The 57671-nt window shown below is 36.9% G+C and carries 55 protein-coding genes, 4 tRNA genes, 1 pseudogene and 1 riboswitch (1 of these 61 running past the window's edge); of the genes and pseudogenes, 20 read left to right on the forward strand and 40 right to left on the reverse strand.

Annotated features, from left to right (window positions below):
* The 19 genes from B9T31_RS15390 to B9T31_RS15480 form a co-directional block, all read right to left on the reverse strand.
* Window positions 1–220 (reverse strand): GTP-binding protein (locus B9T31_RS15390; RefSeq protein WP_228146067.1); only part of this gene is annotated, 220 nt, incomplete at its 3' end.
* Between the two features lie 148 nt (window positions 221–368).
* Window positions 369–443 (reverse strand) — tRNA-Thr (locus B9T31_RS15395).
* 12 nt (window positions 444–455) lie between these two features.
* Window positions 456–531: transfer RNA gene (locus B9T31_RS15400), tRNA-Gly, on the reverse strand.
* A gap of 36 nt (window positions 532–567) precedes the next feature.
* Window positions 568–651, reverse strand: a tRNA-Tyr gene (locus B9T31_RS15405).
* Between the two features lie 55 nt (window positions 652–706).
* Window positions 707–782, reverse strand: a tRNA-Thr gene (locus B9T31_RS15410).
* A gap of 98 nt (window positions 783–880) precedes the next feature.
* On the reverse strand, window positions 881–2374 hold the full coding sequence (gene trpE, locus B9T31_RS15415) for an anthranilate synthase component I (RefSeq protein ID WP_086182822.1): 1494 nt from the start codon (window positions 2372–2374) through the stop codon (window positions 881–883).
* Between the two features lie 114 nt (window positions 2375–2488).
* Entirely contained in the window at window positions 2489–3160 is a 672-nt protein-coding gene (locus B9T31_RS15420; RefSeq protein ID WP_086182823.1) for a phosphoglycolate phosphatase, read from the reverse strand.
* A 64-nt stretch (window positions 3161–3224) separates the two neighbouring features.
* On the reverse strand, window positions 3225–3950 hold the full coding sequence (locus B9T31_RS15425) for an FHA domain-containing protein (RefSeq protein ID WP_086182824.1): 726 nt from the start codon (window positions 3948–3950) through the stop codon (window positions 3225–3227).
* Between the two features lie 100 nt (window positions 3951–4050).
* Window positions 4051–6222: a type II secretion system secretin GspD gene (gspD, locus tag B9T31_RS15430; RefSeq protein WP_086182825.1), complete on the reverse strand. Its 2172-nt coding sequence runs from the start codon at window positions 6220–6222 to the stop codon at window positions 4051–4053.
* Window positions 6223–6258: 36 nt separating this feature from the next.
* Window positions 6259–7083 carry a type II secretion system protein N gene (locus B9T31_RS15435; protein WP_086182826.1) on the reverse strand — a complete coding sequence of 275 codons (825 nt, stop codon included), beginning with the start codon at window positions 7081–7083 and terminating at the stop codon, window positions 6259–6261.
* On the reverse strand, window positions 7083–7823 hold the full coding sequence (gene gspN / locus B9T31_RS15440; protein ID WP_086182827.1) for a type II secretion system protein N: 741 nt from the start codon (window positions 7821–7823) through the stop codon (window positions 7083–7085). The genes B9T31_RS15435 and gspN overlap by 1 nt, the downstream gene beginning before the upstream one ends.
* 165 nt (window positions 7824–7988) lie before the next feature.
* Window positions 7989–8312, reverse strand: a complete 324-nt coding sequence (locus B9T31_RS15445) for an H-NS family nucleoid-associated regulatory protein (RefSeq protein ID WP_086182828.1) — start codon at window positions 8310–8312, stop codon at window positions 7989–7991.
* A 125-nt stretch (window positions 8313–8437) separates the two neighbouring features.
* Window positions 8438–8866, reverse strand: a complete 429-nt coding sequence (locus tag B9T31_RS15450) for an acyl-CoA thioesterase (RefSeq protein WP_086182829.1) — start codon at window positions 8864–8866, stop codon at window positions 8438–8440.
* An 8-nt stretch (window positions 8867–8874) separates the two neighbouring features.
* Complete coding sequence (locus tag B9T31_RS15455; RefSeq protein ID WP_086182830.1) at window positions 8875–10068, reverse strand: hypothetical protein; 1194 nt, start codon at window positions 10066–10068, stop codon at window positions 8875–8877.
* Between the two features lie 3 nt (window positions 10069–10071).
* The gene (locus B9T31_RS15460; RefSeq protein ID WP_086182831.1) at window positions 10072–10893 is read right to left on the reverse strand and encodes a hypothetical protein; all 822 of its coding nucleotides are present in this window, start codon (window positions 10891–10893) and stop codon (window positions 10072–10074) included.
* Window positions 10890–11672 carry a uroporphyrinogen-III synthase gene (locus B9T31_RS15465; protein WP_086182832.1) on the reverse strand — a complete coding sequence of 261 codons (783 nt, stop codon included), beginning with the start codon at window positions 11670–11672 and terminating at the stop codon, window positions 10890–10892. The genes B9T31_RS15460 and B9T31_RS15465 overlap by 4 nt, the downstream gene beginning before the upstream one ends.
* A 1-nt stretch (window position 11673) precedes the next feature.
* A complete protein-coding gene (gene hemC / locus B9T31_RS15470) occupies window positions 11674–12591 on the reverse strand; it encodes a hydroxymethylbilane synthase (RefSeq protein WP_086182885.1) in 918 nt (305 codons plus the stop codon).
* Window positions 12592–12691: 100 nt separating this feature from the next.
* Complete coding sequence (locus B9T31_RS15475; protein WP_086182833.1) at window positions 12692–13432, reverse strand: LytR/AlgR family response regulator transcription factor; 741 nt, start codon at window positions 13430–13432, stop codon at window positions 12692–12694.
* A 53-nt stretch (window positions 13433–13485) separates the two neighbouring features.
* Window positions 13486–14640, reverse strand: a complete 1155-nt coding sequence (locus B9T31_RS15480) for a sensor histidine kinase (RefSeq protein ID WP_086182834.1) — start codon at window positions 14638–14640, stop codon at window positions 13486–13488.
* Between B9T31_RS15480 and argH the strand changes: the two genes are divergently transcribed.
* Together argH and B9T31_RS15490 are read left to right on the forward strand one after the other, a co-directional pair.
* The gene (gene argH / locus B9T31_RS15485) at window positions 14631–16061 is read left to right on the forward strand and encodes an argininosuccinate lyase (protein ID WP_171264780.1); all 1431 of its coding nucleotides are present in this window, start codon (window positions 14631–14633) and stop codon (window positions 16059–16061) included. The genes B9T31_RS15480 and argH overlap by 10 nt on opposite strands.
* Window positions 16062–16090: 29 nt before the next feature.
* Entirely contained in the window at window positions 16091–16360 is a 270-nt protein-coding gene (locus B9T31_RS15490) for an oxidative damage protection protein (RefSeq protein ID WP_086182835.1), read from the forward strand.
* Window positions 16361–16813: 453 nt separating this feature from the next.
* Here B9T31_RS15490 and phoU read toward each other — a convergent pair whose 3' ends face one another.
* A complete protein-coding gene (gene phoU / locus B9T31_RS15495; RefSeq protein ID WP_086182836.1) occupies window positions 16814–17533 on the reverse strand; it encodes a phosphate signaling complex protein PhoU in 720 nt (239 codons plus the stop codon).
* A gap of 166 nt (window positions 17534–17699) precedes the next feature.
* A riboswitch (TPP riboswitch) is annotated at window positions 17700–17828 on the forward strand.
* Between the two features lie 92 nt (window positions 17829–17920).
* Here phoU and thiC point away from each other — a divergent pair.
* The 5 genes and pseudogenes from thiC to gluQRS all read left to right on the forward strand — a co-directional run.
* Window positions 17921–19708: pseudogene (gene thiC, locus B9T31_RS15500) on the forward strand (phosphomethylpyrimidine synthase ThiC); the annotation flags it as partial.
* Window positions 19709–19905: 197 nt separating this feature from the next.
* Window positions 19906–20523, forward strand: coding sequence for an NUDIX domain-containing protein (locus B9T31_RS15505; protein ID WP_086182837.1), 618 nt, complete (start codon window positions 19906–19908; stop codon window positions 20521–20523).
* Between the two features lie 9 nt (window positions 20524–20532).
* Window positions 20533–21333, forward strand: a complete 801-nt coding sequence (gene cpdA, locus B9T31_RS15510; RefSeq protein WP_086182838.1) for a 3',5'-cyclic-AMP phosphodiesterase — start codon at window positions 20533–20535, stop codon at window positions 21331–21333.
* A 214-nt stretch (window positions 21334–21547) separates the two neighbouring features.
* Window positions 21548–22072, forward strand: coding sequence for an RNA polymerase-binding protein DksA (dksA, locus tag B9T31_RS15515; RefSeq protein WP_086182839.1), 525 nt, complete (start codon window positions 21548–21550; stop codon window positions 22070–22072).
* A gap of 2 nt (window positions 22073–22074) precedes the next feature.
* Complete coding sequence (gene gluQRS / locus B9T31_RS15520; protein WP_086182840.1) at window positions 22075–22989, forward strand: tRNA glutamyl-Q(34) synthetase GluQRS; 915 nt, start codon at window positions 22075–22077, stop codon at window positions 22987–22989.
* A 61-nt stretch (window positions 22990–23050) separates the two neighbouring features.
* Here the strand turns inward: gluQRS and ftsW are convergent, their stop codons facing one another.
* The 5 genes from ftsW to B9T31_RS15545 all read right to left on the reverse strand — a co-directional run bounded on the left by ftsW (window position 23051) and on the right by B9T31_RS15545 (window position 28176).
* On the reverse strand, window positions 23051–24247 hold the full coding sequence (gene ftsW / locus B9T31_RS15525; RefSeq protein WP_086182841.1) for a putative lipid II flippase FtsW: 1197 nt from the start codon (window positions 24245–24247) through the stop codon (window positions 23051–23053).
* 22 nt (window positions 24248–24269) lie between these two features.
* Window positions 24270–25616 carry a UDP-N-acetylmuramoyl-L-alanine--D-glutamate ligase gene (gene murD / locus B9T31_RS15530; RefSeq protein WP_086182842.1) on the reverse strand — a complete coding sequence of 449 codons (1347 nt, stop codon included), beginning with the start codon at window positions 25614–25616 and terminating at the stop codon, window positions 24270–24272.
* Window positions 25617–25781: 165 nt separating this feature from the next.
* A complete protein-coding gene (locus tag B9T31_RS15535; RefSeq protein WP_086182843.1) occupies window positions 25782–26033 on the reverse strand; it encodes a DUF6587 family protein in 252 nt (83 codons plus the stop codon).
* Window positions 26034–26059: 26 nt separating this feature from the next.
* Window positions 26060–27916 (reverse strand): ferrous iron transporter B, encoded by a 1857-nt coding sequence (feoB, locus tag B9T31_RS15540; RefSeq protein ID WP_086182844.1) that lies wholly within the window; start codon window positions 27914–27916, stop codon window positions 26060–26062.
* On the reverse strand, window positions 27913–28176 hold the full coding sequence (locus tag B9T31_RS15545; RefSeq protein ID WP_086182845.1) for a FeoA family protein: 264 nt from the start codon (window positions 28174–28176) through the stop codon (window positions 27913–27915). Before B9T31_RS15545 ends, feoB begins: the two co-directional genes overlap by 4 nt.
* Before the next feature lie 175 nt (window positions 28177–28351).
* Between B9T31_RS15545 and xerD the strand changes: the two genes are divergently transcribed.
* The 4 genes from xerD (at window position 28352) to thrC (ending at window position 32814) form a co-directional block, all read left to right on the forward strand.
* The gene (xerD, locus tag B9T31_RS15550; protein ID WP_086182846.1) at window positions 28352–29269 is read left to right on the forward strand and encodes a site-specific tyrosine recombinase XerD; all 918 of its coding nucleotides are present in this window, start codon (window positions 28352–28354) and stop codon (window positions 29267–29269) included.
* 104 nt (window positions 29270–29373) lie between these two features.
* Complete coding sequence (locus B9T31_RS15555; protein ID WP_086182847.1) at window positions 29374–30186, forward strand: DsbC family protein; 813 nt, start codon at window positions 29374–29376, stop codon at window positions 30184–30186.
* A 121-nt stretch (window positions 30187–30307) separates the two neighbouring features.
* The gene (locus B9T31_RS15560) at window positions 30308–31612 is read left to right on the forward strand and encodes a homoserine dehydrogenase (protein ID WP_086182848.1); all 1305 of its coding nucleotides are present in this window, start codon (window positions 30308–30310) and stop codon (window positions 31610–31612) included.
* A gap of 62 nt (window positions 31613–31674) precedes the next feature.
* Complete coding sequence (gene thrC / locus B9T31_RS15565; RefSeq protein WP_086182849.1) at window positions 31675–32814, forward strand: threonine synthase; 1140 nt, start codon at window positions 31675–31677, stop codon at window positions 32812–32814.
* 93 nt (window positions 32815–32907) lie between these two features.
* On the opposite strand, the gene B9T31_RS15570 is transcribed toward thrC, so the two are convergent.
* Complete coding sequence (locus B9T31_RS15570) at window positions 32908–33963, reverse strand: serine hydrolase (protein ID WP_139840930.1); 1056 nt, start codon at window positions 33961–33963, stop codon at window positions 32908–32910.
* Window positions 33964–34183: 220 nt separating this feature from the next.
* Between B9T31_RS15570 and B9T31_RS15575 the strand changes: the two genes are divergently transcribed.
* The 3 genes from B9T31_RS15575 (at window position 34184) to B9T31_RS15585 (ending at window position 37842) form a co-directional block, all read left to right on the forward strand.
* On the forward strand, window positions 34184–34819 hold the full coding sequence (locus tag B9T31_RS15575) for a response regulator (RefSeq protein ID WP_086182850.1): 636 nt from the start codon (window positions 34184–34186) through the stop codon (window positions 34817–34819).
* 13 nt (window positions 34820–34832) lie between these two features.
* Complete coding sequence (locus B9T31_RS15580) at window positions 34833–36395, forward strand: two-component system sensor histidine kinase NtrB (protein ID WP_086182851.1); 1563 nt, start codon at window positions 34833–34835, stop codon at window positions 36393–36395.
* Window positions 36396–36468: 73 nt separating this feature from the next.
* Window positions 36469–37842, forward strand: coding sequence for a sigma-54-dependent transcriptional regulator (locus B9T31_RS15585; protein ID WP_416202546.1), 1374 nt, complete (start codon window positions 36469–36471; stop codon window positions 37840–37842).
* Window positions 37843–37875: 33 nt separating this feature from the next.
* On the opposite strand, the gene B9T31_RS15590 is transcribed toward B9T31_RS15585, so the two are convergent.
* The 4 genes from B9T31_RS15590 to lptF form a co-directional block, all read right to left on the reverse strand.
* On the reverse strand, window positions 37876–39045 hold the full coding sequence (locus B9T31_RS15590; protein ID WP_086182853.1) for a S41 family peptidase: 1170 nt from the start codon (window positions 39043–39045) through the stop codon (window positions 37876–37878).
* A gap of 21 nt (window positions 39046–39066) precedes the next feature.
* Entirely contained in the window at window positions 39067–40614 is a 1548-nt protein-coding gene (gene gpmI, locus B9T31_RS15595) for a 2,3-bisphosphoglycerate-independent phosphoglycerate mutase (RefSeq protein WP_086182854.1), read from the reverse strand.
* A gap of 122 nt (window positions 40615–40736) precedes the next feature.
* A complete protein-coding gene (lptG, locus tag B9T31_RS15600) occupies window positions 40737–41807 on the reverse strand; it encodes an LPS export ABC transporter permease LptG (protein WP_086182855.1) in 1071 nt (356 codons plus the stop codon).
* Window positions 41808–41809: 2 nt separating this feature from the next.
* Entirely contained in the window at window positions 41810–42910 is a 1101-nt protein-coding gene (lptF, locus tag B9T31_RS15605; protein ID WP_086182856.1) for an LPS export ABC transporter permease LptF, read from the reverse strand.
* 148 nt (window positions 42911–43058) lie between these two features.
* Between lptF and B9T31_RS15610 the strand changes: the two genes are divergently transcribed.
* Genes B9T31_RS15610 through B9T31_RS15620 form a run of 3 tightly spaced genes read left to right on the forward strand, consistent with a single transcriptional unit; the run spans window position 43059 to window position 45547 of the window.
* Complete coding sequence (locus B9T31_RS15610; protein ID WP_086182857.1) at window positions 43059–44507, forward strand: leucyl aminopeptidase; 1449 nt, start codon at window positions 43059–43061, stop codon at window positions 44505–44507.
* A complete protein-coding gene (locus B9T31_RS15615; protein WP_086182858.1) occupies window positions 44500–44910 on the forward strand; it encodes a DNA polymerase III subunit chi in 411 nt (136 codons plus the stop codon). Before B9T31_RS15610 ends, B9T31_RS15615 begins: the two co-directional genes overlap by 8 nt.
* A 25-nt stretch (window positions 44911–44935) precedes the next feature.
* Window positions 44936–45547 carry a hypothetical protein gene (locus B9T31_RS15620; protein ID WP_086182859.1) on the forward strand — a complete coding sequence of 204 codons (612 nt, stop codon included), beginning with the start codon at window positions 44936–44938 and terminating at the stop codon, window positions 45545–45547.
* Window positions 45548–45628: 81 nt separating this feature from the next.
* On the opposite strand, the gene B9T31_RS15625 is transcribed toward B9T31_RS15620, so the two are convergent.
* From B9T31_RS15625 to glnK, 7 genes are all read right to left on the reverse strand, one after another.
* Window positions 45629–46174 carry a VTT domain-containing protein gene (locus B9T31_RS15625; protein WP_086182860.1) on the reverse strand — a complete coding sequence of 182 codons (546 nt, stop codon included), beginning with the start codon at window positions 46172–46174 and terminating at the stop codon, window positions 45629–45631.
* 104 nt (window positions 46175–46278) lie between these two features.
* Window positions 46279–46941: a riboflavin synthase gene (locus B9T31_RS15630; RefSeq protein ID WP_086182861.1), complete on the reverse strand. Its 663-nt coding sequence runs from the start codon at window positions 46939–46941 to the stop codon at window positions 46279–46281.
* Between the two features lie 424 nt (window positions 46942–47365).
* Window positions 47366–48658 carry a DNA adenine methylase gene (locus B9T31_RS15635; RefSeq protein WP_086182862.1) on the reverse strand — a complete coding sequence of 431 codons (1293 nt, stop codon included), beginning with the start codon at window positions 48656–48658 and terminating at the stop codon, window positions 47366–47368.
* Window positions 48655–49758 (reverse strand): bifunctional diaminohydroxyphosphoribosylaminopyrimidine deaminase/5-amino-6-(5-phosphoribosylamino)uracil reductase RibD, encoded by a 1104-nt coding sequence (gene ribD / locus B9T31_RS15640; RefSeq protein WP_086182863.1) that lies wholly within the window; start codon window positions 49756–49758, stop codon window positions 48655–48657. The genes B9T31_RS15635 and ribD overlap by 4 nt, the downstream gene beginning before the upstream one ends.
* Before the next feature lie 26 nt (window positions 49759–49784).
* A complete protein-coding gene (gene nrdR, locus B9T31_RS15645; protein WP_086182888.1) occupies window positions 49785–50243 on the reverse strand; it encodes a transcriptional regulator NrdR in 459 nt (152 codons plus the stop codon).
* Between the two features lie 140 nt (window positions 50244–50383).
* On the reverse strand, window positions 50384–51775 hold the full coding sequence (locus tag B9T31_RS15650) for an ammonium transporter (RefSeq protein ID WP_086182864.1): 1392 nt from the start codon (window positions 51773–51775) through the stop codon (window positions 50384–50386).
* 61 nt (window positions 51776–51836) lie between these two features.
* Window positions 51837–52175: a P-II family nitrogen regulator gene (gene glnK, locus B9T31_RS15655; RefSeq protein WP_004650081.1), complete on the reverse strand. Its 339-nt coding sequence runs from the start codon at window positions 52173–52175 to the stop codon at window positions 51837–51839.
* Between the two features lie 264 nt (window positions 52176–52439).
* Here glnK and B9T31_RS15660 point away from each other — a divergent pair, with 264 nt between their 5' ends.
* Together B9T31_RS15660 and B9T31_RS15665 are read left to right on the forward strand one after the other, a co-directional pair.
* A complete protein-coding gene (locus tag B9T31_RS15660) occupies window positions 52440–52667 on the forward strand; it encodes an accessory factor UbiK family protein (protein WP_086182865.1) in 228 nt (75 codons plus the stop codon).
* Window positions 52668–52734: 67 nt separating this feature from the next.
* On the forward strand, window positions 52735–54216 hold the full coding sequence (locus B9T31_RS15665) for a YifB family Mg chelatase-like AAA ATPase (protein WP_086182866.1): 1482 nt from the start codon (window positions 52735–52737) through the stop codon (window positions 54214–54216).
* 34 nt (window positions 54217–54250) lie between these two features.
* Here B9T31_RS15665 and B9T31_RS15670 read toward each other — a convergent pair whose 3' ends face one another.
* Window positions 54251–55021, reverse strand: coding sequence for a TorF family putative porin (locus B9T31_RS15670; protein WP_086182889.1), 771 nt, complete (start codon window positions 55019–55021; stop codon window positions 54251–54253).
* A 440-nt stretch (window positions 55022–55461) separates the two neighbouring features.
* On the opposite strand from B9T31_RS15670, the gene B9T31_RS15675 reads away from it, so the two are divergent.
* Window positions 55462–56793, forward strand: coding sequence for an OprD family outer membrane porin (locus tag B9T31_RS15675; RefSeq protein WP_086182867.1), 1332 nt, complete (start codon window positions 55462–55464; stop codon window positions 56791–56793).
* Between the two features lie 97 nt (window positions 56794–56890).
* On the opposite strand, the gene ppa is transcribed toward B9T31_RS15675, so the two are convergent.
* Window positions 56891–57415: an inorganic diphosphatase gene (gene ppa, locus B9T31_RS15680; protein ID WP_086182868.1), complete on the reverse strand. Its 525-nt coding sequence runs from the start codon at window positions 57413–57415 to the stop codon at window positions 56891–56893.
* A gap of 120 nt (window positions 57416–57535) precedes the next feature.
* Window positions 57536–57671 carry the 3' portion of an MAPEG family protein gene (locus tag B9T31_RS15685; RefSeq protein ID WP_086182869.1) on the reverse strand. Its footprint extends 266 nt past the window's final position, so the window shows 136 of its 402 coding nt (coding positions 267–402); its start codon lies beyond the right edge, outside the window — the gene reads right to left on this strand; the stop codon is at window positions 57536–57538.

Here is a 57671-nt window from a genome sequence, read left to right on the forward strand (position 1 = left end):
TTGGAGAATCGTATTCTACGTGTGAAGTATTAATTGTAATACCACGTGCTTTTTCTTCTGGTGCAGAGTCAATTGCAGCGTAGTCTTTTGCTTCGCCACCGAATTTCTTCGCACAAACAGTTGCAATTGCAGCTGTTAAAGTTGTTTTACCATGGTCAACGTGACCAATTGTGCCCACGTTAACGTGTGGCTTATTACGTTCAAACTTAGCCTTAGCCATGCTCATTATCCTCTTTTACGTCGACACCATTCTGAATAAAACTCAGCCCGACATATCGCCTAAAAAAATTAGACACTTAATACTTAAAAAGCAGACTAATTAGCCTGCTTTTGAAAAATCTTGTGCAACAACGTTGCTATACTGTATCTGGAGCTCTTATCGAGATTTGAACTCGAGACCTCTCCCTTACCAAGGGAGTGCTCTACCACTGAGCTATAAGAGCAACATGCTTCGATGGAGCGGGAGACGAGAATCGAACTCGCGACATGCAGCTTGGAAGGCTGCCGCTCTACCAACTGAGCTACTCCCGCACGTGTTGGTAATTAAACCAGCTTACTCGAAGTTAATGGTGGTGAGAGAAGGATTCGAACCTTCGAAACTTACGTGGCAGAGTTACAGTCTGCTCCCTTTGACCGCTCGGGAATCTCACCATTTACACTTACTTTTCAGTGCTGTCCTTTACTACACTTCTTAAACACTTTATTATGGTGCCGGCACACGGATTCGAACTGTGGACCTACTGATTACAAGTCAGTTGCTCTACCAACTGAGCTATGCCGGCGCTATCTAGTGTTTCGTACGTTTCGTATCGGAACGGTGTGCAGTTTAGCAAAACTCAGAAACGTTGCAAGTGTTTTTTAAAAAAAAATCGTAAAAAACTCACAAAACCAATCCGTTTGATGATAATTCAACCGCTTTGATCACTGCGCGAGCTTTTATTTGTGTTTCATTCCATTCTGACTCAGGATTTGAGTCTGCAACAAGTCCTGCTCCTGCTTGAACAAACACCTTATTTCGACGAATAACACAGGTGCGAATGGCAATCGACATATCCATTTCACCATGCCAGCCTAAATAACCAACAGCACCGCCAAAAATTCCACGTTTTACTGGCTCAACCTCGTCAATAATTTCCATTGCACGTATTTTAGGAGCACCCGATAATGTTCCAGCAGGAAATGTTGCTTTAAAAACATCCAAAGCATCAACATCGTCTCTAACTTCACCCTGTACATTGGAAACAATATGCATGACGTGTGAATAACGTTCGATCACCATTTGATCAGTTACTTGAACTTTACCAATTTTTGATACTCGACCGACATCATTTCGACCCAAATCAATCAACATTAAATGTTCTGCAATTTCTTTTTCATCAGACAACAAGTCTTTTTCTAGTGCCAAATCTTCCTCTTTGGTTTTTCCACGAGGTCGCGTTCCTGCCAAAGGACGAACTGTTGCAATGCCATTTTCTAAACGCGAAAGAATTTCTGGTGATGATCCTACAATATGGAATGGTTCATTATTCTCTAATGTTTGTCCTTGTACTAAAAATAGATAAGGTGATGGATTTAGATGGCGTAGTGCACGATAAACTTGCAGCGGCTCTCCATCAAAATCTGAAACCATCCGATGCCCAGGAACTACCTGCATGACATCCCCTGCACGAATATATTCTTTCACGGTCTCAATGGATGCTAAGAACTTTTCTTTCCCAGTTAAGGAGACAAATTGCGGCGGAGTATGTTTTTTCTCTTTTAAGCTTACAGGTGTCGCTAGAAGCTGTTCCAACTCATTGAGTTGTGCCTGAGCATTTTCATAAGCATCTGGCTGATTCACATCTGCATGCACAATGATAAATAAGGTATCTTTTAAATTATCAAACACAATTACGGTTTTAGACAACATCAACCAAATATCAGGCAATCCAACAGGATCAGCCTCAGGAACGTTTTTCAACTTAGGTTCAATATAACGTACTGCATCATAGCCCAAATACCCAACCAATCCGCCTGTAAAACTTGGCAATGCAGGTAAGTCTTCTTTTGTAGGTACTTTAAACTGCGACTGAAAAGCACGAATATATTCAAATGGATCTGAACATATCTGTTTTTCAATTGTGCCGTCTGCCTGCTGAATCGTTAAAATTCCTGCATTACATGAGAATACCGTAGACTCGCCTAAACCAATGATCGAAAAGCGTGCCCAATTCTCCCCGCCTTCTACCGATTCAAATAAATATGCTTGTTTATGCTCTTTTAAACGTGCAAATACGGAAAGCGGTGTTTCTGTATCTGCTAAACGTTGGCGATATACTGGAATTAAGTTATAGCCTGCTTCTTTCAACGCCATAAATTGAGTTTGTGTTGTCATGGTTGTATTCTCTAAATATTTTCAATTTGGATGTTCTGAATTTCATTGTTTAAATTGAGCATCGCCATCGAAAAACCACACACATTCTCATTACTTTATCCTTTTAATTACACATTAGATTAACAATTCAGTTAAATCATCAACGACCAACTGCGGCTGACAGTCTAAAATATTTTCACCATGATTATAGCCATAGCTAACAACAATACAATCAACACCCGCTCGACGTGCAGCCTCAACATCATTACTAGAATCGCCAATCATTAGTACTTGTTCTTTTTGAACTTGATAATGTTCTACACAATACAACAGTTGCCGTGGATGTGGCTTACGCTCAGCAAACCGATCTCCACCAATCACATCATCAAAATATGAACTCAATCCCAATACGTCTAGAATTTCTCTGGCAGGCTCTTCTGGTTTATTGGTGACACAAACCAATATTTTCCCTTGTTGCTTCGCCCACTGTAAAAAATCAACAATACCAGGGAAAGGCTGGGTCTCAACACAAGGTTCTGCATTATATATTCTTAAAAATGTCTCTAATAATTGCTGATGCTCTGCTGGATCAACATTTCCTGCGGTCAAATAATCTAAAACGCTCTGACAAAAAATGGCTGTTCCTTTTCCAACCCAGTTACGTACCTGAGCTTCTGTGACCAATGGAAAATTGAGTACATTTAAACTCATATTCATCGAACGAAATAAATCCGTTGCCGAGTCTACAAGAGTGCCATCCAAATCGAATAAAATAACTTGACGCTGATCTAATTGAGCAATTGACATGTATATTCCACCACATAAACAAAAGGCATGCTTTTGCATGCCTCTGTTGCAAGTTAATGTTGACTTATTTAAATAAAAGCCACGCAATAATAGCCACAATAATCAGAACAACAATCGTAATCAAGCCAATAGACGCATTTTTTTGAGTCTCTTTTTCATGCTCGACCCGTGTAATTGGTTGCTCTACTGGGATAGACTTTGGTTCAACGACTGTCGCGGTCACATCAACACCCTCTGGAATAGGTGCTGGTTTAGGAATTGCAATTCCTTGAGGCATTCCCTCTTTCGTTAGCTGAACACTAGAATCGCGCTCAGTTAATTCAGGCATCCCTTGTTCATTCATTTTTTCAGCAACAGTTTGTGGCTTCACTTCTTCAACCACAATATCTTCAATGACTGGCTCGGCAGATTCAGCATTTGGCTTTACATCGTCAACATGAAGATTAACGATTGATTGCACTTCTACATTGGATGCCAATGATGCCGTTTCTACATCTTTTTCTAAAGATAATACTAAAAATTTTAAACTCGCAAATTGGACAATATCGCCATCTTGCAACAACGTTTCATTATTTATTCGAAGATCATTTACAAAAGTACCATTCGATGACGCTAAATCTTGAACCCATAATGCATCTTCTTTAATTAAAAATGCCGCATGTTTTCGTGAGATTTCAGCAGATTGTAGAATTAGATCTGCAGCTTGATGACGACCAATCAATGTATCGCGCTCAACAAGGATCTCTTGACCTATTAACTCACCCGTAATGCCCTGTATTTTCCAAGTCATCAAGAAACTCTCTCATATGAATTTTAAAATATCATAACATGACAGATAAAATTTTAGACTCACATATCATGAGATTTAAGCCCTAGAGTCATATCCAACTTTATTTAGGTAAAGTTCCTCCATTATGCTGTATGGGTGCCGCGGGCATCACACCGCCAGAAGGTACTTTTTGAAATGTCGTTGGTGGCTTAGGTGCAGATTGTGTAACTGGAATTCTTTGTTGATAAATATCATTCACATTTTCAGGAAGTTTGGCAAATGAGCCATCTTTATCCATTGCAAGTTGTAAACTATACAGTTGATTATATCTTTGCTGTGAAAGCTCCTGAACACTCTGATCATTACCCACAATGGTTGGATGAATGAAAACCAATAAGTTCCGCTTTTCATTTTGTTTAGCATCCGAGCGAAATAATCGTCCTAACCCAGGAATTGCGCCTAACCCAGGTACAGATTGCTTAGAATATGCTGAATTATCTGAGATCAACCCGCCCAAAACAATGGTTTGTCCATGTTCTGCCAAGATAGAGGTTTTAATTGCTCTCTTACTTGTCACTAAATCTTGAGCTTGCCCTTTATTCTGCTCAACTGCCGAGACTTCTTGCTCTACCTCTAAGCGAACGGTTCCGCCTTCACCAATATGCGGAACCACTTTTAATGTCACCCCTACATCTTTACGCTGTATGGATGTATATGGGTTTGCCGTACCGCCTTGTGTCGAGACAGAACCCGTTACAAAAGGTACATTTTGTCCGACAACAATATATGCTTCTTCATTATCCATCGTCACAATAGACGGTGTGGATAATAAATTAGAATTGGTATTTCTCTTTAAGGCCTGAATTAAAGCACCATATGCTTTTCTTGATCCATCACTACCTGTCTCAACTTTACCGAGCGCAAACCCTCCTCCAGTTATACTAGCTGCAGCATTTGCTAGTCCTTTTTTATCATCTGAAAGAAAACTACCAACTAAATTCGCTAAACTTGTACCAACATTATCAAAACTAAGTACCCCAATACCATGGCTTAAGTCACCAAGTGCCCATTGCACGCCCAGTTGATCCGCATCATTTCCTGCAACCTCAATAATTGCAGCTTCGATCAGTACTTGTTGTCGTCTTACATCCAATTGCTGAATTGCAGTTTCAATTTCGCGCATTAACTGAGGTTCAGCCTTAACTACAAGAGCATTCTGAGAGTTATCGGCAATAATACTCACGCCATTCGCGCTAAAACTACTAATATTTTGCTGGTCTTTATTATTATTGCTAGAGTTTAAATTAATGCCTGGTGTTGAAATTCCGTTTGAACTTTGATCATTACTCCCCGATAAGATAGAACTAATCGGATTTTGATTTGATGTATTATTTGATGCATCACTCGTATTAGAATTTACTGCTTTTCCAGAAACTAAGCCTTGCAAAATATCCGATAAATTTTTTGCACTCGCATATTTCAAACGAAATACTTTTAAACCATTTAAACGATCTGCAGGGGGTACATCTAACATTTCAACCATTCGACGAATACGTTTACGCGTGGCAAGATCACCTTTTAAAATAATTCGATTGGTTCGGTTATCTGCAATAATTCGTACTCTAGAACCTGCTAAATCCTTTGAAGACCCTGTCGCACTCATTGTCTCAAGGAGTTTAATAATCTCTTCAGCTTGACTCGACTGAAGACCGACCGCTTCGATATCATTTTGACCCGTACCATCTAAGTTACGAATAATACTTTCTAATTGATAAATATTGCTGGCACGATCAGAAATAATAATCGCATTTGTTCCAGAAACCGCTGATAAATGCGCATATTGAGGCATTAAAGGTCTTAAAGCAGGAATTAAATCATTGGCATTGGTATTATCTAACCATAAAACTCGAGTTACAATTTGATCACCACGTGCATGCTGTTTTGAGTCATAAGGAATCCCTGAGCCCTTGACGTTACTATCAGGCATAATTTTAATTGTATTGCCCGATGGTACAGCAACCACACCATTTACATTTAATACACCTAAAAATAAATCATATACTTCTGCTTTATTTAAAGGTTTATTTGAGATCACCGTTACATTTCCACGCACTCTTGGATCGACCGCAAAATTCTTTCCAGTAATATCTGCTACTTCATTAATAAAGGCTGTTAAATCTGCATCTCTTAAATTAATTTTCCAAGTTTGCGCATAGGCTACTGAACTTACAGCTGCAACCAAAGGTGCTAATGCAAATGCGGCTAAATGCATACGATTTGTTATAAAAGCCATAATTTTTTATTGTTCCCAACCTAAACAGTGACAAAATCACCTTATACTTTGTTGTATAGTAATCACCTGATCACCACGTTTGACTTCTAACTTCACTTGACCTGCACGTTTTGCAAGTTCAAGCAATTCTGCTTCCGATTTATCTGCTAAAGTCTGTCCATTTAATGACAACACCTGATCACCTGTTTGCAGTCTTAATTTACTTGTTAAAGCACTTGAGGCATGTTCTGTAATCTCATACCCACCTTGACTCGAAGCACTCACACCAATATTTTGCAAATATTCATCTTTATTTTGCTGTAAACCTTCAATTGCTCGATTAATGTTATGCTCAGTACGATTTTCTGAATCTTCAGATTGAGTTGAACCATTCGAATTTTCAGGAATCATCGGTTGATATAAACCGTTTTCAATTCCTTTAAACTTAACCTCTCTTCGACCTCCACTGCTGTTCAACAAAATCACTTTATCCCAATACACTTCAGCCAATTGATAAGAGGTCGACTCTACCGTATCACCAACGCGATAGTTTTCTGAGACCTCTCCTACTTTAAGCACAGCAGAAGATAATTGATTCGTGCTTCCAACAACGACACCTTGCAAAATAATATCTAAATTTTGATCAGCACCACTATTCATCTCTGAAAACAATGCAAAAGAGGTAATATTCGGGATTGGAATTTGCTGTGAACCCAGGCTCACTGGAGAAACTTGAATTGCTTGAGGAGGAGCAATGACCAGCCAAAATAAGCTTGCTAATTTCCAACAGAAATAGAAAATACTCACAATTAAAAAAATAGGTGCTGCTTTATTCAGCCTATTCCATCGAATTTGTTTAATTTTGGCGATCAAAGTATCCATTATTCTCCTCCCTTCACTAAAGGTTGGCGAATACTGATCACATAGGTATCCATTGCAGCTTTACCTTCATAACTTTGAACATTCATTAACATACGCTGTGTTAATTGTGCATCAAGCATTAAGGCAGTATCTAAAGCAAAATTTGCCATTTTTTGATCGCGTTGATCCCGAACATCTAAAATTAACTTTCCTTTATCTACAATAAAACTCCCTTTTAAGGATGGCACACTCATTCGTTCTTGGCGCTGTGAATATGTATAAAGTAATTCTCCACCGCCCCATTGGAACGTACCTTCACCTTTTTCAAAACCTGTAGATTTGTTGTATTTAAAGTTTAAATCTTTAACCTGAATATCCGTACTTGGCCAATCCCATGCTTGAAAACTTCTTAATGTTTCAGGTGCAATACGACCATTGAGAGAGTTAATCGAAAAATTACCAAAGCTATAACCTAGAACACCCTTAAGCTGTGTTTCTCCACTACGTACTTCAGTATTAGCAGAGATTTTAAAAAATAGCAGATCTAATGGACGATAACTCCAAGTGATCGTTCCTCTCAGTTGATTCTTTTGCCAATCCGCTTGTCCGTTCCAGATATTACCGTCAATATTTTGTAAGTCTTGATTATCTTTATAAAATTTTGATACCAACCATGCTGCGGGAATCTGTAATACCACAAAAACTAAGAACGTAATAACAGCAAAAACCCACCACGATATATTTTTTGCTTGTTTTATCATCTTCAGTTACAACCAGTCATCTTTAATTTTTATTCCATTGTTTGCAAATTTTATAACATCCATTATGCATCTTTTTTACCCTATAGAAAGACTTGGCAACAAAAAACCAAGTTAAATAACTTGGTTTTAAGATTAAAGGATATTTAGATGACAATCTAATGAATTTCAGATCAGAAAATCATCTAATTGTGCACCTTTTTCTAATTCTGCAACTAACCAACGTGGCTGTTTTCCACGTCCTGTCCACGTATCGTTTTCATTTACTTTACTACGATATCTAGGTTCAACAGCTTTACGCGTACTTTTCTTACGCTTAGATAAACCAAACTCAAGAATTTGATCAACACTTAAACCAACATTTTCAGCCACTGCAATAATTTGGTTATACGCATCTTCAATTGCTTGATCTTTTTTAGAAGCAATTAATGCTTCTGCTTCAATTTGCAAACGCTTCAATTCTTCAACAGATAAATTACTAATATCTGGCATTACAACAACTCCAAAATAAATTACTTATATATATATTAATATAATATACCAGCTCGAATTTTAATTATATTTATTTTAATACAAATATGTGTCAAAAAATAATTTCAGTTCAAGAACAACTTATATTATAAAATATTATTATATTTTTTCTCCAATATAATTAACTTATTTCTAAAATCTTCAGGGATTTTGACCTTGGTTCCATTATTTTGATTTACACAAACAATTACTGCTTCTGATTCAGCAACAATTTTCTGCTGTTTTTCACTCCATAAAGTATACCCCATATTAAATGCACTATTCCTTATTTCTAAAATCTTAACTTTAATTTTAAGCATATCCGGATATACCACTGGACTAAAATATTTACATTGACTTGAAGCAACAACAATATGAATAGGATGATCCCATATATTCATTTGATCTAAATATGCAATACGTGCACTTTCTACATAGCGATAATAGACAACATTATTAACATGCCCAAATGCATCCATATCTCCCCAAGCAACCGACTGCTCAAAGAAATAAGAATCTTCAATAAAATCAACCATATTAACCCCTAAATCTTAATCTCTAAAAAGTTCGCATTATTTTCAAATATAGTGTTCAACAATTGGATTAAGTCATCCTGTCCCTTTAATTTAGATTTCACTCTTAAATAATTCATTAATACATTATCTGGATATAACGTTAATAATTGTGCTGCTTCTGCTTCTCGATTAGTCTCAACATATACACGCCATCTTACAAAATTAAATATTGGCATATATGGATACTTCTCTTCCCAGTCATTCAGTTTATTTTCGATATATATATAATCTGGTGCTTGTCTTAATAGTTGTAATTGGAACCACAAATAAAATACATCTTGATTAAATTTTTCATTTAACAATTCTATAGCCAAATATTCATATTCCCTACTCATTTCAGGCAATCGAGAAAGTACTTTCAACCATAATACTCGTGTCTCATAGCTTTTATTTTTTAACTCATTTTGTGAAACTAAATATCGTTGTTTTAATGCTTCTATATCTTCTAAAGTTGCTTGCTCAAACTGAGATAACATTTTCTTTAACCATTTTTGCAATTTCGGTTCAAATAAATCTCTAAATATAGTCACGTGTAAATATAACCACGGATATTGGGCGGCAAACTCTCCCCATAAATTGGTTAATCTTGTTTCGTAGGTTGATTTAACATCATTTAACCAAGGTGATAATTCATGTTGACTAATAAATTCTAAATGCGTTAATGCTTTTTCAGGCTCATTTTGTGCTAAATAAATTTGAATTCTTTGTATTTCAGCCAATTCAAATGCCATCACATTTGTATGATCTAAGGCGTCTAAAGCTTCTAATAAATTACCTTGTATCGTATAGATTTGTGAATCGATCACCCCTTTTAACAAACCCGATTGAGTAAATGCTTGTTGAATGAATTCTTGTTGGTCATCCGCAGCATCTAATAACCAAATGACGGCAAGTTGTTCGTAGGGATGTAAATTATGGAAGTTTAGTATCGTTTCTGCTTTTCGTTTTTCTCGACTAAAATAACGCTTTAACGCAATCCCCCCTAATTGAAACAGTAAACTCAATATTGCTAAAAAGATAAATAATACCCAAATATTTGTTTGAATCTGTGTTGAGCGCCATTGAATATAAACATACCCTACCCCTTGCCCATAACTCAGTAGGCTTAATACAGCAATAAGCACTAATATAATTAAAGCATACGCCCATAATATCATTTTCATTATTTACCCCATTAATGTACGAGTAATTAATTTAGGTGTAGAATTTTTTGTTCTTTTTTTTAGGCTTTCCAATTGTTGAATAATTTGCTTGGCTTTTTGATCGGGTAATGATTTTAAAAGAGATTGTATCTCGCTAATTTCTGTTTGATACTGTGCAAATTCACCACTAATAAATACTTGCCTTGCCATGAGTAACCGTAATTGGGCTTCTTTAATCATAAATGCCCGTTGTGCTAATTGAGTTGCGGGTGTATCAACAGAATCAATGCTGATCCATTTTTGCCAAAAATATTGATCTTGCACTTTTGCAGGTGTTAAATGAGTATTTAATGCCTCTTGTTTTAATTCTAAATCAAGTTGTTGTAAAATTTTTTGAGTAACTTTTTCTTGCTCATCTTGATTTGAAATATATTTTTTAAGCCCTTCTATATCCTTTTCAATGGCTTGACCTAAACTTTGCTTCAACTCTGGTGAAATTGGATAAACACTCAAAGCTTGATTCAGCTCAATTAACTTTTCTAAGGCGTAATAGTATTGATTTTGTTTTAATGAAAATTCAATTAGCGTCAGTTGTTGTTTAATTAAATCATTGGGTAATTGATTAAGACTGGTTTGTTCAGTTGAGCTAACGCTCTCTTCTTTCTTCTCTTGCTTTACTCGCTTCAAAGCCACCAGCTGATCATTTAAATTAGACGTCACTTTTTCTAACTGATGCGATGATTGTAATAAATTACTTTGTAGAGCTGATATTTTAAATACATCATAACTTAACTTAATTAACCAAGCTAAGCATATCCCAAGTAATAAAATATAAAGCTTCTTCATAGTTTTCCTTGCATATAAGTAACGCGCTGAAGTATTAACTCCGTTTTAAGGTTTGGAAGTATCATTACCTTAAAATGTAAAGCATGTTGTATCTTATAATTATCTAAAATATTAAATAATCGATCACCTAAAACCCAAAAATAACCGATATTTAATAACATGGGATTAGCTTGAATAAGTGACAGCCAATTCAACCAACTCGCTTCACTACTAATCAGCATAATATAGCGAGATTCTTGTGTTAACTTTAAAGTAATTTTCTGAAATTCATCGATAGATTGTAAGGGAAGTTGTCGGTCATACAAAATAAAGTTTAAAATTTGCATCCCTTGTTGATGAAGATGATTCATCATAAATTGTCGCCCTCCCTCACCCCGCCAAAAAGCAATCTTCTTGCCTTTTTCTAAGGTGCTCAAAATAGGAAGCTGTAACATTCCCTCTGAAGTTTCGACCTTTGGAATCTCACTTTTTATCTGGTATTTTTGAAGTGCTTCCGCAGTTTTTTCTCCAACCGCAATCCACTGAATATGAGCTAACTGATCAATTTCAATATGACATTCACGTAAATATTTCATTCCAACATCCACTGCTGTTGGGCTCACAACAACTAAAACAGCAATATCTACAACCAATTGTTGATAAAGTTGTTTAAGCAGAGGAGTCAATGGACGCGCTTTTAGCTCAAGCAATGGTAAATTGATGGCTTGAATATTTAAATCTGAGAGCGCCAAAGTTAATGCCTCAGCTCGCTCTAAAGGTCGTGTGTTGAAAAACAGCATCTTAATATAGGGCTTTTAAAAGCGCTCCTGCTCCTTGTGCAAGCAGTACTTGAGCTAAATTTTCTCCAAGCTGTACAGCCTCTTCTGGTTTTGCACAAGATTGAGCCTTAAGAAGCACTTGACCATCTAAGCTTCCTACACGCCCTTCCATCTGGATTTGACCATCTTCCAAAGTTGCATAACCTGCAATCGGCACTTGACACCCACCTTCTAGATATGCATTAAAAGCACGTTCGGCACGCACACAAAGATCTGTTTCATAATGCAATAATGGCAGAATAAGATTTAAAACATCTTGATCATTTTCACGACACTCTAAACCTAACGCCCCTTGCCCAACTGCAGGTAAACTCACATCAGCTTGCAATGTATGACGAATACGTTGTTCTAAACCTAATCGTTTTAAACCTGCGCTTGCTAAAATGATTGCATCATATTGCCCTTCATCTAATTTAGACAATCGAGTTCCTACATTTCCGCGTAAATCAGCAATTTTTAAATCTGGGCGTGCTTGCAAAATTTGACATTTACGTCGCAAGCTTGATGTTCCTATAGTTGCACCGATGGGTAAATCTTTAAAATGAGCATATGTATTTGATACAAATGCATCTAATGGATCTTCTCGCTCACAAATAACAGCTAAAGTTAGTCCTTCAGGCAATGCCATTGGGACATCTTTCATAGAATGAACTGCTAAATCTGCTCGCCCATCTAACAAAGCCGCTTCCAACTCTTTTACAAATAAACCTTTTCCACCAATTTTAGCCAATGGCGTATCTAAAAGTTTGTCGCCCTGAGTAACAAATGTAACCAATTCAACGTTTAAATTTTCGTACATCCCTTCTAGGCGTGCACGAATATGTTCAGCCTGCCATAAAGCTAGCGGGCTTTGTCGAGTTGCAATTTTCAGGGTTTTCATCATGCGATTAAAATTCTAAATTGAATCATTAACTGTAAACTTAACTTGAAATATGAAAAATGCAAGTTTATTAACATAAAATAGCGTTTAATCCGTTTATTTATAATTTTTGAATCCGCTCTCGAAGTGCTGGTAAATGTCGACGACTAATCGTTAAGCGTTCCTCTAACTCCCGACACCGCACCTCATATTGCCCAGAACCTACAAGTTCTAGCCCATCTAAGAAAGGAATCGCAACCAAGGCATTTCGATGAATTCTGATAAACCGATCAGCAAACTCTCGCTCTAAGTCTTTTAAGGTTTCATCAATGAGCACCGTGCCATTTCTATGCCGAACAGCAACATATTTTTGATCTGCTAAAAAATAATAAATATTTTCAACAGCAATTAATTCAACACCACGATGAGTTTTTGCAGCGATTTTATTACGCTTAGGATTTAATTCTTCCATATGCTCTTTTTGTTTTAGATGATTCATTTGTGCTTGGGTCTGTATCGTTAAATGTGCCAGAACCTGTTGTAATTCTTCTTGGGCAATAGGTTTTAGCAAATAACCATCAGCATATGTTTTAAATGCATCTAAAGCATGTTCATCATATGCCGTACAAAATACAATGGCTGGTGTAGGGGTGAGTTGTCGTAAAAACTGAGCACAAGTCAGACCATTCATTTCAGGCATCGAGATATCCAACAATACAACATCAGGTAAATAGTTTTTCGCCATCTCAATAGCTTGTTGCCCATGTGTTGCAATTGCAACCACACAATGTCCAAGTTGGATGATCAGTCGCGATAAGCGCTCTGTCGCAAGTGGCTCATCATCACATATTAAAATATTCATTTTATTTCCTTAATGATTTGAGCTTTTTCTAAATTTTAAATATAAATAAATACTTAGATACATTCATATTGAATAATAGTGGTATAAATTTCTGTGTTTTGGTAAACCTGAAAAATAACTGATTGTCCATAATATGCTTCCAATCTTTGCTTTACATTTTTTATTGCTATTCCATGATGTTGTCTTATCTGTGGTTTTTCCGAAACACATGGATTTGTTATCACGATATTAACTTTCTTCTGTAAAACCTCAATCAATACAGTAACCGTACTTTGGGTTATTTTTTTTTCTACACCATGGAAAATACTATTTTCAAGCAAAGGTTGTAAAGTTAATAATGGTATTTGTACTTGCGAGAATTGATCAAATTGTTCAAGTTTCCACTCAATATTTAATCGATCTCCAAGGCGAATTTTCTCTATTTCCAAATATTTTTGACATAATTCAACCTCATCCAACAAACTGACTAATTTTAATTCTTGTAAACTTGCACGAAATAACCGAGATAAATTTATTAATAAACATTCTGCCTTTTCAGGGTCAGTTGCAATCAAACTCACCACATTATTTAAACTATTAAACAAAAAATGTGGATGTATCCGTGCTTGCAATGCATTGACCTTCGCTTGAAGCTCACTATGCTGTTGACGAATCCATTGTTCTCGAACATATAAATATCTAAAACAAAATGCACCCAACAAAATGCCATAACTTAAATGAAGTACCACATTTTCAAATAAGTCAGCTTGACTTAAGTTTTCTATATTTAAGTTTCGACCGAGATACAAAAAGAAATTAAGACCACTCGTTGTCACAAATACGATGACTTGTAGTAGAACAAAACTCAAGATTAACGATTGAGACAAACTTAATTTTGAAATGAAATGTTGCAATCGTTCCTGTATTGCAATGAGTGTAAACAACACCCAATTAATGAAGAATAAATATTGTAAAAAATGATAAAAATTAAATCCTTGCCATTGTTGAGTCTCCGCTAAAACAAGCACCAAAGCCAATACGACACTTCCACTAAATAGTTCAATTGCATATTGCCAGTTTTCTTTTTTTGAGAAAAAAGATACATCATATTTTTTTAAAGACATATTTATCAAAGTTCCTTCCACTTGTTCTTCGGCAAGTGCGGTTGAATTTGTTATACTTGTATGCAATTTACTGCTTTTTATTTTATTGAGCCGATATGACCACATCTTCTAATTCCTCAAATCCGTCACAAGCCCAAACTTCTGGCATGTGGGGCGGTCGTTTCTCTGAAGCTACTGATGCATTTGTTGCTGAATTTACAGCATCTGTTCAATTTGACCAACGTTTTTATAAACAAGATATTGCAGGTTCTATTGCACATGCAACCATGCTTGCAAAAGTTGGTGTTTTAACAACACAAGAACGTGATGACATTATCAATGGTTTAAACACAATCAAAGCAGAAATTGAAGCAGGAAATTTTGACTGGCGCATTGACCTTGAAGATGTGCATATGAATATTGAGTCTCGTTTGACTCAACGTATCGGTATTGCAGGTAAAAAATTACACACTGGTCGTAGCCGTAATGACCAAGTTGCAACAGATATTCGTTTATATGTTCGCGATGAAATTGATGCAATTTTGGCACTACTGCAAAAACTACAAAAAGGTATCTTAAGTTTAGCTGCAAAAAACACCAACACTATTATGCCTGGTTTTACCCATTTACAAACTGCACAACCTGTAACGTTTGGTCATCATTTGATGGCATGGTTTGAAATGCTTGTTCGTGACTCTGAGCGTCTTATTGACTGTCGTAAACGTACCAATCGTATGCCACTCGGTTCTGCGGCATTGGCTGGAACAACCTATCCAATTGATCGTGCTTATACAGCCGAGTTGCTTGGCTTCGAAGCCGTTGCTGAAAATTCATTAGATGCAGTTTCTGATCGTGACTTTGGCATTGAGTTTAATGCAGCTGCATCTTTAATCATGATGCATTTATCGCGTATGTCTGAAGAAATGATTTTATGGACATCAGCTCAATTTAAATTTGTGAATATTCCAGATCGTTTCTGTACTGGATCTTCAATCATGCCACAAAAGAAAAATCCAGATGTTCCTGAGTTAATTCGAGGTAAAACAGGTCGCGTTTATGGTGATTTGATGAGTCTGTTAACACTCATGAAAGGTCAACCATTGGCATATAACAAAGACAATCAAGAAGATAAAGAACCTCTTTTTGATGCTATTGATACTGTTCGTGGCTCACTGATGGCATTTGCGGACATGATTCCTGCGCTTGTTCCAAATATTGAAATCATGCGTGAAGCTGCTCTTCGTGGCTTCTCCACAGCGACAGATCTAGCTGATTATTTAGTAAAAAATGGGGTTGCTTTCCGTGATGCACATGAAATTGTCGGAAAAGCTGTTGCGCTTGGCGTGCAAGAAAGTAAAGATTTGTCTGAGCTTACACTTGAACAACTTCAACAATTTTCAGATTTAATTCAAGCCGATGTCTTTGAAAAAGCATTAACCTTAGAAGCATCAGTGAATGCACGTAATCATATTGGTGGTACAGCACCTGCACAAGTTGAAGCAGCAATTGAACGTGCACATACTCGCTTAGAACATCTTTATGCATAACGTCTTAACATTAAATAGGGAGTATTGAGATGCCTCGTCAAGTATTTTGCCGTAAATATCAACAAGAAATGGAAGGCTTAGACTTTGCACCATTCCCAGGTGTAAAAGGTCAAGAGTTCTTTGATTCTGTATCAAAAAATGCCTGGCAAGAATGGTTAAAACACCAAACGACGCTAATTAATGAAAAACGCTTAAATGTATTTGAACCTGATGCAAAAAAATTTCTTGAAGAGCAACGTGAAAAGTTCTTTAACAATGATGATAGTCTAGAAAAAGCTGAAGGTTTAAAACCTGAATAATTTACTCACATGAGTATTTCTAATTGTTCATAAAACTTAAAAAATCTCTTCAACAATGAAGAGATTTTTTTTCATTCTATTTTGATTATCATAACTACAATGAAAAAAATTAATAAATTGCCTGACAACAATATGAGTTACTTTTTCTTTTTGACATCGGTCATCTTACTTAATCATACTCATAACACTTTAATTTTTTTATTTATTTGTATTTATACGTTTAAAGCTAAAAAGTTAAAATGTAACCACAATATACACTTTTAAATAAAATGATACATTCGACTACAATAAGCCACATGTTTTTTTAATTAAACCTGTTTATTATAATGACTTAGGAGATGTTAAGCACAATTAATATCACCATTTTCAATCTCAGATTTCCCCCAAAGTCTGAGATTTTTTTATGCAAAAATAAAAAAGAAATACTTTGAATTAAGCTCATTTTCTCCTTTTTTATTTATGCACCTTTTCTTCGATTTCTTTAACACTAGTATGTCTAACATCCAAACCTTTCACCATATAAATCACTTGTTCTGAAATATTACGCGCATGATCACCTATACGCTCTAGAGCTCGAAGTACCCACATGACATTAATGACACGTGATATATGACGTGGATCTTCCATCATATACGTCATCAGTGTTCTTGTTGCAGATTGATATTCACGATCTATGTCCGCATCTGCCAATAAAACCTGTAATGCTTGCTCTACATCTAAACGCGCGAATGCATCCAAAGCATCGTGAATCATTACTCTCACTTGATTACCAATATGACGAGTTTCCATATAGCCACGTGGTGATCCACCTTCTTCACATAGACTTTGAGCAATGCGTGCAATTTTTGCAGCTTCATCACCAATTCGTTCTAAATCTGTATTGGCCTTTGACATTGCAATCACCATACGTAAATCAATCGCAGCAGGATGACGACGGGCTAAAATTAGCGTGAGTGCCTCATCAATTTCTGTTTCAAGTCGGTTTACAACACCATCTTGAATTTGCACATCAATCGCAAGTTCTACATTTGTATCCAGCAAAGCATGTATTGCATTGGCAACCTGCTGCTCTACAAAACCACCCATCGTCATAAATTTTGTATTCACATCTTGTAATTCTTCATTGAATTGCGATGAAATATGATGGTTTAAAATGGGATTATTTAAGCTCAAAGGACATCTCCACGACAGCAGATTTATAAAATTATAATAAAACAATTAAACCGAAAAAAGATGACTCTTTTATGACAAAAAATATTCATCTTTTTCTCGCCTTAGAACGAAATGAGAAAGCATAAATTAGCACTGCTTTTTCCCACACTTCGTGCTAGTATCCGAGCATCGCTTGACGGAGCGCGGGTAATCACTCGCTGAGATCATTTTAATTGTGAGATCACACAATTTAAAAATGAGTACCGTTGAACCTGATCAGGTTAAAACCTGCGTAGGAATCAAGCCATCTAAAAACACAGCTATATCTCTATCTTGATTATACAAGATATTTCTGCCATGTTTTTGGTCGTGCTTGATTCGTTGATGTCATTCATAAGGATCATTGCAATGAACCAATTAACGAATCTCACCGCTTCAGAAATTACTGCTCAACATGAGCAAGATGCAAAAGATTTAACTCGAATTTTACCCGCTTCTAAAAAAGTCTATATTCAAGGTTCACGACCAGACATACAAGTCCCTATGCGTCAGATTGAACTCGCTGATACACCTGAAGGTTTAGGTGGTGAGAAAAATTTACCCATTATGGTTTATGACACTTCTGGTGCATATACAGATCAAAGCATTCATATTGACTTAAATCAAGGCTTACCTAATGTTCGTGATATCTGGATTGAAGAGCGCAATGATACTGAACTTTTAGATGCACTCACGTCTAAGTTTGGACAAGAACGTTTAAGAGACATTCGAACGGCTGAAATTCGTTTTGCACATATTCAAAAACCAAGACGTGCAAAAACTGGTCGCAATGTCACGCAAATGCATTATGCAAAACAAGGCATTATTACCCCTGAAATGGAATATATTGCCATTCGTGAAAATCAACGCCAGCTTGAAGGTGTTGATATTCGCCAACATAATGGTCAAAATTTTGGGGCTCAAAACTTAAAAGAAATTACGCCAGAATTTGTGCGTGAAGAAGTCGCTTCTGGACGTGCCATCATTCCTGCAAACATTAATCATCCAGAATGCGAACCCATGATTATTGGTCGTAATTTCTTGGTGAAAATTAATGCCAACATTGGTAACTCTGCACTAGGTTCTTCAATTGATGAAGAAGTCGCTAAGATGACGTGGGCAACACGTTGGGGTGCAGATACCATTATGGATTTATCTACTGGTAAGAATATTCACGAAACACGTGAATGGATTATTCGTAATTCTCCTGTGCCAATTGGAACCGTTCCAATTTATCAAGCACTTGAAAAAGTAGATGGAATTGCTGAAAACTTAACGTGGGAAATTTTTAAAGACACACTAATTGAACAAGCAGAACAAGGGGTAGATTACTTTACAATTCATGCAGGTGTACTGCTTGATTATGTACCGCTTACAGCAAATCGTTTAACGGGTATCGTTTCTCGTGGTGGTTCAATCATGGCACAGTGGTGCTTAGCTCATCAGCAAGAAAACTTTTTGTATACCCACTTTGACGACATTTGTGAAATCATGAAAGCCTATGATATTTCATTTAGTTTAGGCGATGGTTTACGTCCTGGATGTATTCAAGATGCCAATGATGCTGCCCAATTTTCAGAACTACGTACTTTAGGTGAACTAACTCATCGTGCTTGGAAGCATGATGTACAAGTCATGATTGAAGGCCCAGGACATGTTCCAATGCACATGATTAAAGAAAATATGGATTTACAGCTCGAAGTCTGTCAAGAAGCGCCTTTTTATACATTAGGTCCTTTAACAACAGATATCGCGCCAGGTTATGACCATATTACATCAGCGATTGGTGCTGCAATGATTGGCTGGTACGGAACAGCGATGTTATGTTACGTGACACCAAAAGAACATTTGGGTTTACCAAATAAAAAAGATGTAAAAGATGGCATTATTACCTATAAAATTGCAGCGCATGCAGCAGATTTAGCCAAAGGACATCCGGGCTCTCAAGTTCGAGACAATGCATTATCTAAAGCACGTTTTGAATTCCGCTGGGAAGATCAATTTAATTTAAGCTTAGACCCAGATACGGCACGTAGTATGCATGATGAAACTATGCCTAAAGAAGCACATAAATCAGCACATTTTTGCTCAATGTGTGGTCCAAAATTCTGTTCAATGAAGATTACACAAAATGTTCGTGAATATGCTGATCAACTTCAATCTACGACAAATATTTAAGGCAATATATTTAAATATTTGAATTTGAGTTAATTTAACTTAACAAAGAAGCATCATTATTGAGCAAAATAGTGATGCTTCTTTGATTTATTATCGATATAATAAAAAACATTTCATCTTTATTGAAAACTAAGTTAGGATGAAAAGCGATTCTTTTGTGATCTTTTGTAAAATTTATGACTATTATTCAACAAGCTACATTTTGTAAAAAAGACTTCAAAATTCATCAGCGTGAATATTTATATCGAGGTTTTATTGGTGTTGAAAAACTAAGTCTAAATCACCATTTATTTAATAAAACTACAGAATCCCCTATGTTAAATAGGGAATTAATTCATCGCCCCGAAGCCGCAGGCGTACTTATTTATGACCCTCAAAAACAAACGATCGCCTTAATTGAACAATTTCGTATTGGTGCCATCGAAGATGATATTTCACCTTGGCAACTTGAAATCATTGCGGGTGTTCTCGATGGTGATGAATCCCCTGAAATCTGTGTTCGTCGAGAAGCACTAGAAGAATCAGGATGTCAAATCAATGAATTACAACATCTTTTTAGCTTTTATCCTTCTGCAGGAGCTTGTGATGAGTTATTTCATTTATATACAGCACAAGCAGATCTCCCAGTAGAAGGCGGAATCTTTGGCGTCGAAAATGAAGGTGAAAATATAAAATTACATATTATTCACTTTCAAGATATTCCAAATTTATTTACCAATGGTAGACTAAGAAATGCGCCTATTATCATGGCATTACAATGGTTGCAAAATGCAATAACAATAAAGAGTGTCTAAGGGGATGACATGACTTTAGTGAATAATTCAAAAAATTGGACCATCATTCAAATTACGGACACCCATCTAATGAATCATGATGGGTTAGAATTTGTTCATATGAACCCTGCTGAAACCTTTCATGCTGTGATGCATGATATTCAAATACGTTATCCACATGCAGATGCCATTATTCATACAGGAGATTTAGCCCAAGTCGCAGCACCTGAAACCTATCAATATTATCTTTCTTTTATCAGTCAATTTAAAATTCCACATTATCAAATTCCTGGTAATCATGATAATTCAGATATTTTTCCTTTCTATAAAAACCGTAATGAGGCACATGCGATTCATTTCGGTGAATGGACGATTATTCTGCTAAATAGTGCAGTAAAAGACCAAGTTTATGGGTTTATTGAACCAAAGCAACTTGATCAACTTGATCAACTTCTAACTCAATATAAAAATCAACATATTATTATTACCTGTCATCACCACCCTTTTGAAATGCACTCTCATTGGCTTGATCATCATATTTTAAAAAATACCAGTCATTTAACCGATATTTTAGCCAAACATCAAAATACTAAACTCGTTCTATTTGGTCATGTCCATCAAGACTCATGGAATCAATGGAACGGCATCTCATTTTATTCCACACCATCTACATGTGTACAATTTAAACCGAAGAGTGAAAATTTTGCATTAGATGAAGAAGCGCCAGGTTATCGAGTTTTACATTTAAAAGAAAATGGTGAGTTTGAAACAAAAATTCATCGGATAAGCCATAAAGTTGTCAAAATAAATGCACATATTTCAGGTTACTAACTTTTAATTTTATCAATTTTGCATTACTTTAATGCGTTCGAAATAAAATGTGATCAGTCTATTGCCGACAACTTAGACTATCAAAATAGATAAAAAGTCTATATCATGACGACCCCCGAGGGAACATTCTCTTGGCTGGAATGAATGAAAGACACTTGCACATCACCATATTTTTTGCGTATCGATAATACGTATATGATGAGGATTGCCCTATATGGCGAATGACAACCAAAATCAAGTCTTGGATGACCAAACTGATCTTGTAGACGACAAAGCTACAAAACGTGTGCGTAAGCCAAAGCCAAAGGCAGACGGTGGAACAACTGCTAGCTTATTTGGTATTGAGCCTTATCAACCTAAGAAAAATGAAGAATATATGTCCGAAGGACAACTCGAACATTTCAAAAAAATTCTTTTGGCTTGGAAAACCGAGTTAATGTCTGAAGTTGATCGTACATTAAATACCATGCAGGATGAAAATACAGCACTTCCTGATGTGAATGACCGTGCGACACAAGAAGAAGAGTTTGCAATTGAATTGCGTACTCGTGATCGTGAGCGCAAATTAATTCGCAAAATTGAGCAATCAATTGAAGCAATTAAAAATGACGATTATGGCTTCTGTGAAACCTGCGGCATCGAAATTGGCTTACGTCGCTTAGAAGCACGTCCAACTGCAACATTATGTATCGACTGTAAAACTCTGGCAGAGATCAAAGAGAAGCAAAATAACGGTTAAAGATGTTATTTAATCGTCCTCCTCTCCCTCTATTTCAGGGAGAGGGTAAAAGGATACCTTATACAGGTCGATTTGCCCCATCTCCTACTGGCCCTTTACACTTCGGCTCTTTGATTACTGCTGTCGCAAGTTATTGTGATGCACGTTCTCAACACGGTATTTGGCATGTTCGTATTGAAGATACAGATATTCCTCGTATTTCTCCAGGAAGTGAAGAACATATTCTACGTTCGATTGATGCTTTTCAATTTGAACCCGATTCAGAAATTATTTTTCAAAAAAATCGTATAAATATCTATAATCATGTGATTGAACAACTCAAACAAAATCATCTGGTTTATGCCTGTCAATGCACAAGAAAAATATTAGGTTCTAATCATATTTACACAGGAACTTGCCAATCTCTCAACTTAAACTTCACCAATCAAGCTATTCGCGTCAAAGTGGATGATTTAGATATTTGTTTTGAGGACCGCTTGCAAGGTCGACACTGTTCCAATTTAAGCCACGATTTAGGTGACTTTGTACTTAAGCGTAGAGATGGTGTAATCAATTACCAGCTTGCAGTTGTTGTTGATGATTATTTACAAGGAATCACGCACGTTGTTCGAGGTGCTGACTTACTCGACAATACTGCACGACAAATTTGGCTTACCCGATTATTGGCGTATCCGCAGCTTCAATATCTACACCTTCCCTTGGCAATGAATGGACAAGGACAAAAGCTTTCTAAACAAAATTTAGCTCACGCATTAGATTTATCAAAAGCGCCAGAACTGCTGCAACAAGCCTTAATTGCATTGCATCAACCCAGTGTTGAATTAGACACACCAGCGCGAATGTTAAAACAAGCCATTGCTCAATGGAATATACAACGCATTCCAAAAGCAACAGAGCTCAATGGTATATATCTATAAATAATAAAAAACCGAACATCACTCATCATGTTCGGTTTCATTTATTGAAAGTTACAAAAACCTAAAAACTTGACTCTTCCCGACTTGGATTCTTTTCATGCGTCATCGATTCAATTTTTAAAATCAAACTAATCATCACGGCACAAATAATTAAAGATGAGCCACCATAACTGATGAATGGTAAAGTTAAGCCTTTGGTAGGTAACATTCCCATATTCATCCCCGCATTAACCAATATTTGTAAAAGAAAAATGATACTAATGCCGTAAGCTAAATAACCAGCGCGTAGATATTGATTTTGTAATGCACGATGACCAATACGAATACAACAAATGAGCATTGTGAATGAAAGCAGTAAAACTACAAAAATACCTGAAAAACCGAATTCTTCCCCTAATACAGCTAACATAAAGTCCGTATGTGCTTCTGGAAGATATGACATTTTTTGGATGCTATGCCCTAAACCAACACCAAACCATTCTCCACGTCCAAATGCCATCAGCGCATTTGACAACTGATACCCTGCACCTAATGGATCACTCCATGGATTAGAAAATGACATTAAGCGTTCAAAACGATATGGCTCAAAAACCACCAAGAAAACAAAGGCTGCAATAATTGCCCCAAAGGCAATTGCAAACTGAATAAGCGGTGCTCCAGCAAGGAAGAATACACCCAACATGGTTAGTGCAATTACAACGGTTGCACCCAAATCAGGTTCTGCCATGACCAAGCCAACCGTTGCTGCCATAATCACGGCAAGGCGGATCAAACCTTTAATATTATTCCGAACTTCTGCTGCACGTCGTACCACATAATCTGCGGTAAAAATGGCCATCATTACTTTGGCTACTTCTGAGGCTTGTAACGTGAACCCCGCGATACGAATCCAACGTTTAGAACCATTGACCTCCGTTCCAACAACCAAAACCGCTGCCAACAAAACAATGGTAATAATCCACAAGAAAAAAGTGTTATTAAACCATGTGTTTAATGGAATACGATAAACAACAAATGCAGCAACTACAGCGACTAAAATGGAAATACCATGCCGACTCACATAATGAAAGGCATCTTCATGCATACGATCTGCATAGGGCATGGATGCTGAAGCGACCATCATGGTTCCAATGCACAATAATGCCAATACACAGAAAATAAGAATATTTCTAACATTTAACTCTGCTGGTAATTTCGGCAACCACCGTTCAAATGTCGCACTCATTTTTTGTATAGTATTCTGAGCAAACCCAGCCATACTGAAATCCTTAATTATTTTCTTAATTTAATTCATTAACAATAGCAACAAACTGCTGTCCACGCTGTACATAACCACTAAACATATCAAAACTTGCACATGCTGGCGATAACAACACCACATCATGTTCATGTGTATACTGTTGGCATATTACAACAGCCTCTTGCAAAGACTTGGCATGTATTAAATCTGTTGTACCAGAAATTGCTTTTTCAATAATGGCCTGATCTTCACCAATCAAGACTGCGAATTTGACATACTTTTTTAGAGATTGTTTTAATGCTGTAAAATCTTGTCCTTTACCTTGACCACCCAAAATAATTGCAACCTTCCCACCTTGAGCTTCGATGGCAGCACCTAAACCATCAATTGCAGCTAATGTCGCACCAATATTCGTTCCTTTTGAATCATTATAATAACGAACTTGTTTGAGCTCACGTACAAACTCACAACGATGCTCTAAGCCTTTAAATGTTTTTAATGTATCAAGCATACTCTGTAAGGGTAAACCAATTGCTTCACCTAAAGCTAAACAAGCCAATGCATTCGCCACATTATGCGTCCCTTGAATATACATCTCTGTACTTTTCAGCAGTCGCTCACGCCCACGTGCCAACCAAATTGTACCGTCTGTTTCTTTTAAAATTCCATATTGATTCATATCTGGTGCATTTAAACCAAAACTTTGCATTGGCGTTGTATCTGGCACTAATGGACGTGTCAAAGAATCATCACGATTATAAACAACTTTTTTCACACCCTGAAAAATACGGTGTTTTGCCGTATGATAACCGAGCATATCGCCATGTCGATCTAAATGATCTTCGCTCATATTCAAAACAACAGCCACTTCCGCATGAAGGTTGGATGTTGTCTCTAATTGAAAGCTTGATAATTCAAGTACATAAATATCGGGATCATCCTTCATTAAATCTAATGCAGGACGACCTAAATTACCGCCCACTGCAACCTTAGCACCCGCATTTTCAGCCATTAAACCAAATAAAGTGGTTACTGTACTTTTTGCATTTGAACCCGTAATGGCAACAATTGGCTTATCTGTTGCTCGACGTAAAATTTGTATTTCACTGACAACAGGAATTCCTTGTGCAATCGCAGCTTGTATTATTGGAAGTTTAGGATCTAATCCTGGGCTAATAATAATTTCCTCAGCATGCAATAATAATTCTTCATCAAACTGTCCAAAACTGGTCTGTACATCTGAAGGAATTTTATCAAATCCTGGTGGGTTTTCACGAGAATCTGTCACTGCAACTCGATAGCCCTTTTCATGTAAAAAATTTACAGCAGCTACACCAGAAATACCGAGTCCGGCAACGACTTTCAATCCACCACGCTGAATTAACATTTTCGCCTCATGGTCAAATAATTCAAAATTTCAGAAATGTTAGCACTTTGCTATTTTATTTGCTTTTTCTGTTTTCATTTTCTTGCATTTTTTTGTGTCAGTGCGTAAAAAGCCGTCTATTTAGACGGCTTTATGAACTATTAATTCAAGTAAAATACAAAAGTTCTATTTCCATTTAACTGCTTGAACTTCTGCTTTCTTCGCAGGTTGATCTTCAGATACAGCGCAGCCACAACCACCACCACAGCCAGCAGCTGTAGCAGGTCTAAGCCATTTTGCTAAAGTTGCCCAGCCTTTTTGTTCACATGAATTTGACAATGACATAAACACTGAGCCTGATGTTTTCGGAAATACCTTTTTAAACACCACAACAGCACTCCAAATCACCAATACTGCCACAATTAAAATTTCAAGCATTTCAATCTCCTACTACTTGACGTAATTTAACCCAAGTAATGTGATGCAATTTGATATGTCAGGAACGACATCAAATATGCTAAACCAAATAGATAAATGGTCATGAAACTTACAGTTCTCCACGAACCTGTTTCACGGCGTACTGTTGCCAAAGTTGCCAAACAATGTGGTGCATAAATAAACCACACCAGTAATGACAAACCTGTTGCCAATGTCCAGCCCAATTCACCCCCACCACTAATGATCGAGATTAAACCTTCTGACATTGTGTCTTCATCAACTGCAGACAAGGCATAAACTGTGCCTAATGCAGCAACTACGACTTCACGTGCCGCCATTGCAGGAATTAAAGCAATACAAATTTGCCAATTAAAACCAAGTGGCGCAAAAATTGGTTGTAATACATGTCCCAACATTCCTGCAAATGAATAGTCAATTTCAGGTAAGGTTGCACCTTCTGGTGGTTGCGGGAATGTACATAAGAACCACAGTAAAATTGATAAAGCAAAGATGATTCCACCTACACGCTTTAAGAAAATCATACCTCGGTCTAACAAACCAATCCAAATATTTTTTAAATCTGGAAAACGATAGCTTGGTAATTCCATGAGTAACATTTGCTGAGATTTATCTTTTTGGAAAAACTTCAATACAAATGAAACGCAAAGTGCACTTAAAATGCCTGCCATATATAATGCAAACATCACCAACCCTTGAAGATTAAAAATCCCCCAAACGGTTTCTGCTGGAATAAATGCTGCGATAAGTAATGCATATACAGGTAACCGAGCCGAACAGGTCATTAACGGTGCAACAAAAATCGTTGTTAAGCGATCCCGTGGATCGGAAATACTACGTGTTGCCATAATGCCTGGAACAGCACACGCAAAACTAGATAATAGTGGAATAAAAGCACGACCACTTAAGCCTGCCTTATACATTAACTTATCAAGCAAAAATGCAGCGCGTGGTAAATAACCCGATTCTTCTAACACTAAAATAAAGAAGAATAAAATTAAAATTTGCGGTAAAAAGACAATCACACTTCCAGCGCCCGCAATAATTCCATCAACCACGAGGCTGTTCAACATAGGCTGTGAAATATGCTCACCGAGATATTCACCAAACCATGCAAAAAATTCTTCAATTCCATCCATAAATGGTGCTGCCCAAGCAAACACCGCTTGGAAAATGATAAACATCATGACAGCTAAGCTGAGTAAGCCCAAAACTGGATGTAAGAAAATTTTATCGATAAATGCTGTACGTTTATCTTCTTGGTCGATATATACCACAACATCATTCAATAATGCCGTGATTTTTTGATGATCATCACCCACTAAACCCGTCATTTCTGTTCGAGGTACTGCATATTTTTGATCATCTAAAGCATGCTTTAAAGCTTCAATGCCTGAACTACGAACAGCAACCGTTTCTACAACAGGAATACCCAAACGCTCTGAAAGTTTTTGAGTATTAATTTGCATACCACGGCGACGTGCTTCATCCATCATGTTTAGTACAAGTAAGACCGGACGGCCTAACTCGATCATCTCTAGAACTAATCCTAGATGAAGCTTTAAGTTTGTCGCATCAACTACACATAAAAAAGCGTCTTGATTGCCCTCTTCCTCAATTTTACCGTGTACAACATCTCGGGTAATTGCCTCATCAGGACTCGTGGCATCAAGACTATAGGCGCCAGGTAAATCGAGTACTCGAACAGGTCGACCTGAAGGAAGGGTAAATTGTCCCACTTTACGCTCAACAGTTACACCCGCATAGTTTGCAACTTTTTGGCGCGTGCCTGTCAAATGGTTAAATAATGATGTTTTACCACAGTTTGGATTACCTACAAGGGCAATACGTAACGCATCACTCATGCAGATGCTCCTCCTACGCCAATTTCCACTTTTTCGGCTTCGATTTTACGTAATGCAAAACGAGTAAATCCAACTTGAATTAAAATCGGATCACCACCAAAAATACCTTTCGTGATGACTTGTACCGTCGTACCTGGTACAAATCCTAAAGTCTCTAAACGACTTGCTATTAGGTCTGCTTCAGAATTACTGCTATTTTCTGAGCGATGTACTTTCTGAATGATAGCAGTCTGTTTAACTTTTAAATCAGATAAACGCACGATATCAAATCCTTAACAATTTTGAACATTATACAAACAAATGAGAATAATTATCAAATCGATTCGAGTTTTATTCTTATTTCCTTATATCACATCGACAGCCCAAAAGTTTTACATTAGAGTAACGATTTGAAAGTCATTGCTTAATCCATAAAGACTCAATCGAATTTAATTTATGCTAAATAAAAAACCTCGTATTCCCACACCAACCCTCATTCCAGAACACTTAAGTTATTTATGCGGATATCGAGACTACTTAATTGCGCATACCGTTAGTCCACATACACGAAATGCTTACTTATCTGATTTAATTCAATGTAGCGAATATCACAAAAGCCCTTTACCCAGTTGGAATAGTGAAGATATTGCAGACATTTTGCTTGAACTCACCAAACAAGGTAAAAGTCCACGCTCTATTGCACGGTCACTATCTGCACTACGTTCTTTTTTTAAATTTTTACGTGAACAAAAACTCAGATCTGACAATCCTGTGGCTGTACACAAAACTCCTAAAATTGGTCGTGCATTACCGAAAGATTTATCTGAACAAGATGTAGAAGCTCTTATTCAAGCACCAAATACCTCCACAGTTCTTGGTTTAAGAGATCGAGCAATGTTTGAAGTGCTTTATGCTTGCGGATTGCGCGTCACAGAATTACTTAATTTACGCTTAGAATTAATCAATTTAAAACAAGGTTATTTACGAATTGTAGGTAAAGGAAATAAAGAACGATTGGTTCCTTTAGGACAAATTGCCTGTGAGTGGGTTGAAAAATACTTAAATACTGCACGTCCCGAGTTACATAAAACCTCCACAGATTACCTTTTTCTAACACAGCATGGCGGAATCATGAGTCGGCAAAATTTTTGGTACGCTATTAAACGCTATGCACTTCAAGCTGGAATTCAAGCTGAACTTTCACCACATACCCTAAGGCATGCCTTTGCGACCCACCTACTTAATCACGGTGCAGATTTACGTGTCGTTCAAATGTTACTGGGACATAGTGATTTATCTACTACACAAATTTATACACATGTTGCTCAAATTAGAATGCAACAATTACACGCAATGTATCATCCTAGGGCATAACCTCAATACTTCACCAAATTTATAGCACAAAGATTTTTTTCTCCATTGACGATTTTTTGTTATGCTACAGGCTCATTTTTAATATTCGCAATAAAGGGTTAATGATGGCTTTTACCCACTCAAAAATCTTCCTTGCATGTGCACTTACATCTACTATTTTTCTTTCAGCATGCTCAAAATCAGATGATGAAAAGAAAGCAGGCACATTAACCGCGAGTGCTCCTGCTACAGGTGAAGCATCTAATCTTTCTGAACGTAATGCTCAGCATCGTCTTATTCAAACCTTAACTGAACATTTTAAAACAGCAGGTATTACTGCCAAAATAGAAAGTGTTCAACCGACTGAAGTCCCTAATTTATTTTGGGTTAGCGTTGAAGGGATGCCCGCGATTTATGCAACGGCAGATGGAAAATATATCATTCAAGGTGATGTCATCCGTTTAGGTACTAAACAGCTCGTGAATGTGAGTGAACCATTACAAGCTGCATCGAATAAAGCATTGTTAGCTCAACTAAAACCTGAAGATTTGATTATCTATAAGGCAAAAGGCAAAACCAAACATGTCATTTACGTGTTTACGGACGTCAGTTGCCCATATTGCCATAAACTTCATGAACATCTCGATGAAATTAATGCCAAAGGAATTGAGGTTCGTTATATTGCTTGGCCGCGTGGTGAAGAATTCATACCAGCAATGGAAAATGTTTGGTGTAGTAAAGATCGTCAGGCTGCTTTTAACAAAGCAATTGCAGGAGAACACGTTGATTCAGCGATCTGTAAAAATCCTGTGAGTGACCAATATCAACTTGGCGTGAAGATGGGCGTAAACGGAACACCTGCAATTTATAATGCAGAGGGATTGTATTTAGGTGGATATTTAACTCCTGATGAGTTATCAAACCGTTTAAATAACTAAATTTTATATTTTAAATTACTGTTTTTTATAAGTATATATATTCTTAAATATCCGCTAGAGTCATCGCGTTTTTTTAGCTATGATCTATGCTTAAATTATAAATTGATATATGGAGTGTGACGTGAAACCAGTTCGTCTGGCAATCCTCGGTCTAGGTACTGTAGGTGGTGGAGCCTTAGAGCTCTTAAAAGAAAATGCTGCTGAGATTAAACGTCGCACCGGTCGTGAAATTCAAATTACTTACGTAGGTACTCGTCGACCTCGTCCCGATTTAGAACTTCCTGAATCGGTTAAGCAAAGTTCAGATTTATTAGAAATTGTTCGCCAACCTGATGTCGATGTCGTCGTTGAAGTGATGGGTGGCATTCACCCTGCCTATGAAGTCATTAAAGAAGCCATTATTCATGGTAAACAAGTTGTTACTGCAAATAAAGCCTTATTAGCTGAACATGGCAATGAACTTTTCAAACTTGCTGATGACCATTGTGTGCAAATTGCTTATGAAGCTGCAGTTGCAGGTGGAATTCCGATCATTAAAGTTATGCGTGAAGGTCTAGCTGCCAATAAAATTGATTGGTTAGCAGGCATTATTAATGGCACAGGTAATTTTATTCTTACAGAGATGCGAGATAAAGGGCGTACTTTTGAAGATGTTTTAAAAGAAGCACAAGAATTAGGCTATGCAGAAGCAGATCCAACATTTGATGTTGAAGGAATTGATGCTGCTCACAAACTTACTCTACTCGCTTCAATTGCATTTGGTATTCCACTTCAGTTTGATAAAGTATTTACTGAAGGTATTAGTAAAATTACCGCACAAGATGTGAAATACGCTGAAGATTTAGGCTTTCGTATTAAACATTTAGGCATTGCACGTCGCGCAGAGACCGGCATTGAACTTCGTGTTCATCCAACCTTAATTCCAGACGATCAACTGATTGCGAATGTAAATGGTGTTAAAAATGCGGTGTTGGTGCATGCCAATGCTGTAGGCCCAACCTTATATTATGGCGCTGGTGCTGGCGCTGGTCCAACTGCATCTGCTGTTGTTGCCGATGTTGTTGATATTGTACGTGATATTTCTTATACGGAAGATGGTGCGGGTACAATTCCACAACTGGCATTTGAAGCATTAACAGACTTACATATTCTGTCACGCGAAGAAATGACAACTGGATACTACATCCGAATCAATGCTGAAGATCAAACTGGTGTACTTGCCGAAGTCACCGCAATTCTCAGCCGTAATGGCATCAGCATTGACGCCATTATGCAACAATCTCGTTTAAAAGACCTGATTCCTATTGTGATTCTAACTGATCCAGTTAAAGAATCTAAAATGGATGAAGCTTTGCAACAAATTCAAGCGCTCCCTGTAATTCATGGCGAAGTTGTAAGAATTCGTTTAGAATCGCTTGATAATTAATCGGGTTAGGGAGATGCTTTTTTTGCACTCCCGACCATGCTCTACACACTTGGAACATCATCATGTCTAATGCCAATCGCTACACTGGTTTAGTTGACCGTTATCGTGACCGCTTACCAGTTTCTCAAACAACTCGTGCAATTTCTTTAGGCGAAGGTAACACGCCTTTAATTAAACTTGAGAATATTCCACGCATTATTGGCAAAAATGTTGAAATTTATGTGAAATATGAGGGCTTAAACCCGACTGGTTCATTTAAAGATCGCGGTATGACCATGGCGGTCACAAAAGCGGTTGAGTCTGGTTCTAAAGCAATTATTTGTGCATCTACAGGTAATACATCTGCTGCTGCAGCGGCTTATGCTGCACGTGCAGGCATTAAAGCATTTGTTTTAATTCCTGAAGGCAAAATTGCAATGGGTAAAATGGCTCAAGCAATGATGTATGGTGCGATTACCATGCAAATTCGTGGTAACTTCGATGACGGTATGCGTCTTGTAAAAGAAGTTGCCGATCAAGCCCCTGTAACGATTGTAAACTCAATTAATCCATACCGTTTACAAGGTCAAAAAACCATTGCATATGAAATTGTAGATGAATTAGGTCGTGCACCTGATTATCACTGCTTACCTGTTGGTAATGCAGGCAATATCACGGCACATTGGATGGGTTATACCGAAGCTGTTGCAAATCAACCTGCTGATCAATTTGAGCAAGTTATTTATGATGCAAAAACCGATCAGTTCACAGGTCCTAAACCAGCTGGTTTACCGATAATGGTTGGTTATCAAGCAGCAGGAGCTGCACCATTCTTACGTGGTGCTCCCGTTGAAAACCCTGAAACTGTTGCAACTGCTATTCGTATTGGTAATCCACAAAGTTGGAATCATGCAAAAGCAGTCGTTCGTGATTCAAAAGGTTGGTTCGATGAACTTCAAGATGCTGAGATTTTAGAAGCTCAACGCCTACTTTCAATGTATGAAGGTGTCTTTGTAGAACCTGCATCTGCAGCTTCAATTGGTGGTGCAATTCGTGATATTAAAGCAGGAAAAATTGCGGAAGGTTCAGTGATTGTATGTACTGTGACTGGAAATGGACTAAAAGATCCAGATACTGCAATCAAACAATGTCAAGATGCTGTCATGCTATCTATTGATGCGGCAATGGATCAAGTTCGTGATTCTATTCTGTCTAATATGTAATTTTTATATTGAGATTGAAATAAAAAACCCTGCATTAGCAGGGTTTTTTATTCTTTAATTATTGAATGTTGAGTAAATTCAAATATTAAAAAATTAAAGACTTTTTGGTAAATGACTTGTCCAAGTCATTAAATTAATTGCTGTATCATTACGTGCTTGTGTTGTTGGTGCCCCTAAAATAACCACCACAGCTGGTCGATTATTCAATGTTGTATGCATTACGACACAGCGCCCAGCTTCATTAATATAACCCGTTTTTGAAATATTAATATTCCATCCACCATTACGTACTAATGCATTGGTATTATTTGATTTTAGAACTCGATAGCCTAAATTAAAGTCATAGGTTGGCGTGGTTGAAAACTGACGAATGAGTCCATATTGCGATGCCGCAGTCACAAGAATACTTAAATCACGTGCTGAAGCTACATTTCCTGGGTGTAACCCCGTTGACTCCAGATAGCGTGTATTGGTCATCCCTAATTGCTTTGCTTTCGCATTCATTGCCGCAATAAATGCAGACCGCCCTCCTGGGTAGGTACGTGCCAATGCAGAAGCAGCTGGATTCTCTGACTTCATTAGCGCAAATAAGAGCGCTTCAGCACGATTCATTGTATCCCCTGCACGCAAGGTAGAACTCGAACTTTTACAACCTGAACACGAGAAATCACTTTGATCTAAAGCAATGGTTTCCGACATATTTAAACGTGCGTCAGCAATCACAACAGCGGTCATTAATTTTGTAATTGATGCGATTGGCAAAGATGCATTGGAGTTTTTGCTATAAAGCACTTCCCCTGTTTGTGCATCCATAACAAGCGCAGCACGCGCATTTACATCTGGTGAACTATTAAAACCAGAAGTATCTATAATTTGCCCAATTTTTGTCGATGGTACGGACGCAGATGGTAATGAACTGCCACTACGTACCGTCGTTTTAACTGTTACACTACCTTGTGGACTTGGTTCTGCATTAGAAACATCGCTATTGAGCAACATCTCTACATCTTCAGGAGACCAATTTATATTGGCTTGACCTGATTGTTTAGATAAATTATTGACAACAATCTCTGCTTGAGTGAATGTTGTCGCACTAAAAAGGAAAGATATCCCTAATACATGCATTAAAGCATTTTTTGATTTTTTCACTTGTCTTTACTCAACTTCAATAAAGTAATACATTGGTATATCACTTCAAATATGTCTTACATTTACAACAAAAAATGAGTATTTTGAGCACTCGGTTTGCTGTAACAGTTTTTCGATTAGAAAATCCCATATATATAGGATTGCTAATTTTGTCGTTTCATTGCAAGCTTATTTTGCTTTATGTAACAAAAATATGAAAAGTACCTAGAGGGAAAGTATGATGATCACTGTTTTAGTTGTAGACGATCATGAATTAGTACGGACAGGAATTTGCCGTATGTTAGATGATCATACTGAAATTCAAGTCATTGGACAAGCTGAATCTGGTGAAGAAGCGATCAATATTGTTCGCCAAAACCCTCCCAATGTCGTCTTACTTGATGTCAATATGCCTGGTATTGGTGGTGTAGAAACAACACGTCGTCTATTACAAACAGCACCTGCAACAAAAGTTCTTGCGGTCAGTGGTTTGTCCGAAGAACCCTACCCCTCACTCATATTAAAAGCTGGTGCAAAAGGATACATCACCAAAGGTGCTCCTGTTAGTGAAATGGTTCGTGCAATTAATAAAGTGATGCAAGGCGGTAAATACTTCAGCGCTGATATTGCAGAGCAAATTGCAAGTTCTTACTTATCTGATACACAAAAATCTCCTTTTGATAATCTTTCTGAACGTGAAATGCAAGTCGCTATGATGGTCGTCAACTGTATTTCTACTCAAGAAATTGCCGATAAACTCTTTGTGAGCGTGAAAACTGTAAATACCTATCGCTATCGAATTTTTGAAAAACTAAATATAGATAGCGATGTAAAATTGACACATCTAGCCATTCGTTATGGTCTAATTAAGCCTTAGATGCAAGGTGTAAATGCACGCTGAAAATCAGGCATTGAACCAATACCATTTAGGTCTGTGGTATGGTTCATATCGTTTTATTATTTCATGTTGTCTTTTCATTGTTTTCTTAACCACATCACAAAGTTTTAATCCAGACCACTCCCATCCTCAACTCTATTTATTCATACTGATTCTCTATGTCGTTTTAACAAGCTTACAATTTATTGCATACAAGTTTTTTCAACACAATGTTCGTAGTGCCATTACTTTATTTTATGCGATCGATATTCTGATCTATAGCAGTTTAATTTTTACTTCAAATGGTCCTAACCTATACGTTAGCTTATTATTTAGCATTACTATTTTTACAGCTTCTTTACTTTTAGAGTCAAAAAAAGCCTTATTTATTACTCTCGTCGCGATCATCGGCATTATTTATCAACATGTCGTCGGAAGTTTCTTTTCAAGTATAAGCTCAAATAATATTGGAAATAGTGTTTTATTATCGATCTTATTTTTATTTATTTATGCATGTGGGCAAATGACAATTAAACGATTTCATTTACTCGAAAACTCTAACTTTCATCAATCCCTCGAATTAAATCAACTACAAAATATTAATCGATACATTCTAGAACAAATTGAAACAGGATATTTAGTCTTAGATCAAAACTATCATGTCGTCTTAAGCAATCCAGCATCAAAACAACTACTTGGAATTAACACTACATTTTCAACAAATGCATTTTCATTGTATGATGCCCAACCAGATCTCGTTAAATATCTAACATTTGATCACTTAAAAAATGGTGAAAAATTTCAATTCACCTCTAAGCTCAGTCATTACCATACACATATTACCATTCAAACGCTTAAGACACCTCAGCAAACGCTAATCCTACTGATTATTCAAGATACAAAACGCTTAGACCAACAAGTGCAACAACTTAAACTGGCAGCCTTAGGACAACTTTCAGCCAGCATTGCACATGAAATTCGAAATCCATTAGCTGCGATTGTTCAAGCAAATTATTTATATTTAAATAGCCATGTACAGGAACAAGAGCAACTTTCCAACCTGATTGCTAAACAGGCCTTGAGAATTAATAAAATTATTGAAGATACGCTTGGCATGGTAAAAAGCAAAGATACTTTACCTCAACCCATTTTATTAGATGATTTCATAACACGTTTCATAGACGAAGATTTATCCGATATTTCTAATAAAATAAAGCTGAAATATGAACAAAATTTAAGTATACTCTTTGATGAATCACAATTAAGACAAATATTAATAAACCTGATTCGAAATGCAATAAGACATAATAATCCAAATTACAGCTATATTATTATTGAAATATATAAACAAGAAAATTTAGTCAGAATAGAAGTTAAAGACTTTGGGGATGGCATAGCTCAACAAGATATTCATAATCTCTTTCAACCCTTTTTCAGCACTGAAATTAACGGAACAGGTTTGGGACTATATTTATCAATGAGTTTTTGTGAAGCCAATCAGGCAAAACTTAGTTACGTCGAACAAACCACAGGGACATGCTTCAGAATAGAGTGTTCAAGTTTAGCTGTAATTTAATTTTTTGGGGAAAAAATTGAATTCAAAAGCAATCGTACTCTTAGTCGATGATGAAGAGGACTTATGCCGTTTAATGGCAATGACACTGTCTCGTATGGGAATACAATCTTATATTGCCCATACGGTTAAACAAGCCAAAGCATGTTTAGCGACTCAACATTTTGATGCATGCTTAACCGATCTAAATCTTCCCGATGGTAATGGGATTCAACTGGTTCAATATATCTCTGAATATTACACCTCCTTACCCGTTGCTGTGCTTACCGCCTATGGCAATATGGAGATTGCCATTTCAGCACTAAAAGCAGGTGCATTTGATTTTGTGAACAAACCAATCAATCAAAGACATTTAGAACAATTATTAGAAAAGGCTTTACATCATCCTTTGACATTTTCAGATGCTAATCAACAAGAATTACAACTTGAACATCAGATGTTAATTGGACAATCACACGCAATGCAAGAATTAAGAGTGACATTAAAAAAAATTGCCCGCTCCCAAGCGCCTGTATTTATTACAGGAGAGTCTGGCACTGGAAAAGAAGTCGTTGCGAACTTAATTCACCGTTTAAGTAATCGAAATGATGGGCCATTTATTGCTATTAACTGTGGAGCAATACCTAATGATTTAATGGAAAGTGAATTATTTGGCCATAAAAAAGGAAGCTTTACAGGGGCAACTCAAGACAAGCAAGGCCTTATTCTATCTGCACAAGGAGGCAGTTTATTTTTAGATGAAATTGCAGAGTTGCCGTTAAATATGCAAGTTAAACTTTTACGTACTGTACAAGAAAAAAAAATTCGCCCAATTGGCTCGGACCAAGAAATTGAAGTAGATTTTCGAATTATTAGTGCCAGTCATCAAGATTTAGAAAGCTTAGTACATCAAGGGCGTTTTCGCCAAGATTTATTTTTCCGCATTCATGTTATGGATATTATTCTTCCGCCATTACGAAACAGAGAACATGATATTTTATTGCTTGCCCATTATTTTAGCCATAAAATATCCCAAGAATGGGGCATTCAGCCCAAAATATTTAATCTAGAAGCTGAAACTTTTTTATTAGCGCAGCACTATCCTGGCAATGTTCGAGAGCTCCGTAATATCATTGAACGTGCAGTGACCTTATGTGATGGAGAATGTATTAAAATCGAACATCTTCAAACAACTCCTTTAAATCAAAGGCATCATATAGCAAACAACATTCAAAAAAGTGATACAAATCAATCGACCCAAAGCCTTTGTACAAACATCACAACTCAATATGTTCCAACAGAAGGCTTAGAACTTTATTTAGAAAAAATCGAAAAAGAAATATTACTTCATACACTGAATTCAACACATTGGAATAGAACACTTGCTGCAAAAAAACTCAAAATGTCTTTTAGGTCGCTCAGATATCGGTTAAAAAAATTTGAACTAGATCATGATGAACAACATTACTAAGCGAATCAATATCGTGAATTACGCCCTATATCATTACTTTTGATTTAAAAGAAGCTCTGAAACATGCTCGATATAAGCATCATCTTTCATCTCATGAGGTAAGGCATATGCATGATCTGGCTCAATACCAATACCTTCAATCATGTTGCCTAAGGGTGTGTAGTAGTGGGAAACTGTCATCTGTAATGCTGAACCATCAGATAATGGAAAAAGCTTTTGCACCACCCCTTTTCCATAACTTTTTTCACCCACAATCCATGCACGCTTATGCTCTTTTAACGCAGCAGTAAATACTTCAGCTGCTGATGCTGAGCGATTATTAATCAAAATTCCAACTTTTAAATTCTCAAAATCATAACTCGGTAAGGCCTGATATTGCTGATCACCTTCGGAGCGACTTTTCGTCGAAACAATTAAACCTTGACTCAAAAATAAATCTGCCGACTCAACCGCTGCTGAGAGTAACCCCCCAGGATTGTTTCTAAGGTCAATCAGCACAGCTTTCACACCGCTATCACCATATTGTTCAATTAAGTTTTGAATTTGAGTTGCTGTATCTTGCTGAAAAACTTTAACTTTCAAAACCAATACATGGTTATGTAATAACTGCGCCTGTATATCTGTTTCTAGTTTTTTATTTCGAACTAATGTGAACGGAGAACTATTATTTGCCAATTGAATACTGAGCGTACTACCGACTGATCCTGTGAGTAAGTTATTCACTTGATCATTATTTAATTTCTTTAATTCTTGATCATCGATTTTAAAAACACTTACCCCATTTCGTAAGCCTTGCTTAGAGGAATCTCCTCCTTTTTTTAAATTTTTAATCATCCATTGGTTAATTTTATCATTATATTCCAGTTCAAAATCAACAGATGCGATATCACCTTCTGTATATTGAACCAATTGTTTATATTCTTCAGGCGTTAAATATCTAGAATATCGATCTAATCCTCCAACAAGACCTTTAATGGCTTGTTGAAATAACTGATCATCATTCTTTTCTTGTACATAGTTATCTTGAACTACACCATAAATTTGTACAAACTTTTGAATGGACTCTACAGGAATTTCTTCAGATTTTTGCTCAAAATCATCATCAAAATTTGCAGCATTTTTTTGCCCAGGTGCTGCCCAAACAGTAAAAAAGCTCGAACACGCCAATAAAGTTGCAAAAACTATATATGTGTGTCGAGCCATAATTCACCTTATCAAATTAATCTATGGTGTAAGGGTAATTAAATTACGACCCTTCATTTCTACTGGAATAGGAAGCTGCATTAAACTTAAGATTGTTGGTGCGATATCTGCAAGTACACCACCTTCGGCAATAACTGCCTGAGTTGGCCCCACATAAATCAATGGAACTAGCTCTGTTGTATGCTGCGTATGTACCTGACCACTTACATAATCTTGCATTTGCTCCACATTACCATGATCAGCTGTAATTAACATATGCCCTTTTTGTGCGACAACTGCTTCATATACACGACCAAGACAAGTATCTACTGCTTCAACTGCTTTTACAGCTGCGGAGAAAACACCCGTATGTCCTACCATATCACCATTCGCAAAATTTACCACGAGCAAATCATATTCACCTGAATTAATTGCAGCAACTAATTCATCTGTCACTTCATATGCACTCATTTCTGGCTTTAAATCATAAGTGGCTACATTCGGTGATGGAATTAAAATACGTTTTTCACCTGGATATTCATCTTCACGCCCACCACTAAAGAAAAATGTTACATGGGCATATTTTTCAGTTTCAGCAATACGTAGCTGTGTTTTGCCTAAATTTGATAAATATTCACCTATTGAATTTTGCAAAGCTTCAGGCATGTATGCAACTGGCGCATCAATCGTTGCTTGATAACGTGTTAGCATGACAAATTTTGCAAGATGAGGGACAACTTTACGTTCAAATCCAGTAAAGTCTTTTTCAACAAAAGCTTTGGTTAATTCACGTGCACGGTCTGCACGAAAGTTCATAAAAATTAAACTATCACCATCTGCAACTTTGACAATTTCGCCAATTCGAGTTGCTTTGACAAATTCATCACTTTCATCTGCTGCATAAGCTAATTCTAAGCCTTCAACTGCATTTGTTGCAGTACGTACCGCTTCACCTTCAGTCAGTAAACGATAAGCTTGTTCTACACGATCCCAACGGTTATCTCGATCCATTGCAAAATAACGACCGATCAATGTTGCGATTCGACCTTGATTAGGATACTGAGCAAATAGAGTATCTAATTTTTCTAATGAAGGTTGAGCACTTTTAGGTGGTGTATCGCGCCCATCTAAAAAGGCATGTAAATAAACTTGAACACCATGTTTCAGTGCAAGTTCTGCCATGGCAACAATATGATCTTCATGTGAATGCACACCACCTTCTGAAAGCAATCCCATAATGTGCACAGCACCCTTGTTTACTTTTGCTTTTTCAATGGCATCAATAAGGACTTCATGCTCAAAAAAAGCCCCTGTGCGGATATCTTTGGTAATTCGAGTAAAATCTTGATACAACACACGTCCAGCACCCAGATTCATATGACCGACTTCTGAATTACCCATCTGTCCATCTGGTAAACCAACATCTTCCCCAGAACCAGAAATTAAACTATGTGGGTGGTTTTCTTGCATTGCCGTCAAATTTGGCCGTTGTGCTGCTAAAAAAGCATTATCTTTTTCTTCAACACGATGTCCTACACCATCCATAATTACCAATACGTGAGGGATTTTGCCAGCAATTGCATCCGCCATGATGTACACTCTTTTCTGTTTACTAATTCATCGGCATATCTTACCGAATTTTCGGTAAAGACTCTACGTCCTACCTATAGTTTCAATCACTTGTTCGATCAATTTTTTCTTTTATCACTCATTTATCTGGCGCGATGTAATAAATATCCGCCAATTAAGAAGACCACAAGAATAGGAAGAAAAACAAACCATGCAGGTGATGGTGAATAAACTAAACTTGCATATCCAAAGAAGTCTTGTAGGTAATAAAAACCCAAACCCGTGAATAATGCGATCACTAAACGAAATCCCATTGACTGCTGACGTAATGGTCCAAAAATAAAAGAACATGCCACAATAACAAGAGCAATCAATGAAAATGGCGTCGCCATTTTTTGCCAAAAAGCCAACTGATAAGTTTTAGGTACCTGACTATATTCATGCATATAGCTTGTAATACTAATCAGTTGACTTGGTGATAAATCTTCAGGATCTACGGTTACCATATGCACATATTTCGGCTGTAATGCCATGGCGAGAGGTAAGTCAGCATGTGATTCCACATTTGAATTTCCATCTTTTAAAATATCCATTTGTTTGGCATCTTTTAAACGCCATTGACCGTTACTGACAAAATTTCCCTGATCGGCTGTAATTGCTGTTCGAAGATTATAATTTTCATCTAAATCTAATGCTTCTACACCTTTTAGCTGACCTTCAGAATTGGCATAATCAATGTAAATAAAACGCTGACCTTCTCGTGTCCAATAGCCTTTTACCGTTCCTAGCTCAGCAACAGTACGGTGTTTCTTGATACTTTTAGCTTGTTCATTGGTATAAGGCATCACCCATTCACTTAATGCAAATGCTAAAATGACCAATACCAATGCAGAGCGCACCACCCATCCAACAATGCGCCATAAACTAATTCCAGAAGCACGCATCACAATAAGTTCACTATTTGATGCTAATATTCCCAGACCTAAAACTGAACCAATCAAAGCAGAAATAGGCAAAATTTCATATAAATATTTAGGCGCTCCCCAAAGAACATACTTCAGGGCATCTAAAGCGCCATAGCCCGCTTTTAAAGAACCTAGCTCACCAAGATATGTAAATAAGACTTGCAGTCCAGATAAAACAACCGTCGCACCCAACATTGCAAGTACAGTCGTTTTCGTTACATGCTTCGCAACAATTCGACGTGCTAACATAATTAAGACCTCACTTGCTTCGTGGTATTTTTAAACTTGGCGGTTAATTTCTGTTTTCGTGAAAATAAGGCTGCAAAAATTGAATATGCAATTAATACTGCAGGATATGCCCAAATCCCTATTTCTTCTTTGGTAATTCGAGTTTTTAGCGCCATTAAAACCACAATCAAACTGGCAAAAATGAGTAATGCTGGAAATAATTTTAAGTACCGCCCCTGTCTCGGATTTACCTCAGACAATGCAACTGCCAAAAATAATGCAACAAATAAGGTTAATGGCACAAATACACGCCACCATAATTCACTGGCAACTACAGGATCTTCTCTATTTTGCCAAAGTTGCAATGTTGGTAAGGCATCAACTTGTTCACTATCAAACTGGGCTTCTTTATTATTCTCTAAACGTAAGCGATAACTTTCAAATTCAATATGAGAGTATTTGGGCTGTCCAAGAAAAATTTCATAACGACGACCTTCGGTCAAATCTACAACGCTTGCATTATCACCAGGAACATCAATACGTTCTGCTTCTTTTGCCATAATCAAAACATCTGGTTTCCCTTCTGTTTTGCCTCGTTGATAAACAAAAATATCTTTAAGTTTTTTCCGATCCTCAGAAAGATCACCCGCATAAATTGTATAAGGTCCAGAAGAAATAAACTCTTTGGGTCTCACTAAATCAAAACCTGAACGAATTGCCTGAGTTGACGTAAGTTCTTCATATTTACGAACACCCCACGGCGCCGCCCAAAACATTAAAAATGCTTGAATCACGACAAAAGCTACCGTCATGGGTACAAGCAATTTTGCTAATTGATTCCGACTTACACCACTACTATTAAATACAGCCATTTCATGGTCGACGTATAAACGACCAAAAACCAACATTAAAGCAATGAAAAAACCCAAGGGAAGAATTAATGTTAAAAATTCTGGTAGCCGATACCCAATGATGCTGAATAGAATGCTAACATCTAATCGCCCTTGAGCTGCAACACCAAAATATTTGATCAAACGACCACCCATCATAATCAACGTCAACAAGGCCACGACCACGACTGATGTTGAAACAACTTGCTTGACCAAATAACGTCGTATAATCAAATTAAATCTTCCAAAAACGAGGTAAAAAACTCACATTAGTTTACCCTAATGTTAAAAATATAAAACTATACTCGTGTTGCTCATTGAAACTAGATTTACAAAAATGTTTCAATGGTCTCTAAATTTCTAAAAGGCACAGATACCTCATATGAAACTTACTATTCATTCTTCATTTCAAGAAAGTATTTCTCAACAACACCTCATCATCTTAGTAGATTCAGAGCAGTTACAAAATACTGAGACGACATATTCAATTGAAAGCTTAAACACTTTAATTGAATCTACACAGTATAAAGCAGAGTTAAATGAGACTTTAGCACTCATTAACCAAACTCCTGTCTGTTCAAATAGTCTCATTTTGGGCTTGGGTAAAACAGCAGAACTACAGCCCGCTAAATTAGCAAAAATTGCTCAGACTATTATTAAAGCATCTCAAAAGAAATTCAAACAGATTAGTGTTGATATTTCTACACTTCCTGAAAAGCTTCACTATTTGTTTGCACTAAATTTAACGCAAGCATCATATGCTTTTGATGAGTATAAATCTAAAAAGAATGAATTTATACTTGAACAAATCAATTTAATTGCCAAGACAACACCACTGGCATCTGCACAATTATCACTTATTGAAGCAATTCAATCAGGACAAAATCTGGCTCGTGATTTAGGAAATCGCCCAGGAAACATTTGTTTTCCAGAATATCTTGCTGAGCAAGCACTTAGTCTCGCTGCTGAATATCCAGACTTACTTAAAGTTACCGTTTTAGATGAACAGCAAATTTCGGATTTAGGCATGAATGCGTTCTTGGCCGTTAGTCAAGGATCTGATCGTCCTGGTCGCATCATCACACTTGAATATCAGGCTCAGCGCCAAGAAGCACCTGTCGTTCTTGTCGGTAAAGGCATTACCTTTGATACTGGTGGTATTTCATTAAAACCAGGCTTAGGTATGGATGAAATGAAATATGATATGTGCGGTGCTGCTTCTGTCCTAGGCGCAATTCGTGCATTATGTGAAGCAAAATTACCTCTTCATGTTGTTGGTACAATTGCAGCAGCAGAAAATATGCCATCTGCAAAGGCAACTCGTCCAGGTGATATTGTCACAACCATGAGTGGACAAACTGTCGAAATTTTAAATACAGATGCGGAAGGTCGTTTAGTTCTTTGCGATACTCTCACATATGTTAAACGCTTCAATCCAGCTCTTGTCATTGATATTGCAACATTAACTGGCGCTTGTGTGGTGGCTTTAGGTTCAGTCCTCACGGGCTTGTTTACTCCAGATGATGAACTTGCAACCGAATTAAATGCTGCTGGACAAACAATTTTTGACCGTGTATGGCGCATGCCTGTTTTAGAAGATTATCAAGAACAGTTAGATTCACCTTTTGCAGATATTGCCAATATTGGTGGACCAAAAGCAGGTGCAGTAACAGCTGCTTGTTTCTTACAACGCTTTACACGCGATTATCGTTGGGCACATTTAGACATTGCTGGAACAGCATGGAATTCAGGTGCCAATAAAGGCGCAACAGGACGCCCTGTACCATTATTAATGCAGTTCTTAGCCAATCGTGTAAATACAAATGGCTAAAGTCAGCTTTTATCTATTTGAGAAAAGCCCTGAACGGCAAGTAGAGAGTACTTGCCGTTTATGTCGAAAAATTCTTCGACAGGCAGATCAACGCATATGGCTTTGGTGCCATGATCTTGCATTGCAACAAGAGTTGGATGAGCAATTATGGGCTTTTGACCGTTCAAGCTTCATCCCTCACGGCATTCACCAAACCAATAGTCCAATCTGCATTTCAGAGCATTTGCCTACACATCCAGATTGGATTATATTTAATTTTAATAATCAAACAGTTGAAAAATTCGATTCTTTTGATCACATTATTGAAATTATTGAGAATAACGAAATAGCCAAACAACTAGGTCGTGAAAAATTTAAACAATACCGTAAACTTGGTATTCAACCACAAACTTATAAATTATAGCTGAGCAAATAAAGGAGAATTTCTTGTGGCATTAAATGTCGGTCCAGATTTTAAACAGCGTTGGTTAGGAGTACCTGAATCTGTACGACAGGCGTATCTGGATGATTTAAACCGTATTTGCGATGTACTTAAACCAGATACATCTTTAGATGCGTGGGTAGATTATGATCAACAACAACAACAATATTCCTTAGCGAAAATTGATTTTGCATATACGGAACTTAAAGCACATTTAATAGAAGAAGCCAAAATTCGAAATCAATTGGCATTGGAACAAAAAATAGCTAAAAAACGTGCTGAACAAGAAGCGCTCGCGCTGCAATTACAATTAGATGAAGAGCGTAAGTTTGCTGCTGAAACAGAAAAACTTTCACTTTTAAGACAAAGTTTAGAGCAGGAAGTTCATGCATATACCGCAAGATATACTCAAAATAGTCATCACGCAGTAAATCACATATCTGTTGTACCAATGAATCAAAATGACCTCAGTATGCTTGAAAATTTAAAGCTTCGACTTGAATTAGAATCTGATGCTTTAATAGAGCAAGCTGTTACTATTTTTAGAGCGAAACTCCATACGGCTGCACATGAAGAGATAGAATATCTACTTAAAAATTCAGAGCATATTGAAAAATAAGTAAGCACCATAGACAACACAATAAATTAATGTAAAAGTCCGACATGCGGACTTTTCCTTTCCAACGCTATATATGGTGGCTTAAAATACTTCAACCACAGCAGATAATGTATGACCAACGCCATAACCCACGGCAAGTAGAAGCCCAATCCAAATAAATCCACCAAGAATATTATACATCGTAAAGCTTGCCATATTCATTTTTGATGACCCAGCAGCAAAAGGGGCAAATGAACGTACAAATGGAATAAATCGGGCAACTAAAATTGTTTTACCGCCATGCTTTAAAAAATAGTTATTGGTCTTGACCATATACTCTGGCTTAAAATAGCGTGTATGCTTATTAAAATACTTAATGCCTAAATAGCTTCCTGTATAATAATTAACGGTATAGCCCAACACACTCGCAATAATGAGTGTTACTCCCATATAGTGCAAATGAATAACGTCTGTTGTTGAACATAATGCGCCTATCGCGATTAATAGACTATCACCAGGTAAAAAGAACATAAATACAGAACCTGTTTCTGCAAAAATTACTAAAAATAGAATGGCATAAATCCATATTCCATAATTGTCGAGCAATACTGGTAACCACTGTTCTAAATTTAGTAAAAAATCAAACATACTTTTTGTCCAAAATCTTGAAAGTTATTTTCTAATTACATCGAATCATTAATTTAAATAAAAACAGCCTAATGTTTAAATAGGCTGCAAACTAATGATATAACTCACCTTAAAAAACCATTTTCAGCTAGAAAATCCAAACTAATTTTCGATTTTTCTGAGGTCGCTTCCGCTGCTTTATCCCCTAAAAGTAAACGTTCTATATAACGTGCTAAGACATCAACTTCTAAATTAACCTTTGAACCAACTTTCCAAGTTCCAATATTTGTACGTTCGGCAGTATGTGGGATCAAATTAAGGCTTAAAATAGAGCCACGTAAATGATTAATAGTTAAACTAATTCCATCTACAGTGACAGAACCTTTTTCTGCAAGATATTTTGCAATAATCGCAGGCGCAGTCACTTCAAAATAAAGAGAACGCGCATCTTTGCGAACAAGGGTAATTTCACCCACTGCATCCACATGTCCGCTTACAATATGTCCACCAAACCTTGTCGTGGGTAACATTGCCTTTTCAACATTCACTGGCTGACCAACTTTCCAATGTTCCAGAGTTGTTCGATTTAAACTCTCTCGTGAAACATCTGCCGCATACCAGTTTTCACCCCACTCAATAACAGTTAAGCAAATACCATTTGTTGCAATTGAATCACCAAGATGAACATCGGACATATCTAAGTCTGTCTGAATACGTAGACGAATATCACCACCTACACTTTGTAAACTTTCTACTTTACCCAAACTTTCAATAATGCCTGTAAACATTTTTCACCTATACTTCTTTAATGACAACAACATTAGGCTTAAACATTGAATGGATTTTCAGCGCTATAATCGATACTGTTGCTTAGTGACTTTCACCATTCTAAGATGTTTCATCTTAAAATTTTTCTTAAGACTATCATAATTTTAACATTTGCTTATAGTTTGAACCTTAAAGAAATTCAAAAATAAACTAGCGTAAATCAAATGGATGAACTACTTTTATCATATTTTTTTGATAAAAAGCCATTAAATAACAGACCAAAACTCTAATTTTAGTGAATCTATCCTTGCTTATCATACGCTATCAAAAAAGATACAAAAAAATTATTTTAGTGCGTATTTGATCCATAAAAAAAGGCATTTTCACAATGCCTTTTATCACTATATTCGTTTTCTAAATATAAAATCTATTTATTTTCGAAAATTACCACAAAGCCAATTGAGTACTTACCCCACTGGTATCAACGCCACCCAATTCAGCAAAATGATACAACTGTCCTAATAACTGGCGTATTGGTGGTCCAGGTTTTGCGTGCGTATCGGTAATTACAATAAATTCAAGTACTCTAGCACGTTCTGATTGACGTTGTTTACTCACTCTGTAGCGAGGAACATCCTGGGTTAATAGTGTCACTCTGCCACGTTTTAAATTTGCTTCTAACAAATCTGCAGCTTCAATATTTCCATCCGTTGAATAGCTAGTCAAAATGAAGCGCGCATTAATGGTTTCTAACAGCTTTGTATAGGCTTCTTTGGCATACTTAGATGAATTATATGGACTTGGACGTTCCTTACGCCATGCTCGATCAATTCCACTTTTAAAACCTTTTGTATCAGGTGTTGGCAAATCAACTTGATCCCATAAAGTCAATGCATTGAGTACGTGGTAATTACTACTATATGCATGTTGGTTATACGGTGGATCTAAATAAGCGACATCGACTTCAAAACCACTCATTTGATTAGCTAAATGTTGCGCATCAACGCACCACATTTCAGCAGCTGGACGTTTTGGATCGCCTATTTCACTAAATCTACTTGGTGTTAACCAAAGCAATGATTCAATACGCTCTAATGCAGTTTGTGTTTTTCCGCCCCATCCATGATGAAAACTTTTAAAAACACCACTGGTATTGCTTACAAAACTTGCTGAATAAAGCAAGGGTGCAAGCAATGCACTCATTTCGACATCATCAATTGCACCTTGTGCCTGCCATGTTGCAATTTGTTGGCGAATGGCATCAATTCTCATGCCATTTCTTCGCTTAAAAAATAAACGATCACGTGCAGGATCATATATTTCATCGTTACGCGGACAGAGATTATGCGTTACCCAGCCTTTCACTTCGGGTAACCGATTTAAATAATCGATGGCTTTTTGATAGCCACCTAACTCTTTAAATGCAGGTGCATCGACACACGCTAAAATGGCATGATTTAACGCATGGCTATAAGGTTCCCAATCATTTGCAATCACGCGATAGCCATTTTGACGAGCCAATCGAGAAACAACACCAGAACCTGCAAAAAAATCAGCAAAAATTGGTGCACGTCCATCTTTTCGATTCAAAGTGCCAGTACTTTCCAGTGCTTCGAGTATCAAATGCAATAGACGACGCTTATTCCCTAAATAAGGAACCAATTGATGAAATAAATATTCGTCAGTCGTTCGTGCTGCATGACGTCGTTTGTGATAAACCGTAGGCTCTGGATTCATACTGTCTCTTGAGAAGGCTTTAACCTTAAACGCACATCTTCGCCTACTTGCGTAACATCGATGAGCTTAAAACGTAACTGCTCTGTCATGCGAATAAACTCCGCATTAAACATTGCTCGTGCTGATTGACCTAAAAAAGTTGGTGCAACATAACTGATAATTTCATCTACTAAGTTTTCTTGCAAAAATGCTGTAGATAATGTTGCACCAGCTTCAATCATGACATCATAAATTTGATAATCTTGCACCAAATTCGTCAATAATTGACTTAAAGATTGTATGGCTAATTGCTGAACACCTAATGCTTCAAGTTCAGGTCTATATGGACCCATAACAAGAACATCGGACGGTATTTTTAATATTTTTGCAGTTAAAGGTAATCGTCCCTGACGATCTAAAATAATCCGTTTGGGTTGAACAACAGTGGAAATATCTTCAACACCACTGAGCTGCCGGACATTAAGCTGACAATCATCAGCCAAAACTGTTTCAATTCCCGTAATCACTGCACCAGAAATTGCTCGCCAATGTTGAACATCTAAACGTGCATCTGTCCCTGTAATCCACTTTGATTCACCCGATGCCATTGCTGTTCGACCATCTAAACTAGATGCTATTTTTAAACGAACATATGGCTTTTTTGTTGCCATTGCTTTCAAAAAACCTTCATTTAAAGTATGTGCCTGTGTTTCGCATACACCAACCACTATCTCAATACCAGCATCACGTAAAATTTGTATGCCTTTACCTGCGACGAATGGATTTGGGTCAGGACATGCAACAATCACTTTTGTAATTCCTGCTTCAACCAACCCTTTGGCGCAAGGCGGCGTTCGTCCATAGTGTGCACAAGGCTCTAAGGTGACATATGCTGTCGCACCCTCAGATAAACGACCTGCTTGACGCATCGCAAATACTTCTGCATGGGGTTGCCCAGCTTTGGGATGAAAGCCCTCACCCACCAATTGCTCATTCTTTACAATGACACAACCTACATTCGGATTTGGCTTAGTCGAATATTGTCCGAGTCGGGCTAATTCAATCGCTTGTAACATCCATATCTCATCTTGATGAGAAATTTTTTGAAGTAACTCAGACATCAGAAATGAAATCTCTATTTTGCAATTTATGAATCACGTTGCTGCATTTGTTCAATTTGGCGACGAAAAGCTTCTACATCTTGAAAATCTTGGTAAACTGATGCAAAACGAACATAAGCCACATGATCTAAGCCAAACAAGCTTTGCATGACAATTTCACCAATTGTACGAGACCTCACATCACGCTCACCAAGACGACGTATTTGTAAGTGAATGTCACTTAATACTGTTTCTATTTGCTCTTGTGTAACAGGCCGCTTTTGCAATGCATGTAAAAGTGAACGTCTTAGTTTTGCCTCATCAAATGGCTCATTTTTACCATCAGACTTAATCACACGTGGCATAACAACTTCATAGGTTTCAAATGTTGTGAATCTTTCACCGCAGCTAATACATTCCCGACGTCGACGAATCTGGCAACCTTCAGCGGCCAACCGCGAATCGATCACTTTACTATCTGCGGCGTTGCAAAATGGACAATGCATAGCGTTTTTAATGAACAAATCTAAGTGATTTCTGAGTGTATCAAAAAATCTGAGTTTTGTAGAGCATTCTTCTACATATAGAAAAAAAACAGCCAAATTAGGCTGTTTTCCACAATATATTGATTATTGAATAAGTTGTTTTATTCTATACGTTCGCCATGTTGGCTTAAATCCAACCCCATACGTTCATCTTCAGACTCAACACGAATACCTATGATTAAATCAATCACTTTAAGTATAATAAACGTAAGTACAGCGGAATATGCAATCGTTGCTAAGACACCTTCAATTTGTATCCACAATTGAGTCATCAAATGAGTTGGCGCATTATCTCCCATAATAAACTCGCTTGCGAAGAATGCGGTTAAAATCGCCCCAACAATACCGCCCACGCCATGTAAACCGAATGCATCTAAAGAATCGTCGGCTTTCAATGCTCGTTTTAGTGCCGTAATGCCCCAAAAACAAACCACGCCACCAATAAGCCCCATCATTAAAGCACCACCGACAGTTACAAAGCCAGCTGCGGGTGTAATCACGACTAAACCTGCAACTGCGCCTGATGCCCCACCTAGGACAGATGCTTTACCACGAACTATTTTTTCAACAATTAACCATGCGATTGCTGCTGCTGCTGCTGCAACTTGGGTAACAACCAATGCATAACCTGCAGAACCATTTGCCCCTAAAGCAGAGCCACCATTAAACCCAAACCAGCCAACCCAAAGTAAACTTGCACCAATCACGGTTAAGGTTAAATTATGCGGTGCCATTGATTCACGGCCTAAACCCATACGTTTACCTAACATATAAGCAGCCACTAAACCTGCAACACCTGAATTGATATGGACAACAGTACCACCTGCAAAATCAAGTGCACCATCACTTCCTAACCAACCTCCCCCCCAAACCCAATGCGTAATTGGCGCATAGACAACCACCACCCAAATGGTAATAAATGCAACAAATGCCCCAAATTTCATGCGTTCAGCAACAGAACCACTAATAATCGCCACTGTAATAATGGCAAAAGTCATTTGAAAAATAACAAATAAAATTTCAGGAATTGTGCCACTCAATGCCTCGGTGGTAATTCCTGAAAGCATGAACTTATCAAGACCACCGACAAATGCATTACCTTCTGAAAAAGCAAGAGTATAACCAATCACGACCCATACAATGCTCACAATGACAGCGGCAATGAAACTATGTGCCATCGTACTCAATACGTTTTTCTTGCGAACCATGCCGCCATAGAATAAAGCTAAACCAGGAATCGTCATTAAAAGAACAAGTGCGGTAGATATTAAAACCCACGCTGTATCGCCTGTATCTAATTTTTCTTCTGCTTGAATGACAGGTGTAGGTTCTTTTTTTGTTTCAACTTCAGGAACAACCACAGCCTCAGGTGCTGTATTGACATCGATAACTGTGACTTCTTCTGTAGAAGGTGTTGAGCTGTCTTCAGCAAAAGCAACCGAGCTGCCTAAAAGTACGCTCGATAAACTCAGCGCAAGTAGTATTTTTCTCATGCGTATCCCCCGACTTAGTTTGTGAGTTATTTATTACTCAGCAAACTTCATGCCAAACTCATTAGACTGCATCAGCACCAGTTTCACCGGTACGAATACGAATAACTTGCTCTAGATTAGTCACGAAAATTTTTCCATCACCAATTTTTCCAGTACTTGCAACGCGAGTAATTGACTCAATTACGGAATCAACCATTTCATCGCTAATCGCAATTTCAATTTTTACTTTAGGTAAAAAATCAACGACATATTCTGCACCACGATAAAGTTCTGTATGCCCTTTTTGGCGACCAAAACCTTTGACTTCTGTTACGGTGATCCCTTGAACACCAATTTCTGATAATGCTTCACGCACATCATCCAATTTAAAGGGTTTTACAATAGCAGTTACTAACTTCATGTGTATTTTCCTTCGGCTTATTTCACCAGTAAGGTTTTATGTTCAAATTTCATGCCATTTTTTTAAAGTCGGGGGAAATTAAAAAAAGAGCACTCTCTGTTTTTATACTTCTATTTTATACAGTTAAATCGACTAAAAGTGTATGAATTAAGCTTTTTCTAAAAGAAAAATGATTTTTATCATTGTCTATCCCACTCACTATCGGGAAATGCTATAATTTTTACTGACTAGAATAGATTTTATCTATACATTTTGAGGCCTTCTATGTTAGAAACATTATTACAAGCCATTCTTGAACAAATTGATCAACCTAAAAAAGATTTAGAACATAACGTTCGTGCACTGCTTAACGAAGCAATCACTAAAATGGATTTAGTTTCTCAAGAAGAAATTGATCGACATCGTACACAATTAAACCAAGCCAATTTACGTTTAAATGAATTAAACAAGCACATTGAACAGTTAGAGATAGAATTACTAAATAAAGAATAAGCACAATAAATGTGCGTAAAAATAAGAAAAATATAACTAAAAATGCACCATAATGGAACAATAATAAATGTCATTTTCAAAAATCTTTACGCGTGGATTATTAGGAATTCACGCACCTTCTATTGAAGTCGAAGTTCATATCAGCCAAGGACTTCCCTCCTTAACCATTGTAGGTCTAGCAGAAGCTGCCGTTCGAGAAAGCAAAGATCGTGTTCGCTCTGCCATCATTAATAGCGGTTTTCAATTTCCAACGAAACGTCTGACCATTAATCTTGCTCCTGCAGATTTACCCAAAGATGGGTCAAGACTAGATTTACCGATCGCGCTTGGAATTTTAATTGCATCTGGTCAACTTCCTGAAGATGTCACCCATAATATTGAGTTTATTGGTGAACTCGCTCTTGATGGCCAACTGCGCCCAATTACAGGAACACTAAGCATTGCAATCGCATGTCAAAAAGATCAGCATGTATTGATTTTACCCACAGAAAATGCCCACGAAGCAGCACAACTTCCACAGTTTAAAGTTTTTGCCGCAAATCATTTAAAGGATGTTTGTGATCATTTAAGTCAGATCAAATGTTTAACTGAATATCAGCTGAATACTGAAACGCATTTACCACGATTTCAACTTGATTTGGAAGATGTGAAAGGACAACTTCGCCCACGAAGAGCTTTGGAAATTGCGGCAGCAGGCGGCCATTCTATTTTATTTAGGGGACCACCAGGAACAGGAAAAACCTTACTTGCATCTCGACTTCCAAGCATACTTCCTCCATTAAATATGCAGGAAAATTTAGAAGTTGCCAGTATCTATTCCGTTGCAAATATTACGCACCACTTTGGTCAAAGACCTTTCCGTTCGCCTCATCATACCGCATCTGCAATTGCTTTAGTTGGCGGTGGCTCCCAACCTAAACCAGGTGAAATTACCTTGGCCCATCTCGGTGTATTATTCTTAGATGAACTTCCTGAATTTGATCGAAAGGTTTTAGAAGTACTAAGACAACCTTTAGAATCCAAAGAAATTGTCATTTCTAGAGCATCAAGACAAATAACATTTCCTGCAAATTTTCAACTCATTGCCGCAATGAACCCTTGTCCATGTGGATATGCATTTAATCAAGATATTCGCTGCCAATGCACAGCCGATGCAATAAAACGGTATCAAAATCGTATTTCAGGACCATTATTAGATCGTATAGATTTACATATCGATGTTCCACCGCTACAAGCCAGTGAATTACAAAACCATGATGTTATTGAAAATTCAGATACCGTACGACAACGCGTAATTCAAGCGTATGAAAAGCAAATGCAACGCCAAAATAAATTGAATATGGCACTGAATCCAAAACAGCTCGAACGCTTTTCAAGTTTAAATCCACAAGCAACAAAAACGATAGAAATGGCACAAAAAAGACTTAACTTATCTGCTCGTGCCTATCATCGTGTACTTAGAGTCGCTAGAACAATTGCCGATTTAGCACACTCAGATGAAATACAAAACCAACATCTTGCTGAAGCGCTCTCTTATCGAAACCAATGAGTATCAAAGGGCAATAACCATTGCCCCACAATGATTAGAAGTCATATTTTAAAGCAAATACAACCTTATTCTTCAGGCTTGTATCATCACGCAATTTGCCACCAATAATATAATCCATAGAAACATTTGCTCCCGTATCCCCTAAAGGGTGACTTAAACCAACAGTTAAATGACGAAAGGCAAATGTTTTATCTGTTTTTAGTTCTTCTTCAAATTTACCTTTATCACGATAATAATAAGCACCCAATGCAGCATTTAAAGTGAACTCTTGAGGTAATATATAATGATAACTTGCTAATAAATATGTATCTCCTTTATTCCCCCATTCAACGTCTCCTAATAATGTCTGAGTAGTCAAAGAAAAATCTTTATAATTAAATCCAATTAATGTTTCAGTCGTATTGGAATCTGCATCAGACTGATAATAGTAATAATAGGTACCTCCAACGGTATATCCAATGTTATCCGTAATGTTTCCTTGGTATCCTAAATAAAAATCATTCTCAAATGCTTTACTTCCAGTATATTTCCCTGAAATTAAATCTTTTTTTGTTAGTGAATAACCCAATGTAGATCCCCAATAACCAGCATAAAAACCTGATTCATGCTGATAATCTAAACCACCTTGTACTGCTGCTTGATCATTTTCTGGCGCTGCTGTATTCCCTCTTAAAATATATTCTGAAACGACCCCAATATTGCCTGAAAATGTATGTAGCGATTTTTTTACAGCTTCATCTGCAAATGAAGTCATTGATATTAAAGAAGTAGATAGAAATAGATAAGTACAAATATTAAGTTTCATTATATTTCCCCAGCATTGATTCGCATGACTATTTTGTTTGATTAATGACATTCGCTATAAATTAATTTGCAAGGGTTATGCCAATCATGAAAAATACAATATTTTTCTTTAATATCCATCAGTTAAAAACTAAAAATATTTCAAAAATTGTGTGAACACAAAAATGACTTCTATTAAAATGAATAATGGAACGAATATAGTGCGAATATTTTATATTAGGCACTGCTTTTGAACATAGGCATAAAATAATTCATTTTTATAAACAAATATGTGAAATATAATTTTTGTAATATCAAGCTAAATAATTTAGTTATAATAGAATTTAAAATTATTAAATTATTTTAAAAAAATAATATATTTTTTTAGGATTATCTATACAATCATTCATTTTCTGCTGCTCGCAATAATTTTACCTTATTTTCATATTTATGAGGCTTTCAATGATAACGACTCAAAAAGTTGCATTAGTTGCATTGTTAAATGCAGTTTTCACCACAACAGTTTTTGCTAGCGAACAAAGTGAAGCAAAAGGTTTTATTGATGGTGCTCAAGGTTCTGTTTTATTCCGCACTGGTTTTATTGACCGTGATAAAAAAAATGTAGCACCTGGTAAAGATACAAGATCATCTGCTCAATCTGCAATTTTTGATCTTCAGTCTGGTTTCACCCAAGGTACAATTGGAATTGGAATTGGGATTTTAGGAGATTGGTCATTTAAGCTTGGTGACAATAAACACAGTGGAAACCAGATGATTCCACGTCATAATGATGCTCAAGGAGAACCAAAAGGCGCTCCTTATGACCAATGGACACGTGGTGGTGCAAATATTAAAGCACGTCTTTCAAATACCACTGTAACTTACGGTACCCAAGTTTTAGATATCCCAGTGTTTGCAAGTAATACTGCTCGCCTTGTTCCTGAGTATTTTACAGGTGTATTGGCAACAAGCCGTGAAATTGAAAACTTAGAAGTCATTGCTGGTAAATTTACGAAAAACCAAATGTCTGATCAAATCTCTACAGACGGTAATCACCTAAAGCGTGCTTATGTTTGGGGTGGTAAGTATGATATTAATAATGATGCCAAAGTTGCTTATTATGGTTTAGATAGCAAAGATAAACTCAAACGTCATTATATCAATGCAAACTATAAACAAGCACTCACAAATGATAGTTCATTGACCTATGACTTGAGTGGATATCATACCAAATGGAATCGTGCTGCAACTAAAGACTTATATTCTTATATCGGTTCAGCAAATGATTCTTATAATAACTCGATTTGGGCAATTTCTGCCACTTATGCAACTGGTCCACATAGCGTTATGCTTGCATATCAGCAAAATGATGGCAAGGTTGGTTATGACTACGGTCAACATGCTGATGGCTTCCAAAGTATTTATCTTCCAAACTCATATCTTTCTGATTTTATTGGAAACAAAGAAAAGTCAGCGCAAATTCAATATAACCTCGACTTCACTAATTACGGCGTTCCTGGCTTAAATTGGACATCTGCTTATGTTTATGGTTGGAACATTCATACCAGTGAATTCAATGCAGCCAAAACTGCACGTGTAGAAACGGATGATAATGCCCATGAACGTGAATTCTTTAACCAAGTAAAATATACAGTGCAAAATGGCTTTGCAAAAGATGCAAGCTTACGTCTTCGTTATTCTCACTACAGAGCAAGCGAAAGCTATCAAAGCAGCTATATTGGTGATACCAATGAATGGCGTATCTTCCTTGATATTCCTGTGAAATTATTCTAATTCACTGTAATTTCAAAAAATAAAAAAACCTGCATGTAATGCAGGTTTTTTATTTGATAACGTTCATCCTAAAAATGAGCACTATCTTTTTATCTCATTATTTTGCTGCAGCAATTGCTTTCAACACTTCTTCCTTCGCAACTTCTGAACCTTCCCAACCAGTTAACTTAACCCATTTTCCTGGCTCTAAGTCCTTATAGTGTGCAAAGAAATGCTCAACTTGTTGAATCAGTAAAGGCGGTAAATCTGTATATTCTTTAACATCTTTATAAAGCGGTGTTAATTTGTCATGTGGCACAGCAATAAGTTTTGCATCAATACCACCGTCATCTTCCATATTAAGTTTACCCACTGGACGGCAACGGATAACAGAACCTGGCTCAACTGGGTATGGTGTAACAACCAATACATCTAATGGATCACCATCTTCAGATAATGTATTTGGAACATAACCATAGTTTGCAGGATAGAACATTGCTGTTCCCATAAAGCGGTCTACAAATAATGCATCTGAATCTTTATCAATTTCATATTTGATTGGTGCTGCATTTGCAGGAATTTCAATAATGACATAAATGTCGTTTGGTGCATCTTTACCTGCAGGGATATTGCTGTAACTCATAGCATTACTCTTTAACGAAGTTAATTTATTTCTCAACCATTATGATCATAAGGGTTGTCTAAATCAGATGGCATCAATTATACATCTGCGAAACAAAAATATGTATTTCACACTGTATTTTCATGAAGTAATTTTAATAATTAATATAAATAAGCTAATTGGACATAACATCGATAATATCCAAATCACTGATCTAAGATTTGACCAATTTGCTAAATAACATAGACCATACAAAACTCTTAAAACAATATAGGTC

It is taken from the genome of Acinetobacter sp. ANC 4558, assembly GCF_002135375.1.
Classification (GTDB): Bacteria; Pseudomonadota; Gammaproteobacteria; order Pseudomonadales; family Moraxellaceae; genus Acinetobacter.

What these genes read in the sequence shown, in the direction of transcription:
- trpE (WP_086182822.1), bottom strand. Translation starts at nt 2,374, where the DNA reads ATGACAACACAAACTCAATTTATGGCGTTGAAAGAAGCAGGCTATAAC.
- B9T31_RS15420 (WP_086182823.1), bottom strand. Translation starts at nt 3,160, where the DNA reads ATGTCAATTGCTCAATTAGATCAGCGTCAAGTTATTTTATTCGATTTG.
- B9T31_RS15425 (WP_086182824.1), bottom strand. Translation starts at nt 3,950, where the DNA reads ATGACTTGGAAAATACAGGGCATTACGGGTGAGTTAATAGGTCAAGAG.
- gspD (WP_086182825.1), bottom strand. Translation starts at nt 6,222, where the DNA reads ATGGCTTTTATAACAAATCGTATGCATTTAGCCGCATTTGCATTAGCA.
- B9T31_RS15435 (WP_086182826.1), bottom strand. Translation starts at nt 7,083, where the DNA reads ATGGATACTTTGATCGCCAAAATTAAACAAATTCGATGGAATAGGCTG.
- gspN (WP_086182827.1), bottom strand. Translation starts at nt 7,823, where the DNA reads ATGATAAAACAAGCAAAAAATATATCGTGGTGGGTTTTTGCTGTTATT.
- B9T31_RS15445 (WP_086182828.1), bottom strand. Translation starts at nt 8,312, where the DNA reads ATGCCAGATATTAGTAATTTATCTGTTGAAGAATTGAAGCGTTTGCAA.
- B9T31_RS15450 (WP_086182829.1), bottom strand. Translation starts at nt 8,866, where the DNA reads ATGGTTGATTTTATTGAAGATTCTTATTTCTTTGAGCAGTCGGTTGCT.
- B9T31_RS15455 (WP_086182830.1), bottom strand. Translation starts at nt 10,068, where the DNA reads ATGAAAATGATATTATGGGCGTATGCTTTAATTATATTAGTGCTTATT.
- B9T31_RS15460 (WP_086182831.1), bottom strand. Translation starts at nt 10,893, where the DNA reads ATGAAGAAGCTTTATATTTTATTACTTGGGATATGCTTAGCTTGGTTA.
- B9T31_RS15465 (WP_086182832.1), bottom strand. Translation starts at nt 11,672, where the DNA reads ATGCTGTTTTTCAACACACGACCTTTAGAGCGAGCTGAGGCATTAACT.
- hemC (WP_086182885.1), bottom strand. Translation starts at nt 12,591, where the DNA reads ATGAAAACCCTGAAAATTGCAACTCGACAAAGCCCGCTAGCTTTATGG.
- B9T31_RS15475 (WP_086182833.1), bottom strand. Translation starts at nt 13,432, where the DNA reads ATGAATATTTTAATATGTGATGATGAGCCACTTGCGACAGAGCGCTTA.
- argH (WP_171264780.1), top strand. Translation starts at nt 14,631, where the DNA reads ATGACCACATCTTCTAATTCCTCAAATCCGTCACAAGCCCAAACTTCT.
- B9T31_RS15480 (WP_086182834.1), bottom strand. Translation starts at nt 14,640, where the DNA reads ATGTGGTCATATCGGCTCAATAAAATAAAAAGCAGTAAATTGCATACA.
- B9T31_RS15490 (WP_086182835.1), top strand. Translation starts at nt 16,091, where the DNA reads ATGCCTCGTCAAGTATTTTGCCGTAAATATCAACAAGAAATGGAAGGC.
- B9T31_RS15505 (WP_086182837.1), top strand. Translation starts at nt 19,906, where the DNA reads ATGACTATTATTCAACAAGCTACATTTTGTAAAAAAGACTTCAAAATT.
- cpdA (WP_086182838.1), top strand. Translation starts at nt 20,533, where the DNA reads ATGACTTTAGTGAATAATTCAAAAAATTGGACCATCATTCAAATTACG.
- dksA (WP_086182839.1), top strand. Translation starts at nt 21,548, where the DNA reads ATGGCGAATGACAACCAAAATCAAGTCTTGGATGACCAAACTGATCTT.
- gluQRS (WP_086182840.1), top strand. Translation starts at nt 22,075, where the DNA reads ATGTTATTTAATCGTCCTCCTCTCCCTCTATTTCAGGGAGAGGGTAAA.
- ftsW (WP_086182841.1), bottom strand. Translation starts at nt 24,247, where the DNA reads ATGGCTGGGTTTGCTCAGAATACTATACAAAAAATGAGTGCGACATTT.
- murD (WP_086182842.1), bottom strand. Translation starts at nt 25,616, where the DNA reads ATGTTAATTCAGCGTGGTGGATTGAAAGTCGTTGCCGGACTCGGTATT.
- B9T31_RS15535 (WP_086182843.1), bottom strand. Translation starts at nt 26,033, where the DNA reads ATGCTTGAAATTTTAATTGTGGCAGTATTGGTGATTTGGAGTGCTGTT.
- feoB (WP_086182844.1), bottom strand. Translation starts at nt 27,916, where the DNA reads ATGAGTGATGCGTTACGTATTGCCCTTGTAGGTAATCCAAACTGTGGT.
- xerD (WP_086182846.1), top strand. Translation starts at nt 28,352, where the DNA reads ATGCTAAATAAAAAACCTCGTATTCCCACACCAACCCTCATTCCAGAA.
- B9T31_RS15555 (WP_086182847.1), top strand. Translation starts at nt 29,374, where the DNA reads ATGGCTTTTACCCACTCAAAAATCTTCCTTGCATGTGCACTTACATCT.
- thrC (WP_086182849.1), top strand. Translation starts at nt 31,675, where the DNA reads ATGTCTAATGCCAATCGCTACACTGGTTTAGTTGACCGTTATCGTGAC.
- B9T31_RS15575 (WP_086182850.1), top strand. Translation starts at nt 34,184, where the DNA reads ATGATCACTGTTTTAGTTGTAGACGATCATGAATTAGTACGGACAGGA.
- B9T31_RS15580 (WP_086182851.1), top strand. Translation starts at nt 34,833, where the DNA reads ATGCACGCTGAAAATCAGGCATTGAACCAATACCATTTAGGTCTGTGG.
- B9T31_RS15585 (WP_416202546.1), top strand. Translation starts at nt 36,469, where the DNA reads ATGGCAATGACACTGTCTCGTATGGGAATACAATCTTATATTGCCCAT.
- B9T31_RS15590 (WP_086182853.1), bottom strand. Translation starts at nt 39,045, where the DNA reads ATGGCTCGACACACATATATAGTTTTTGCAACTTTATTGGCGTGTTCG.
- gpmI (WP_086182854.1), bottom strand. Translation starts at nt 40,614, where the DNA reads ATGGCGGATGCAATTGCTGGCAAAATCCCTCACGTATTGGTAATTATG.
- lptG (WP_086182855.1), bottom strand. Translation starts at nt 41,807, where the DNA reads ATGTTAGCACGTCGAATTGTTGCGAAGCATGTAACGAAAACGACTGTA.
- B9T31_RS15610 (WP_086182857.1), top strand. Translation starts at nt 43,059, where the DNA reads ATGAAACTTACTATTCATTCTTCATTTCAAGAAAGTATTTCTCAACAA.
- B9T31_RS15615 (WP_086182858.1), top strand. Translation starts at nt 44,500, where the DNA reads ATGGCTAAAGTCAGCTTTTATCTATTTGAGAAAAGCCCTGAACGGCAA.
- B9T31_RS15625 (WP_086182860.1), bottom strand. Translation starts at nt 46,174, where the DNA reads ATGTTTGATTTTTTACTAAATTTAGAACAGTGGTTACCAGTATTGCTC.
- B9T31_RS15630 (WP_086182861.1), bottom strand. Translation starts at nt 46,941, where the DNA reads ATGTTTACAGGCATTATTGAAAGTTTGGGTAAAGTAGAAAGTTTACAA.
- B9T31_RS15635 (WP_086182862.1), bottom strand. Translation starts at nt 48,658, where the DNA reads ATGAATCCAGAGCCTACGGTTTATCACAAACGACGTCATGCAGCACGA.
- ribD (WP_086182863.1), bottom strand. Translation starts at nt 49,758, where the DNA reads ATGTCTGAGTTACTTCAAAAAATTTCTCATCAAGATGAGATATGGATG.
- nrdR (WP_086182888.1), bottom strand. Translation starts at nt 50,243, where the DNA reads ATGCATTGTCCATTTTGCAACGCCGCAGATAGTAAAGTGATCGATTCG.
- B9T31_RS15650 (WP_086182864.1), bottom strand. Translation starts at nt 51,775, where the DNA reads ATGAGAAAAATACTACTTGCGCTGAGTTTATCGAGCGTACTTTTAGGC.
- glnK (WP_004650081.1), bottom strand. Translation starts at nt 52,175, where the DNA reads ATGAAGTTAGTAACTGCTATTGTAAAACCCTTTAAATTGGATGATGTG.
- B9T31_RS15660 (WP_086182865.1), top strand. Translation starts at nt 52,440, where the DNA reads ATGTTAGAAACATTATTACAAGCCATTCTTGAACAAATTGATCAACCT.
- B9T31_RS15665 (WP_086182866.1), top strand. Translation starts at nt 52,735, where the DNA reads ATGTCATTTTCAAAAATCTTTACGCGTGGATTATTAGGAATTCACGCA.
- B9T31_RS15670 (WP_086182889.1), bottom strand. Translation starts at nt 55,021, where the DNA reads ATGAAACTTAATATTTGTACTTATCTATTTCTATCTACTTCTTTAATA.
- B9T31_RS15675 (WP_086182867.1), top strand. Translation starts at nt 55,462, where the DNA reads ATGATAACGACTCAAAAAGTTGCATTAGTTGCATTGTTAAATGCAGTT.
- ppa (WP_086182868.1), bottom strand. Translation starts at nt 57,415, where the DNA reads ATGAGTTACAGCAATATCCCTGCAGGTAAAGATGCACCAAACGACATT.